The organism is Pseudomonas sp. MIL19 (assembly GCF_028680365.1).
GTDB classification, from domain to species: Bacteria; Pseudomonadota; Gammaproteobacteria; order Pseudomonadales; family Pseudomonadaceae; genus Aquipseudomonas; species Aquipseudomonas spirodelae.
Map to the genome: position 1 here is coordinate 1 of NZ_JAPPVG010000028.1, position 44,407 is coordinate 44,407.

Genomic DNA, 44,407 nt, shown 5'->3' on the forward strand with positions numbered 1-44,407 from the left:
AACTGCTCGCCGGCTTCTGCTCCAGCCACCTGAAACAAGCCATCGTCCTGGCGGACGGGGTTTATGGAGCGCTTACGGATACGCTTGCTGTTAGTGGCTTTAGAACAGGTCTATCGGCGCAACTTCATCAGCGGGTAGCGGGCTGCCTGGGATGTAGGTGCCCGGCTCGAACTCACCTATGGGCGGCGGGGAGTCTTCGCTCTTGAAGAGTTCGAAGTAAGCGTTCGGGGTGTCCGGGGAGGCCGCGCGACCGCTGTGTGGGTCGATGCGCAGGGTCAGTATGCCTTTAGGCTCGGGCAGCACATGGCTGGGTTTGTCCTTCAGTGCCGCGCCCATGTAGCTCATCCAGATCGGCAGGGCCACGGTGCCGCCATATTCATTGCGGCCGAGGCTTTCCGGTTGGTCGAAACCGGCCCAGACCGTGGTGATGTAGTCCGCGTTATAGCCGGAAAACCAGCTGTCTTTCGACTCGTTGGTGGTGCCGGTCTTGCCCGCGAGGTCGTCACGACCGAGTGCCAGGGCTCGGCGGCCGGTGCCGCGCTTGATCACATCCTGGAGCAGGCTGGTCATGATGTAGGCCGTGCGCTCATCGATGACTTGCTCGGCAAGCACGGGCTCAACTGGCTGCGGTGTATCGCCTGCGCTGAGTTGTGCCGCGTTGTCCTGCTCGGTGCGCAGGGCAATACCCGCTGGCGACTGGGCTGGGTTAGCGTTGAACAGTTGCTTGCCATCACGGCCTTCAATCCGCTCAATCAAATACGGCTCGGTTTTGTAGCCGCCACTGGCGAAAACACTCCAACCCTCGGCGATTTCCATGGGCGTGAGGCTTGCCGTGCCCAGGGCCAGGGAAAGGTTGGGCGGTAGGTCTTTTTTCTCAAAACCGAAGCGCTCGATGTAGTTCAGGGTGCTGTCGATGCCGAGGTCTTGCAGTAGGCGAATAGAGACCAAGTTGCGTGAGCGATACAACGCTTCACGCAGGCGGATCGGGCCGAGGAAGGTGTTGTTGTCGTTCTTCGGACGCCAGGTCTGCGAGCGAGGGTCGTCGGCAAGCACGATCGGCGCATCGTTGATCAGGGAGGCTGCGGTGTAGCCGTTATCTAACGCTGCGCTGTAAACAAATGGCTTAAAGCTTGAGCCTGGTTGGCGCTTGGCCTGGGCGGCACGGTTGTAATTGCTCTGCTCGAAAGAAAAGCCGCCGACCAAGGCGCGAATTGCGCCGCTGTTAGGGTCTAACGAGACCAGAGCACTCTGCGCCGCGGGGAGTTGAACGAAGCGCAGGCTATCGTCTTCTTGGCGCTGCACGCGGATCAGGTCGCCGATCTGGCTAATATCCGCTGGCTGCTGTGGGCGCGGCCCGAGGCTGTTGGTATTAAGGAAGGGACGTGCCCATTTCATGCTGTCCCAGGTCACGACGTGCTCTTCGCCGTTACGAAGCAGGACCATGATGCCGCTCTTCTCAACGCTTGTAACAATGGCTGGGTCAAGACCGCCGAGCGATGACTGCTTGTTTAGTTCGCTCAGCCAATGTTCTTTGGTCATGCCCGGCAGGCGGCTTTCTGGGCCGCGATAGCCGTGGCGTTGATCGTAACTAATCAGTCCTTCACGGACTGCGCTATTAGCGGCCTGTTGCAGATCGCTGGGCACCGTGGTGGTGACGTTAAACCCCTCGGTGTATGCCTCGCTACCATAGCGGCCGACCATTTCAGCGCGCGCCATTTCAGCAATATAGGGGGCTGCCAGTTCGGGTGTCGCTACGTGGTAGCTGACATTGATCGGCTCGGCCAGCGCCTCTTCATAGCGCTGCTTGTCGATGCGTCCCAGGCTGTACATGCGTCCGAGAATCCAGTCGCGGCGCTCCATCGAGCGGGCCGGATTGACCAGCGGATTGAAGCGTGAAGGGGCTTTTGGCAGGCCGGCAATCATTGCCATTTGCGCAAGGCTGGTCTCGCGAATGGATTTTCCGTAATAAACCTGTGCGGCCGCTTCGATACCGTAGGCACGGTTGCCCAGGTAAATCTTGTTCACATAAAGTTCAAGGATTTCGTTTTTACTGAGCTCCCGCTCAATTTGTAGCGCAAGAAGTATCTCGTTGATCTTGCGTGAAAAACTTTTTTCGCTAGTGAGGAAAAAGTTCTTCGCCACCTGCATGGTAATGGTGCTTCCACCCGATTGAATCTGCCCGCTTTTCAAGATTTGCGTTGCAGCGCGCATCAGGCTGCTAAGGTCGACGCCATAATGGTTGGCAAAATTGTCGTCTTCGGCTGACAGCAATGCGCCGATGAAGTCTGGTGGGATATCCGCGAAGGCTATAGGTGAACGACGCATTTCACCGAATTCGGCAATCAGTTTGGCGTCGCTGCTGTAAATACGCAGGGGAATCTGCAGTTGAATGCTGCGCAACGATTCGACGGACGGTAGGCTGGGGCTAAGATAGAGGAAGGCCCCGCTGAAACTGAGTACCACCCCACAAAAAACGGCGAGGCAAGACCAGCAAAAAAAACGCAAAAGACGCATCAAGATTTTTGGATTTCCAGATAAAAGAACGAGTTAAGCGAAACATAAGGTTAAAAGAGAAAAACTGATCACATTATAAGCGGTTTTTTTGCCGGGTAGCCATTTGCGCTTCTGTCAAGACTGTTATTTAATGTGAAAAAACATAAATAGTCCGTAAGTCGCGGATGCCAATAGGAAATCGGTCGTGCTAGGGCTCTTCAATAAGAAAGCGAATACGCTACTCGGGATCGATATCAGTTCGACCTCCGTCAAGCTCCTCGAATTGAGCCGCTCCGGAAGCCGCTATAAGGTAGAGGCTTACGCAGTCGAGCCGCTCCCGCCAAACGCGGTCGTCGAAAAGAACATCGCCGATCTGGAGGGCGTTGGGCAGGCTCTTTCACGCGTGCTTGTTAAAGCCAAGAGCGGTGTGAAAACCGTGGCCGTGGCCGTAGCAGGGTCCGCAGTGATTACCAAAACCATCGAAATGGAAGCAGGGCTTTCTGATGATGAATTGGAAAATCAGCTGAAGATCGAAGCCGACCAGTACATCCCTTATCCATTGGAAGAAGTGGCGATCGACTTCGAAGTGCAGGGCGCATCTGCGCGCAATGCGGATCGTGTCGAGGTGTTGTTGGCCGCGTGTCGCAAAGAAAATGTTGAAGTCCGCGAGGCCGCTTTGGCACTTGCCGGCCTTACCGCCAAAGTGGTTGATGTCGAGGCTTATGCGCTTGAGCGTGCCTACAGCTTGCTGATTGATCAGCTTGGTGGCGGTCGTGATGAACTAACCGTTGCGGTTGTCGATATCGGCGCCACGATGACCACGCTCAGCGTTCTGCACAACGGTCGTACTATCTATACGCGTGAGCAGTTGTTCGGCGGCAAGCAGCTCACGGAGGAAATTCAGCGTCGCTACGGCCTATCCGTTGAAGAGGCGGGTCTCGCCAAGAAGCAAGGCGGATTGCCAGACGACTATGACAGCGAAGTGCTCCAGCCCTTCAAGGAGGCGGTGGTTCAGCAGGTAGCTCGCTCCCTGCAGTTCTTCTTCGCGGCAGGCCAATTCAACGATGTCGATTACATCCTGTTAGCCGGCGGCACTGCGTCAATTCCGGATCTCGATCGCTTGATCCAGCAGAAAATAGGCACCCAGACATTGGTTGCCAATCCATTCGCTGAGATGGCCTTGAGTGGCAAGGTTAATGCGGGTGCGCTCGCCAGTGATGCGCCTGCCTTGATGATTGCCTGTGGCCTGGCGATGAGGAGTTTCGACTAATGGCGCGGATTAACTTACTTCCATGGCGCGAGCAATTACGTGAAGAGCGTAAACAGCGCTTTTTAGTAACACTCGCTGGCGTGTTCATTGTTGCGGCCGGCGCTGTGTTTCTGGGTGACCAATACCTAAACAGTGCTATCGAGCAACAAACGGCTCGAAATGAATTCGTGCGCAAAGAAATTGCGGTTCTGGATGCTCGGATCAAAGAAATCAGTGAGCTGAAAACCCGTCGGCAGCAGCTTCTTGAGCGAATGAAGATTATTCAGGATCTGCAGGGCAATCGACCTATTATCGGACGTGTGTTTGATCAGCTGGTTCGAACGTTGCCAGACGGTGTGCATTTTACTGGCGTGAAAATGACAGCGAAAAATATCGCTATCGTGGGCGCTGCCGAATCAAACAATCGTGTATCAAATTTGATGCGTAATTTAGATGCGTCGGAGTGGTTGACTGCGCCAAACCTAACTGAGGTTAAATCTGTCACGGCAGGGGCGATTGATCAGGCTAATGTCTTTCAATTGAGTGTTCAGCAGACCCAGCCTGCGCTCGCAGCAGAGGAGGCTAAGCAATGAGTCTTAATGATTCCTTAGAAAGCCTGCGCCAGATTGATTTGAATGATCTTGACTTCAATAACGTTGGCTCATGGCCTGCTGCGGTAAAATTTATCGCAGGTGCGTTGTTGTTGGTGGTTGTCGTAGCCTTAGGCTACAACTTTCACCTTAAAGACTTGCAAGCCAGCCTAGAGAGTAAGCAGGCTGAAGAGCTTGTCCTGAAAGAGCAGTTTTCAAGTAAAGCGTTCCAGGCTGCAAACCTAGACGCTTATAAAGAGCAGATGCAAGAAATGGAGGTTTCATTTGGCGCGCTTTTGAAGCAGTTACCAAGTGATACGGAAGTTCCTGGTTTACTTGAAGACATAACGCGCACAGGCTTGGGAAGCGGTCTGGAATTTGAAGAGATCAAGCTTTTGCCCGAGGCGGCCCAGCAATTTTATATAGAACTCCCAATACAGATCACTGTTGTGGGTGCCTATCACGATCTAGCTACCTTCGTCAGTGGTGTTGCGAGTCTTCCACGAATTGTTACGCTGCATGACTTTGATCTTGTCCCGGCTAACGACAGTGGCTCATCTAAGTTGCGCATGAGCATATTGGCCAAGACTTATCGTTATAACGATAAGGGGGGAGTGCAGTGAGGTTTCTTAAGCCTGTATTGGCCTTGTCATTTCTGATCGTCTCTGGCTGTGATAGCCACGGCAATTTTTCTGATCTTCAAGCTTACATGGATGAAGTGCGTGCTCGTCCTAAGGGTGAGATTGAGCCATTACCCACATTTCAACCCTATGAAAGTTTTACCTATAGTGCTGCTGCCCTAAGAAGTCCGTTTCAACCCCCAGTTAAGCTGGAGATGGCTGAGAGGCAAAAGGGTTCCAAGGATGTGAAACCTGATGAGGCACGCAAAAAACAGTTTCTAGAAGGCTTTAATATAGAAACTTTTATTATGGTCGGTACCTTAGCGAATGATTCCGGCGCTTTTGCCCTCGTGAGTGGTGCAGGTGGCGTTCATCGGGTTCGAGTCGGTGATTATCTGGGTCGTAACCATGGGCGAATAATTGCCATAGACGAATCAAGAGTTGATGTAATTGAAATCGTTCCGGATGGCGAGGGTGGTTGGTTAGAGCGGCCGCGCAGCTTGTCCCTTAAGGAGCGCTCTTAAACAGAGCGGAGTGACTATGAAAAAAAATAACCGATCTGCTCAGTGGAATATGATCATGAACATATCCCCCTCTTTTTTAGGGCTTTCACTCCTGGCGGCGCTTTTTTCGCCCTCCTTAATGGCTGCTGACCTACAAACGCTTGATGTTTCTGCGTTACCCGGAGATCGTGTCGAATTAAAGCTAACATTTGACGAGCCTGTGCTCGCTCCACGAGGCTATACCATCGAGCAGCCAGCGCGTATTGCGCTTGATTTGCCGGGGGTTTCTAACAAGCTCGGTGCAAAGACCAGAGAGCTCGGCGTAGGTAATGCGCGCAGTGTCACTGTTGTTGAGGCAAAAGACCGAACGCGACTGATCATAAACCTGACCAGCCTGTCTCCATATAGCACCCGTTCCGAGGGGAGCAGCATTTTTGTGGTGGTGGGGGAAGGGAGTGTTAATGCTGCGTCTAATGCTCAGCCGGCTCCGACTGCGCCAGTTGCGACTGCTAAAAAATATGTGCCTCAGTCCAACGCTATTAGCAATATTGACTTTCAGCGCGGAGAACTAGGCGAGGGTAATGTTGTTATTACCTTGTCCGATGCCTCTGTCAGTCCCGATATACAAGACCAAGGCGGCAAAATTCGCTTGGATTTTGCCGGTACGCAATTACCTGAGTCGCTCAGGGTAAAACTAGATGTGAAAGATTTTGCAACTCCCGTTCAGTTTGTTAGTGCGACAGGTACCGCCAATAAGGCAAGTATTCTTATTGAGCCGTCGGGCGTCTATGACTACCTAGCTTACCAGGCGGATAATAAGCTCACTATCAGTGTGAAGCCATTGACCCAAGAGCAAGCTGAGCAGCGTAAGGCGGATAGCTTCTCTTACACGGGTGAAAAGCTTTCTCTTAACTTCCAAGATATCGATGTTCGTTCTGTCTTGCAGTTGATTGCAGACTTTACCGACCTGAATTTGGTTGCCAGTGACACGGTTGCAGGAAATATTACCTTGCGCCTGCAAAACGTACCGTGGGATCAGGCTCTCGACCTTGTGCTCAAAACCAAAGGTCTGGATAAGCGGAAAGTTGGTAATGTTTTGCTGGTTGCTCCGGCTGACGAGATAGCCGCGCGTGAGCGCCAAGAGCTTGAATCAAAGAAGCAGGTTGCAGAGCTTGCACCTTTGCGTCGTGAGCTCATTCAAGTGAATTACGCCAAAGCTTCTGATATGGCTCAGCTCTTTCAGTCTGTTACCAGTGCTGATGGTGCTGTGGCTGATCGTGGTTCAGTGACTGTTGATGATCGGACCAACAGTATTATTGCCTACCAAACCCAGGAGCGACTTGATGAATTACGTAGGATTATTGCACAGCTAGATGTGGCGGTGCGCCAGGTAATGATCGAGGCTCGCATTGTTGAGGCCAACGTTGATTACGACAAAGCCTTGGGTGTGCGCTGGGGTGGTGCGGCCACGCGTGGGAACTGGAGTGCATACGGTAAAGATGGCGCCCAATCGTTTAATGATGATGGTCAGCGGCTTTTGCCGGGTACAGATACCTTTGGTGATTACACTCTTGAGGATGGCGTAGCGCCTGTTCCATTTGTCGATATGGGCGTGTTGGGGAGCACATCGGGTATCGGTATTGGCTTCTTGACCGATAATATTGTTCTAGATCTTCAGCTGTCCGCGATGGAAAAAACCGGTAACGGTGAGATTATTTCGCAGCCGAAAGTTGTGACCTCTGACAAGGAAACGGCCAAGATCCTCAAGGGCTCCGAGATTCCTTATCAAGAGGCAAGCTCCAGCGGTGCAAGCACAACCTCATTTAAAGAGGCGGCCCTGTCCCTAGAAGTTACGCCACAAATTACCCCGGATAATCGAATTATCATGGAAGTTAAGGTTACCAAAGATGCGCCGGACTTTGCCCGTGCGCTGAATGGTGTGCCGCCGATTAACAAGAACGAAGTTAACGCCAAGGTTCTCGTGAGCGATGGCGAAACAATTGTCCTTGGTGGTGTGTTCTCAAATACTCAAACTAAAGGTGTCGAGAAGGTGCCTTTCCTCGGTGATCTGCCTTACTTGGGCCGTCTGTTCCGTCGCGATATTGTTCAGGATAATAAATCGGAACTCTTGGTGTTCCTCACACCGCGCATCATGAACAACCAAGCTATTGCGGTGAGTCGTTGATCTAGTGCGTAATTTGATCCTCGTTGGCCCGATGGGTGCTGGTAAAAGCACCATCGGGCGCTTGCTTGCCAAAGAGTTGCGCTTGCCGTTCAAAGACTCTGATAAAGAGATTGAGCAGCGTACGGGTGCGGATATTCCCTGGATTTTTGATGTGGAAGGTGAGCAGGGTTTCCGTGAGCGTGAGCAGGCGGTAATCGAAGAGCTTTGTGATGTAGAGGGTATGGTCTTGGCGACGGGGGGCGGGGCGGTAATGCGCGCTGAAAATCGTCTTGCCTTGAGGCGCGGTGGTCATGTGGTTTATCTGCATGCTTCTGTTGAACAGCAGGTAGACCGAACCTCGCGTGACCGTAATCGTCCGCTATTGCGCGCTGCAGATCCCGGCAAAATATTAGCTGAGCTGTTCGCGCTGCGTGATCCGCTTTACCGCGAAATTGCCGATGTGGTGGTCGAAACTGACGAGCGTCCGCCGCGGCTGGTGGTGCAAGAGATCCTTGAGCGTCTCGAGGCGCTTTCTCCCCGTTAAAGCGCAGGCTGAACTGCGCTATTCTAGGTCCCTTTATAGCTTGGGGGCTTTATGCAGACTCTTCATGTCGATCTTGGTGAACGCAGCTACCCGATCTATATCGGGGCTGAGATGTTGGCTCGTGGTGATTTGCTGGCAGCGCACATCATTGGTCGGCAAGTTGCGATAGTCACGAATGAGACCGTTGCTCCTTTGTATCTGGCTGCACTTGAGCGTTCGCTCGCCGATCGCGTGATTGCCACGGTGGTTTTGCCCGATGGTGAAAGCTATAAAACTTGGGAAACCCTGCAGCTAATTTTTGATGGCTTGCTGGGCGCGCGGCATGATCGAGGTACTACGGTAATTGCCTTGGGTGGCGGTGTAATTGGCGATATGGCGGGGTTTGCGGCTGCTTGCTACCAGCGCGGCGTTAACTTTATCCAAGTGCCCACCACGCTGTTATCGCAGGTCGACTCATCCGTGGGAGGTAAAACCGGCATTAACCATCCGCTGGGCAAAAATATGGTGGGAGCTTTCTACCAGCCTCAAGCGGTGTTGATCGACACCAATACCCTGACCACCTTGCCTGCTCGCGAGCTGTCTGCGGGATTAGCTGAGGTGATCAAGTACGGCTTGATCTGCGACGAATCATTCTTGTCCTGGCTGGAGGTGCATATGCCTGACCTGCGTGCCCTTGATCAGGCGGCGCTGACTACGGCGATTGCCCATTCGTGCGCTGCAAAAGCGCGCGTTGTGGCGGCTGATGAGCGTGAGTCTGGGGTGCGTGCGACATTGAATCTGGGGCATACCTTTGGTCATGCCATTGAGACGCACCAGGGGTATGGTGTCTGGCTGCATGGTGAGGCGGTTGCGGCGGGTACAGTGATGGCGCTGGATATGTCCGAGCGCCTGGGCTGGATTACACAGGCCGAACGTGAGCGTGCCGTTCGCTTGTTTATCGCTGCGGGCTTGCCGGTTGTTCCGCCTGAGGATATGACTCCTGAGGACTTTATGGCGCATATGGCGGTCGACAAGAAGGTGCTTGATGGCAAGTTGCGGTTGGTCCTATTGCGCGGCTTGGGGCAGGCGACTGTGACGGGTGATTTCCCCCGCGAAATTTTGAATGCCACGCTGAATGCAGACTATGCGGCGCAGCTGGCTCAGCTTAAAAAATAACGAGTACCCCATGACAAGTTTGCATGCTGACGAGGCGTTTCTCGACCATTACCAGTTCACTCACGATCCCTTTGCTTCGCGGGTTCCGGGGTTTAAGTTCTTTCCGGCGCAGCGTAAGCCTGTGCTGGGGCAGTTGCACCATCTAGCACGCTACAGCCAATTGTTGTTGGTGGTTAGCGGTCCGGAGGGCAGCGGTAAAACGCTGCTGCGCCAGGCGCTGGTGGCGAGCACCAACAAGCAGGCGGTGCAGAGTGTGGTGGTGTCTGCTAAGGGCGCGTCTGACCCCGCAAGCATTTTGCGTCAGGTCGCGCAGGGTATTCAGGTGCAGCGCCCGGAGTTGTCGGCGATTCTTGCTCAGGTCGGGCAGTTGGCGCTAACTGGGCAGGAAGTTTACGTACTGGTTGATGATGCTGAGGAGCTTAGTGATGCTGCGCTGAGCGCTCTGTTAGGTCTCGCTGCGGGTAGCGCAGAGGGACGTCCGCATGTGTTTCTGTTTGCCGAGACGCAGTTACTGTCGCGTCTTGAGCCGTTGGCGGAAGGCGAAGAATGTTTTCATGTCATTGAGTTGCAACCTTACAGCGAGGACGAAACACGTGAGTACCTAGCTCAGCGCCTTGAGGGGGCGGCGCAGGGTATTGAGGTGCTCAGTGACGATCAGGTCGCTGAGATTTACGCGCAGTCTGAAGGTTGGCCAGGGTTAATCAATCAGGTTGCGCGGGAGTCGTTGGTTGAGGCAATGCTGGCGCAGCGCAGTGCCGCAAGCCGCGGTGGGTTTTCTTTTAGCTTGCCTCGCAAGCATCTGCTCGCTCTCTGTGTGGTTGCTATCGGGGTTCTGGCTGCTTGGTTTATGCAGGGGCGGGTCGATAAAGATGTTACTGCGCCGACCATTGCGCAGTTGCCTCTTGGTGAGGCGGCACCTCCTGCGGTGGTTGCGCCGGCTGCTACTGAGGCGGTTGCACCTGCGATCCAGTTTGAGGGCGCAAGTCAGCCATTGCCGCTGCCTCTGGTGGGCGAGGCGCAGCCTGTTATTCGTGAGCCTTTAGCGCAAGCTGCAGGCTTGAGTGGTGCGGAAGAGGCCGAGGGCGTTTCGGATACTGCGAGCATTGCAATGGAGCCTGCGCCTGTAGAAGTGGCGAGCGTTGCAGTTGCGCCTGTGGTTGCTGAAGTGGCGAAGGCTGCTCCGCCAGTGGCGCCACCTGCAGCGCCTGCAATCATCAAGCCGGTTGCGCCTAAAACTGCTGTGGTGCCTGCTCCTGCTAAGCCGGTTGCCGCTGGTGGATGGTATGCCACTCAGGCGGGCTCGCGCTTTACCTTGCAGATACTCGGCGCTCGTTCGGAAAGCGCTGCTCAAGCGTTTGTAAAAGCCAATGGTGCGGATTACCACTATTTCAAGAAGCAGCATCAGGGTAAGCCGCTTTATGTGGTGACCTATGGCAGCTTCAGTAGCCGAGACGCGGCGCAGGCGGCCTTGCGCGCTTTGCCGGCCAAGGTTCAGGCGGGTAAGCCGTGGCCGCGCAACTTCGCCGGCATCCAGCAGGAGATTGCTCAGGCGCGTTGATATAGAGCTGACCCGCTGGTCGATAGCACGACCTTGCGGTCTTATCCTTCGCTTTAGCGACATAAGCTTTCATATTTTCGCCAGCTGGGTTTGTGGCGGCCTGAGTGGATATGTACAATGGCTGCCCTTTCGCCTGCGCAAAGCTGGTGCTTTGCCCTGCGCGCACGGTAAGTTATTGAATTAGAAAGTAATTGCCTTGCAAAAGGCCGTCTGGTGAGAGTCCCTATGAAAGCAGGTTTGTACCGTCCTGATGAGTTCAAGGATAACTGCGGCTTCGGCCTAATCGCCCACATGCAGGGTGAGGCTAGCCATCACCTGCTGCAGACCGCGATTGAAGCCCTGACATGCATGACCCACCGTGGCGGCATCAATGCCGACGGTAAAACCGGTGACGGTTGCGGTTTGCTGATCCAGAAGCCTGATGCTTTCCTGCGGGCCATGGCCCAGCAGCATTTTGCCGCCGAACTGCCCAAGCAGTACGCCGTCGGTATGGTGTTCCTCAACCAAGACCCGGTGAAAGCCGAGGCTGCACGCGAGAACATGAATCGCGAGATTCTCGCGGCCGGCCTGAGTCTGGTTGGCTGGCGCAAAGTGCCGATCGATACCAGCGTGCTCGGGCGTCTTGCCCTTGAGCGCCTGCCGCAGATCGAGCAGGTGTTTATCGGTGGTGAAGGCCTGTCCGACCAGGAATTCGCGATCAAACTGTTCAGTGCCCGTCGTCGTTCGTCGGTGGCCAACGCCGCGGACAGCGATCACTACATCTGCAGCTTTTCGCACAAGACCATCATCTACAAAGGCCTGATGATGCCGGCCGATCTGCAGCAGTTTTACCCGGATCTGGGTGACGAGCGTCTGCAGACCGCCATTTGCGTATTCCACCAGCGCTTCTCGACCAATACCCTGCCGAAGTGGCCGCTGGCTCAGCCGTTCCGCTTTCTCGCGCACAACGGTGAAATCAACACTATCACCGGTAACCGCAACTGGGCGCAGGCACGCCGCCTGAAGTTCGCCAACGATCAGATCTTTGATCTGGACGATCTCGGCCCTCTGGTTAACCGCGTGGGTTCAGACTCTTCGAGCATGGACAACATGCTGGAGCTGATGGTCACCGGTGGTATCGACCTGTTCCGTGGCGTACGCATGCTGATTCCGCCAGCCTGGCAGAACGTCGAGACCATGGACGCCGACCTGCGCGCTTTCTACGAATATAACTCCATGCACATGGAACCCTGGGATGGTCCGGCCGGTGTAGTACTCACCGACGGTCGTCATGCGGTGTGCCTGCTCGACCGTAATGGTCTGCGCCCGGCGCGCTGGGTCACCACCAAGAATGGCTACATAACCCTGGCCTCTGAAATTGGTGTGTGGAACTACCAGCCTGAAGATGTGCTTGCCAAGGGCCGCGTTGGTCCGGGGCAGATCCTGGCGGTGGACACTGAAACCGGGCAGATTCTCGGCAGTGACGACATCGACAACCGCTTGAAGTCGCGCCACCCCTACAAGCAGTGGATGCGCAAGAGCGCTCAGCGCATTCGCGCGACCCTGGAAGACCGTGACCACGGCTCGGCGTTCTACGACCAGAACCAGCTCAAGCAGTACATGAAGATGTACCAGGTCACCTTTGAGGAGCGTGACCAAGTGCTGCGCCCGCTGGGTGAGCAAGGCCAGGAAGCAGTCGGTTCGATGGGTGACGATACGCCGATGGCTGTGCTCAGCCAGCGCGTGCGTTCGCCGTACGACTACTTCCGCCAGCAGTTCGCCCAAGTCACCAACCCGCCGATCGACCCGCTGCGTGAAGCCATCGTCATGTCGCTGGAGATCTGCCTCGGTGCCGAGCGCAATATCTTCGAAGAGTCGCCCGAGCACGCTGCACGGGTGATTCTCAGCAGCCCGGTGATCTCGCCGGCCAAGTGGCGCGCCTTGATGAACCTGGATCGTCCGGGTTTTGAGCGCCATTTGATCGACATGAATTATGACGAGTCGATGGGGCTGGAAGCCGCTGTGCGCAACATGGCCGACCAGGCTGAAGAAGCCGTGCGCGCCGGTAAGGTGCTGCTGGTCCTGTCTGACCGCCATATCGCGCCGGGCAAGCTGCCCGCTCACGCCTCCCTGGTTACCGGTGCGATTCACCACCGTTTGACCGAGAAAGGCCTGCGTTGCGATTGCAACATTTTGGTTGAAACCGCCACTGCCCGTGACCCGCACCACTATGCGGTGCTGCTCGGTTTCGGCGCGTCAGCGGTGTATCCGTTCCTCGCCTACGAAGTGCTGGGTGATCTGATTCGCACCGGCGAAGTGCTGGGCGATCTGTATGAAGTCTTCAAGTACTACCGCAAAGGCATCTCCAAAGGCCTGCTGAAGATCCTCTCGAAGATGGGCATCTCCACGGTCGCCTCGTACCGCGGCGCACAACTGTTTGAGGCGGTCGGCCTGGCCGATGATGTCACCGAGCTGTGCTTCCGGGGTGTGGCCAGCCGCATCAAGGGCGCGCGCTTTGTCGATATCGAAGCCGAGCAGAAGTTGCTGGCGGTTGAAGCGTGGAATGCACGCAAGTCGATCCAGCAAGGTGGTTTGCTCAAGTTTGTCTATGGCGGTGAATACCACGCCTATAACCCGGATGTAGTGAACACCTTGCAGGCGGCAGTGCAGCAGGGCAGCTACGAGAAGTTCAAGGAATACACCACGCTGGTGGATACCCGTCCGGTGTCGATGCTGCGCGACTTGCTGCAGTTGAAACTGGCCGACCAGCCGTTGCCGCTGGATCAGGTTGAGCCGCTGGGTGAGATTCTCAAACGCTTCGACTCCGCTGGTATTTCTCTGGGCGCGCTGTCGCCGGAAGCCCACGAAGCCATTGCCGAAGCGATGAACCGCCTGGGTGCGCGTTCCAACTCCGGTGAGGGCGGTGAAGACCCGGCCCGTTACGGCACCGTGCGCAGCTCGAAAATCAAGCAAGTGGCCACTGGTCGTTTCGGCGTCACGCCGGAATACCTGGTCAACGCCGAAGTGCTGCAGATCAAAGTGGCCCAGGGCGCCAAGCCTGGCGAGGGCGGTCAGCTGCCGGGTGGTAAGGTCAACGGCCTGATCGCTAAACTGCGTTATGCGGTGCCGGGTGTGACCCTGATTTCGCCGCCGCCGCACCACGACATCTACTCGATCGAAGACCTGGCGCAGCTGATCTATGACCTCAAGCAGGTCAACCCGGCTGCTCTGGTATCGGTCAAGCTGGTCGCGGAAGCCGGTGTCGGCACCATCGCCGCCGGTGTGGCCAAGGCTTATGCCGACCTGATCACCATCTCCGGTTATGACGGTGGTACCGGTGCATCGCCGCTGACCTCGATCAAATACGCCGGCGCGCCGTGGGAACTCGGCCTGGCCGAAACCCACCAGACCCTGCGCGGCAACGACCTGCGCGGCAAGGTGCGGGTACAGACCGACGGCGGCCTGAAAACAGGCCTCGACGTGATCAAGGCTGCCATTCTCGGTGCCGAAAGCTTCGGCTTCGGTACTGCGCCGATGATCGCCTTGGGTTGTAAGTACCTGCGTATTTGTCACCTGAACAACTGCGCAACCGGCGTGGCGACGCAGAACGACAAGCTACGCAAGGATCACTTCATCGGCACTGTCGAAATGGTGATGAACTTCTTCACTTTTGTGGCCGAAGAAACCCGTGAGTGGCTGGCCAAGCTCGGTGTGCGCAGCCTAGAAGAGCTGATCGGGCGCACCGATCTGCTCGACATGCTGCCGGGTGAAACCGACAAACAGCAGCATCTGGACCTGACGCCGCTGCTGGGCAGCGACCACATTCCAGCGGACAAGCCGCAGTTCTGCCAGGTTGATCGCAATCCACCCTTCGACGAAGGCCTGCTGGCCGAGAAGATGGTCGAGATGGCTAAGCCGGCGATTGATGCCGCGAGCGGTGCCGAGTTCGACCTGGATATCTGCAACTGCGACCGCTCCATTGGTGCCCGCGTATCTGGGGAAATCGCCCGCGTACACGGCAACCAGGGCATGGCTAAAGCGCCGATCACCTTCCGCTTCAAGGGCACTGCGGGCCAGAGCTTCGGTGTGTGGAACGCCGGTGGTCTGAACCTGTACCTAGAAGGCGACGCCAACGACTACGTCGGCAAGGGCATGACTGGCGGCAAGCTGGTGATCACCCCGCCGCAAGGCAGCCCGTTCAAGACCCAGGACAGCGCCATTATCGGCAACACCTGCCTGTACGGCGCCACTGGCGGCAAGCTGTTTGCGGCCGGTACTGCAGGCGAGCGTTTCGCCGTGCGTAACTCCGGTGCGCACACCGTGGTTGAAGGCACCGGTGACCACTGCTGCGAATACATGACCGGCGGCTTTGTCTGCGTGCTGGGCAAGACCGGCTACAACTTCGGTTCGGGTATGACCGGTGGTTTCGCCTATGTGCTTGACCAAGACAACAGCTTCTACGACCGGGTGAACCACGAGCTGGTGGAGATTCAGCGGATCAGTAACGAGGCGATGGAAGCCTACCGCACTCACCTGCAGCAGGTGCTGACGGAGTATGTGCAAGAAACATCGAGCGAGTGGGGCATCAACCTGCTGGAAAACCTGGACGACTACCTGCGCAAGTTCTGGCTGGTCAAGCCGAAGGCGGCAAGCCTGAAGTCGTTGCTCTCCAGCACCCGTGCCAACCCGCAATAAGAATGCGCCTGAAGTGGTTTGATGAGGTATTGCAATGACTGAACGTCTGAATAACGACTTCCAGTTCATCGAAGTCGGGCGCAAAGACCCGAAGAAGAAACTGTTGCGTCAGCGTAAGAAAGAGTTCGTCGAGATCTACGACAACTTTAAGCCGGCGCATGCGGCAGACCAGGCGCATCGCTGCCTGGGCTGCGGCAACCCGTATTGCGAGTGGAAGTGCCCGGTGCACAACTTCATTCCCAACTGGCTGAAGCTGGTGTCCGAGGGCAACATCCTCGCGGCTGCCGAACTGAGCCACCAGACCAACACCCTGCCGGAAGTCTGCGGTCGGGTGTGTCCGCAGGACCGTCTGTGCGAGGGTGCTTGTACCCTCAACGACGGCTTCGGCGCGGTGACTATCGGTTCGGTGGAGAAGTACATCACCGACACGGCTTTCGCCATGGGCTGGCGTCCGGACATGTCCGGCGTTGTGCCAACCGGCAAGCGCGTGGCAGTGATCGGTTCCGGCCCCGCCGGCCTGGGCTGCGCCGACGTGCTGGTGCGCAATGGTGTGACGCCGGTGGTGTTCGACAAGAACCCAGAAATCGGCGGCCTGCTGACCTTCGGTATCCCCGAGTTCAAGCTGGAAAAGACCGTCCTCAGCCATCGCCGCGAAGTCTTTACCGGCATGGGTGTCGAGTTCCGCCTGAACACCGAAATCGGCAAAGACATCAGCATGCAGCAGTTGCTGGATGAGTACGATGCCGTGTTTATGGGCATGGGCACCTACACCTACATGAAGGGCGGCTTCCCTGGTGAAGACCTGCCGGGTGTGCACGACGCGCTGGACTTCCTGATCGCCAACGTCAACCGCAACCTCGGTTTCGAGAAGTCGCCGGAAGACTTTATCGACATGAAGGGCAAGCGCATCGTCGTGCTCGGCGGTGGTGACACGGCGATGGACTGCAACCGCACCTCGATTCGCCAGGGCGCCAAGTCGGTGACCTGCGCCTATCGCCGCGACGAAGAAAACATGCCGGGCTCGCGCAAGGAAGTGAAGAACGCCAAAGAAGAGGGCGTGAAGTTCCTCTTTAACCGTCAGCCTATCGCCATTGTGGGTGAGGACAAGGTCGAAGGCGTGAAGGTGGTCGAGACCCGTCTCGGCGAGCCGGATGCCCGTGGCCGTCGCAGCCCCGAGCCGATTCCCGGTTCCGAGGAAATCATCCCGGCGGAAGCCGTGCTGATCGCCTTCGGTTTTCGTCCAAGCCCGGCCGCCTGGTTCAGCGATTTCACCATCGACACTGACAGTCAGGGCCGTGTGGTGGCGCCGGAGCAGAGCCAGTTCAAGCACCAGACCAGCAACCCGAAGATATTCGCCGGTGGCGACATGGTCCGCGGTTCTGATCTGGTGGTGACGGCGATCTTCGAAGGGCGTAACGCTGCAGAAGGCATCCTCGACTACCTCGGCGTTTAATTACCGAGCAGTGAGGTTGCAATAAACAAAGCCAGCCCTAGGGCTGGCTTTGTCGTTTCTGCTTGCAGTGCCACTGGCGCGCAAGTCGCGGGCTGTTGCGCCGATTTAGTTGCTGGGTGCGGCCCTAAAACCTACGGCGCGCTCGCGGCGGGTGCTCCATACCGCGCCAGCCACCAGTACGACCAGGGTAATGGCCAATGCGGCGGACGACCCCACCGTGCCGAAGCCCAGGCCGCCGTGATCCAGCGGTTTGCTGAGGAAGTCACCGAGGGTCGCGCCGAATGGCCGGGTCAGCACAAACGCCAGCCAGAACAACACGACGTGCGAGATGCGGGTGACGTACTTAGCGGCCACCACTGCAGTGATCAGGCTGCCAATCAACAGTGCGCCGCCGGCAAAACCCAGGCCCGAGTCGTCGGCCAGGTAATCACCCAGCGCAGTGCCCAGGGTGTTGGAAAACAGAATCGCCATCCAGTAGAACAGCTCACCTCGACGGCTCTCGATATGGTCGACAGAAAGGGATTTTTCGCTCAGGTACCAAATGGCGAAAATCGAAATCAATAACGTCACCAGCAACGCCGAACCGGTGGCGTAGCCCAGGCCCAGGGTGCGGTCCATAAAGTCGGAGATGGTGGTGCCGGCGGTGCTGGTGGCCAGAATCACCGTCCAATACAGCGCCGGGTTGTAGCTGCGCGCCCTTAGCTGGCCGATCAGGGTGAGGAGAAACAGGCTGATAAGAATCAGTGAGCTTATGGCATAGCCGACATCCAGCGTCATGGGCAGTAAATCCCCGGCGGTTTCGCCCAGGGTGGTGGCACAAATCTTCATCACCCAGAAGCTCAGGGTGATGGCAGGCAGTTTGTTCATCGGCGCAATCCGTCAGGCAAGGGAGGAGGGGGAAGACGGTTGCCAAAGTAGAGACGCGGGTGTGAAAAAGACGTTAAGAACTCATCAGCGACTCGTTATTTATCGCATCACTTGGGCTATTTCGCCGGCCCCCGGCGAGGCAAATCGTCGCAATAGATAAAAGGCACGGTAGCCCGCCGTGCCTTTTGTTATGTGCTTTGCGACAATGGCGCATCTTTTTGCCTTTGGGCGGTGAACGGCCTCGTATAGCGGCGCGTTGATCGTGCAAGGTGCTCACACTTTTTTCGGATGCCACCATGACCGTCTTGAAGAACGACCGTTTCCTTCGTGCCCTGCTCAAGCAACCTGTCGACGTCACCCCGGTGTGGATGATGCGTCAGGCCGGTCGTTACCTGCCCGAGTACCGCGCCACCCGCGCCAAGGCGGGTAATTTCGTCAAACTGATGAAGAACCCCGAGTTGGCCTGCGAGGTCACGCTGCAGCCGCTGGATCGTTACCCGCAGCTGGACGCGGCGATTCTCTTCTCCGACATCCTGACCATTCCCGACGCCATGGGCCAAGGCCTGTATTTTGAAACCGGCGAAGGCCCGCGTTTCAACAAAGTCATCAGCTCCATGGCTGATATCGAAGCGCTGCCGATCCCTGATCCCGAGCAAGACCTGGGCTATGTGATGGACGCCGTGCGCACTATTCGCCGTGAGCTGAATGGCCGCGTGCCGTTGATCGGCTTCTCCGGCAGCCCCTGGACCCTGGCCACCTACATGGTCGAAGGTGGCTCCTCGAAGGACTTCCGCAAGTCCAAGGCCATGCTCTACGACAACCCGCAGGCCATGCATGCGTTGCTCGACAAGCTGGCACAGTCGGTTACCGCCTACCTTAACGGCCAGATCAAGGCCGGTGCGCAAGCGGTGCAAATCTTCGATTCCTGGGGTGGTTCGCTGTCGGCAGCAGCCTATCAGGAGTTTTCCCTGGCCTATATGCAGAAGATCGTCGACGGTTTGATTCGCGAACACGACGGTCGTCGCGTGCCGGTAATCCTGTTCACCAAAGGCGGCGGCCTGTGGTTGGAATCTATGGCCGAGACAGGTGCTGAAGCGCTGGGCCTGGACTGGACCTGTGACATCGGCAGCGCCCGCGCCCGCGTCGGCGACAAGGTGGCCTTGCAGGGCAACATGGACCCGAGCGTGTTGTACGCCAACCCGGCGGCGATTCGCGCCGAAGTCGGGCGCATCTTGGCGTCGTACGGCCATGGTAGCGGTCAGGTGTTCAACCTCGGCCACGGCATCACCCCAGAAGTCGACCCGGCGCATGCCGGTGCGTTCTTCGAAGCGGTGCATGAGTTGTCGGCGCAATACCACGCGTAGATGTATAAAAAGGGCCGCACTTGCGGCCCTTTTGCATTGTGTGGGTTGGCGATGGTCTGGCCGTTCTCCTCCTCGGCGGGCCTGAGGGTTTGCATTTACTCTGCGCAGCAACGCATGGGATGAATGCCTAGCTCTAGTTGGCGCCTGTGCATAGAATCGATCAGTCTGCTATCAGGGAGGTATTTTATGCGGCGCGTAATTTTCAATCAGAAGGGCGGTGTGGGTAAGTCCAGCATTGCCTGCAACCTGGCCGCCGTCAGCGCTTCCCAGGGCTATCGCACGCTGTTGATCGACCTGGATGCCCAGGCCAACTCGACGCATTACCTCACCGGTTTGACCGGCGATGAGATTCCTATGGGGATCGCCGAGTTCTTCAAGAACACTCTGTCGTCCGCGCCCTTCGGCAAGAAAGGCCGGGTTGATATCTACGAAACGCCGTTCGACAACCTGCATGTGGTCACCGCCACCGCTGAGCTGGCTGACCTGCAGCCCAAGCTTGAGCAGAAACACAAGATCAACAAGCTGCGCAAATTGCTCGATGAGCTGGGTGAGGATTACGAGCGCATCTACCTGGATACCCCGCCCGCACTGAATTTTTACACCGTTTCGGCGTTGATCGCGGCCGACCGGGTGCTGATTCCCTTTGACTGCGACAGCTTCTCGCGTCAGGCGCTGTATGGCTTATTGCGGGAAATTGAAGAGCTTAAGGAAGACCACAATGAAGGGCTTGAGGTTGAAGGTATCGTGGTCAACCAATTCCAGCCGCGCGCGACCTTGCCGCAGCAACTGCTCGATGAGTTGGTCGCCGAGGGCTTACCGGTGTTGCCGGTCAATCTGATGAGTTCGGTGAAGATGCGCGAGTCGCACCAGGCCTGCATGCCGCTGGTTTATCTGGATCGCAACCACAAGCTGACCCAGCAGTTTGTCGAGTTGCATGACCTGCTCAATGCCCGCTGATCGTAACCCACCAATAAAAAAGCTGCCTAGGCAGCTTTTTTATTGGTGGGTTACGCTTCTGCGCAGCAAACTCACCCTACCGCACCACGTAGATATCGCAGGGTGCCTTGTGCAGGAAGTGCTGCGCCAGGCTGCCGAGCAGGGCTTGCGACAGTGCGCTGCGGCCGTGGCTGCCGAGCACCAGTAGTTCGCTATCGGTACTTTTCAGGTGAGCTTGCAGGCAGCGCAGAATGCCGCCTTGTTCTACTGAATGAGTCAGCGTCGGGCCCTTGTCTGGCAGGTTTTGCGCTTCATCTTCCAGCAACTGGTTGATCAGGGCTTTCTGCGTGTCCAGTTGCGCCTCAACCTGCTTGGCTGTGCCCTTGTCAGGCTCAAACACGTGCAAGGCATGCAGCTCAGCGGTTTCGGGCAGCAGCCGATAGGCCTGGCCGAGCGCGCTGCAGGCGCAGAGCGAGAAGTCGATGGCCGCCAGAGCGCGTTTATACGGGCTGGAATCATTGCGTGCGACCAACAGCAACGGCACGGGACAGTTGCGGGCGATGCGGTCGAGGCTAGTGCCGGAGAAGAAATCGTGGCGCTGGTGGTGGGCGCCGAGGACCAGCAGGTCGCAACCCAGTTCATTAAGCTGCTGCAGCACAGTGTCCGAGGGCTTGCTGCCACTGCGGATCAGCAGTTGCGTGCCGGCCGGTGCATAGGTGGTGAGGCTGCGGTCCAGAGCCTGTTTGGCCTGGTCATGCTCCTGGCTGCTTTTGCTCGGGTCAAGCACATGCAGCAGGGTCAGTTTGGCGTTGAACTGTTTGGCCAGTTGCGCGGCGCGGCACAGCGCCATATCGGCGGTGTCGCGCAGGTCGTGAGCAATGAGGATATGACTGGGCATGGTCGGCACTCTCCTGCCGATGCATGTCGGCACATTTATTGTGACCTCGAGTCATAGCTGGACTTTTGACCTAGGGCAAGGTCATGCGTCAGCGTCTACGCAATTGGTACAGGCCACGACTCTCGACCACTACTTCACCACTGTCGTCGGTTAGCTGCAACTCTAAAAGGTATTCAGCCTTGCCTTGGTCTGTTGCCTGGTTTTGCAGGCGCTGGATTTCCTCGGCGCTAAGGCGTGCCTCGACCCGAATCGCGCCGGTAGCGGGGCGGCGAAAGCGCAGGTTCATCTCCTTGATGATGGGATAAAAATGCTGGGTATCGAAGCTGGTGAGAAATAACGCGCCGCCGGGAATCTCCGCCAGGGTGAACAGCGCGCCGGCATACATGCTGCCGATATGGTTCTGGTTGCCCTCTAGAGGCATCCGCAGGCGCACCCAGCCAGGCTCAAGGACTTCGGCCTTGAGGCCGCTGCGCTGAACAAAGGCGATCTGTTCTTCGGTGAGCTGGCGCACCAGTTCAAGGGGCATCGGCATGGCTTGGCTCCACAGGTTGTGAGTGTGCAGCCAGCCTAATGCGTGCTTAAGAGCAGGGTAATGACCGCGCTGGCATCGCGGCATTGACTGAATCGCTCAGCGCCGCAGCTCAGATGCCGTGCTGACGTAGCCAGCCGAGCAGTTGTGGCAATGGCAGTGCGCCACTCTGGCGGGCGATTTCCACGCCGCCCTTAAGCAGGATCAGGCTCGGGATCGAGCGAATGCCCATCTCGGTGGACAGTTGCGGGTTGGCTTCGCTGTCCAGTTTTGCCAGGCGACAGCGGCCCTGCAATTGGCTGGCGGCCTGGGTAAAAATTGGCGCGAAACTGCGGCATGGGCCGCACCAGCTGGCCCAGACGTCAATCAGCAAGGGTAAATCGCCTTTGTTCTGCGCGGCGAAGCTGGCCTGACTCAGCTCGAAGGGCGTGCTCGGCAGCACTTCAGCCTTGCAGCGGCCACAGCGCGGCGCATCGCCCAGGCGTTCAGAGGGAATACGGTTGAGGCCATTGCAGTGCGGGCAGGGGATCAGCAGGGGATTGGACATGGGCGACTCCAGACGCGGGATAGTCCTAATCTGGAGTCGCTGACGCCGATATCAAGTGCGCGGGTGTGCCTTAAACGATTTGTGCGGCCTGCAACGCCTGGCTGAGGTCGGCGAGAATGTCATCGCTGTGTTCGATGCCAATCGATAGGCGCACCATGTCGCGCGGTACACCGGCGCGTTCCAGCTCTTCGTCATTCAGTTGGCGATGGGTGGTCGAGGCCGGGTGGCAGGCGAGCGATTTAGCATCGCCGATATTCACCAGGCGCACCACCAGCTGGAGCGCGTCGATAAAGCGCGCCCCGGCTTCCTGACCGCCGACAATGCCGAACGACAGGATCGACGCAGGCTTGCCTGCGCAATATTTCTGCGCCAAGGCATGCTCGGGATGATCCGGCAGGCCGGCATATTTGACCCAAGCCACCTGCGGGTGGTTTTGCAGGTAATGGGCGACCTTCAGCGCGTTCTCGCAGTGGCGCTCCATGCGCAGCGCGAGCGTCTCCAAACCTTGCAGGATCAAAAAGGCGTTGAACGGCGACAGCGCCGCACCGGTATTGCGCAGTGGCACCACGCGGCAGCGGCCGATAAAGGCGGCAGGCCCGAAGGCTTCGGTGTAGGTCACGCCGTGGTAGGACGGGTCCGGCGTATTGAGCAGGGCAAAGCGCTGTTTATTGTCAGCCCAGGGGAATTTGCCGGAGTCGACGACAATGCCGCCGATGCTGGTGCCGTGGCCGCCGATGTATTTGGTCAGTGAGTGCACGACGATGTCGGCGCCGTGTTCAAACGGCCGGCAGAGCATCGGCGTGGCCACCGTGTTGTCGACGATCAGCGGCACGCCATGGCGGTGTGCGGCGTCAGCCAGTGCTTGCAGGTCAACGATATTGCCCGCCGGGTTGCCGATGGATTCGCAGAATACCGCCTTGGTCTTGTCGTCGATCAGCGCTTCCAGGGCGGCGATGTCGTCGTGCGCGGCGAAGCGCGTCTGGATGCCAAAGCGCGGCAGGGTGTGGGCCAGCAGGTTGTAGGTGCCGCCGTACAGCTTGGCCACCGAGACGATGTTGTCACCGGCTTCGGCCACAGTCTGGATGGCGTAGGTGATCGCGGCCATACCCGAGGCCACAGCCAGTGCACCGACGCCACCTTCCAGCGCGGCGACGCGCTCTTCGAGCACGGCGTTGGTCGGGTTCATGATTCGTGAATAGATATTGCCGGCGACCTTCAGGTCGAACAGATCGGCCCCGTGCTGGGTGTCGTCGAAGGCAAAGGAGCTGGTCTGGTAGATCGGCACGGCCACCGCCTTGGTGGTCGGGTCAGGGCTGTAGCCGGCGTGGATGGCCAGGGTTTCCAATTTCATACGCACGTTCCTTCGGGGCAGATGGCAAGGTACGCAGCATGGCCAAAGCAGCACCGCCTGGTCAATGCACCGGCGCATTCAGCGCAAAGTGTGCGGGCCGAGGCCGGTGCCGAGCGCGTGCTTAGACCGGTACCAGTGGCCAGAACCAGGGGATCACCACACTGGCAACCGCCCACAGCAACAGGTTGAGCGGTATGCCGACCTTCATAAAGTCGGTGAAGCGATAGCCGCCGGCGTTGTATACGAAGGTATTGGTTTGATAGCCGATGGGGGTGGCAAAGCTGGCGCTGGCGGCAAACATCACGGCGACCACAAAGGCGCGCGGATCCACCCCCAGGTGCTGAGCCAGGCCGATGGCAATCGGCGTGACCAGTACCGCGACGGCGTTGTTCGAGAGCATCTCGGTGAGGATCGAGGTCAGCAAGTAAATCAGCGACAGCATCAGCAGCGGCCCGGCCCAGGGCAGCCAGCCCATCACGCTTTCCACCAGCAGTTTGACCAGGCCGACTTTGTCCATGGCGATGCTGATGGCCAGCATGCCGAAGATCAGGCTGAGGATCTTCCAGTCCACCGCTTTGTAGGCGTCTTCCACATCCAGGCAGCGGGTCGCCAGCACGGTCACCGCGCCGATGATCGCCAGGCCTTCGATGGGCATCACGCCAAAGGCCGCCAGCAGCATTACCGCCAGGGTGGCGATGATCGCAATCGGCGCTTTGTCGCGGCGGAATGCGCGCTCCTGCACGGCGTTAAGGCTGATCAGCTCGCCGTTGTCGGCAAAGCGTTTGATTTGCGTCGGCGTGCCTTCGACCAGCATCACGTCGCCGAACTGCAACTCGAAGTCATCCAGGTTGCCCTGGATGTTCTCGTCCTGGCGGTGCACGGCGAGCACGGCGATGCCATAGCGCGCGGTGAGGTCTAGGTCGCGCATGGGCCGGTGGCTGTAGCGCGAGTTACGTCCGACGATGGCCTCGGCGAGGATCACATCGTGGCTGCTGATGGTTTCAAAGGCATCGCTGCGGTTGAAGATCAGGTGGCCGCTTTCGCGCAGCTCGACCACATCCTTGACCTGGCCGTGCAGCACCAACTGATCGCCGGCCAGCAGCAGGGTGTCGTGGGCGGGCTCGGTGAGCTCCTGCTCGTCGCGGAAAATTTTCAGCACCTGCAGGCCGCTGCCACCGTTGAGATGGGCTTCGTGCAGGGTTTTGCCGATCACCGGGGAGTCGTGCGGCACCAGCAGTTCGGTCATAAAGGTGCGCGCAAGATCCGGGCGCAGCTGCTTGGACAGGGTTTCGCGGTCGGGCAACAAGTGCCGGCCAATGGTCAGCAGATAAGCCATACCGGCGGCGGCGAGGATCAGCCCGGCGCCGGTAATTTCGAACATGCCGAAGGGCTCCAGGCCCGCCTTGCGCGCCACCCCATCGACCAGAATATTGGTCGAGGTGCCGATCATGGTCAGCGTGCCGCCAAGGATGGTCGCGTAGGACAGCGGAATCAGCAGTTTCGACGGCAGGGTGCCGGCACGCCGGGCCAGGGAGATCGCCACCGGGGTGAGAATGGCCACCACCGGGGTGTTATTCAGAAAGGCCGAAATGACCAGGGCGGTAATCGTCAGACCGGTGAGCACGCGGATCGGGCTGGTGCCGACCAGATCGCCCAGCCAGTTGCCGAGGGCGTCGATACAGCCGGTGCGCTCTAAAGCGGCGGACAGCACAAACATACAGGCGATGGTCACCGGGGCCGAGTTGCTCAGTACGCTGAGCACTTCGGTTGGGGTCAGCAGCTGGGTAATCAGCAGCGCGGCCACGGCAATGGCGGCGACTATATCCGGGCTCCACTTCTCGCGTACAAACGCGTACAGCACCCAAACCAACAGGGCGCCAACAAACAGCAGGGGCAGCGGTAGTGAATCCCAGAACATGAACGTCCTTTTGAGCTATCGGCGTGCCGACCTATGGGGGCTATGGCGGCGCAAGGCGCAGAAGATAAGGGTTGCTGCTTAGAGAGTCTAAGAATGTTTGGGAAGGTTTATATGCCTTTTCGATTTAACAGATAAGGCTGTACGGACCGCTCTGCTGGCCACTGTGCCTGTGCGGCGGCGCCTGGGCGAATTAGGCTCAAGGCTTTGTCGGAAGGGGATCGCTATGCGTCAGTTAGGCATCTTGGGCGGCATGAGCTGGGAATCTACGGCCAGTTATTACCGTTTGCTCAATCAGGGCGTGCGCGAGCAGTTGGGCGGCCTGCACTCGGCGCCGCTGTTGCTGCATTCCGTGGACTTCGCTGAAGTGGCCGAGCTGCAGCAACGTGGCGACTGGCAGGCCGCCGGCGAGCTTTTGGCCAGGGCCGCACAGGGCTTGCAGCAGGCTGGGGCGACCGCTTTGCTGCTCGCCACCAATACCATGCACAAGGTCGCGCCGGCGCTGGAGGCCGCGATCGATATCCCGTTGCTGCATATCGGCGATGCGGTTGGTCAGGCCTTGCAGCGTCAAGGGATCAAGCGCGCTGCCTTGCTTGGGACGCGTTTTACTATGCAGGAGGCCTTCTACCGTCAGCGGTTGGCCGAGCGTTTTGCGATTGAGGTGATCACCCCTGAGCCTGTGCACATGGAGGAAGTCGACCGGGTGATCTTTGCCGAGCTGTGTCAGGGCCAGTTCCTCGCGCCGGCGCGCGACTTCTACTTGGATTGCTTGCGCACGCTGAAAGAGCAGGGCGCCGAGGTGGCGATTCTTGGTTGCACCGAAATTGGTTTGTTACTGGAGGGCGTGGACGCACCGCTGCCGTTGCTCGACAGCGCCGAGTTGCATGTGGCGATGGGGCTGGAGTGGATGTTGGGGGTGTAGGAAATCCTGTGGGAGGCGCTTTAGCGGCGATTGTCGCGGCTAAAGCCCCTCCCACGGCTGGCTACGAGGAACAGCTGATTTCCAGGTGCTTACCCCACTCCGGTGGACGCTGGGCGTAGCGCTCGAAGCCCGGCTGCTCGTCGAAGGGCTGTGACAGCACCTGATGCAGTTCGCGCACCGGGGCATAATCGCCCTGCTCGGCGGCTTCGATCGCCTGCTGCGCTAAGTAGTTGCGCAGGATGTATTTGGGGTTGACCGCCTGCATGCGCGCCTGGCGCTGCACCTGGTCAGCGCCGTCCTGAGCGCTGCGTATTAGGTAGTCGGCGGCCCAGGTGTCGAAGCCGGCGAGGTCGGTAAAGTCATCACGCAGGCGCGCCACAGCCTCGGCCGCTGGGCTGTCGCCGAGCTCGCGGAAGAAGTTGGTGTAGTCCACCGCGCTGCTTTGCATCAGTTGCAGCAAGCGCTGCACCCGGGCTTCATCGCCCTCATCGGCGCTCAGTAGGCCTAGGCGTTTACGCATCAGATCGAGGTAGTGCGCCTGATACAGCGGCAGGAACAGGCCGAGGCTTTCGCGCAGGGCATCGACCTCGACCAGTGGCACCAGCGCTTGACCGAGGGCAGCGAGGTTCCATTGGGCGATGGGCACCTGATTGCTGAAGCTGTAGCGCCCGGTGTCATCCGAATGGTTGCAGATGTGCTGGGCGTCGAAATCGTCGAGGAAGGCATAGGGACCGTAGTCGAAGGTGATGCCGAGGATCGACATGTTGTCGGTGTTCATCACCCCGTGACAGAAACCGTACGCCTGCCAGTAGGCGATCATCGTGGCGTTACGCTCGATGATCTCGCGGAACATCGCCAGATAGGGCTGCGCGTCTTGTAGGCACTCGGCGTAGTGGCTGTGCAACACATGCTCGGCCAGTTGCTTCAGCTGGTCGTGCTGCTGGGTGTAATAGAAGTATTCGAAGTGGCCGAAGCGCACATGGCTGGGCGCCAGGCGCAGCACCATCGCCGCGCTTTCTTGCTTCTCGCGCCACACCGGGGTGCTGGAGCCGGTCACGCACAGCGCCCGCGAGGACGGAATACCAAGGGCGTGCAGGTGCTCGCTGGCGAGAAATTCACGGATCGAGGAGCGCAGTACCGCGCGGCCATCGCCCATGCGTGAGTAGGGGGTTTGCCCGGCGCCTTTGAGGTGCAGGTCCCAGTACTCGCCGGCTTCGTTGAGCACCTCGCCCAGCAGCAGGCCGCGGCCATCGCCCAGGCGCGGGTTGTAACCGCCGAACTGATGCCCGGAATAAACCATGGCCCGTGGCTCGGCCGTACTCCAGAGCTTGTGCCCGCTGAAAATCTGCGCAAATACGGCACTCTCGGCCTCGCTCGGGTCGAGGTCGAGCAACGCCATCGCCGCTGTGCTGGCCACCACTAAGCGCGGCTCGGCAATCGGCTCGGGCAATACGTGGCTAGAAAAGGCGTCGCCAAGGCGGGCGAAACGGTTGTCGAATTGCAACTCGATGAGCGACTTCACGTTCAGGCTCCAGCCAGGCACAGCGGCCCGGCGGTGGTGAGGGGCTGGCCCGCATGTGCGGGCGAGTAACTGATTTACTGCGGATCTAGAGGCGGCTCGGGCGGCGACTGTTGTTGCTTAGCCGTAGCCGCGACCCCGGCTTGTATCAGTTCTCCGCTGCTCAGATTGAGCTCATGGCCCTGCAGGTTTTTGATCAACACATCGACCTGATTGAATGCCATCTCGACGTTATGTTCGCGGAAGCTCAGGGCGATGCGCGTGAGGATTTCGTCGGTGGCGGCGTTGCGGTCGCCCAGCTCACGGACATGGAAGCGCAGCTCGTAGTCGAAGGTGCTGGCGCTGATCGTCAGGAAGAACAGCAAGGGCTCCGGGTCGCGCAGTACCCGTGGGTTCTCTATCGCGGCTTGCATCATCAGCTTGCGCGCCAGGGCCAGGTCCGACTCGTAGGCCAGGCCGATTTTCACAATGACGCGGGTGACGGTGTCGTTCAGCGACCAGTTGATCAGTTGGTCGGTGACGAAGGTTTTGTTCGGCACGATGATTTCTTTGCGGTCGAAATCGGTGATGGTGGTGGCGCGAATACGGATTTTACTGACCGTGCCGGACAGGTTGCCGATCGTCACCACGTCGCCAATGCGAACCGGCCGCTCGAACAGGATGATCAGGCCGGAGATAAAGTTGGCGAAGATTTCCTGCAGGCCGAAGCCCAGGCCCACCGACAGGGCGGCGACCAACCATTGCAACTTGTCCCAACTGACCCCGAGGGTCGACAGGGTGATGACAAAGCCGATGCCGAAAATGGCGTAGGACAGCAGCGTGGTGGTGGCGTAGGCGCTGCCTTGGGCCAGTTTGAGCCGCGACAGCACCAGCACCTCAAGCAGGCCGGGTAAGTTGCGCCCCAGGGCCAATGTGATGCCAATAATGATCAGCGCGCCGAGTACATCGCTGAGGCTGATGGGCACCAGCACGGCGGCATCGCCGGTACCGCTGCTGTACTCATACAGTGCGATGTTATCCAGGTAGGCAAATACTGAGATCAGATCCGCCCACACCCAATACAGGCTGAAGATAAAGGCGCCGAGTAGGGACAGGCGAATCAGCCGCAGCGATTGTTGATTGACCTGCTCAATATCCAGTGTCGGCTCTTCAATGACGATATCCGTGCCTTCACCGCCCTCTTTGCTGCTTTGTGCCTGGCGCTTGCTCAGGGCGCGTTGGTAAGCCAGGCGTCGTGCCGCCACAGACAAACCGCGGATAAAGGTGGCTTCGATGATCAGCCAGATCATCAGCAGGTACAGGGTGGTGATCAGGCGGTCACTGAGTTTCAGCGCGGTGTAGTAGTAACCAAACCCGACCGCAATGATCAGCGCCAGGGGCAGCAGACTGAGGGCGATACCGATAAGCAGGCGAAACGCCGAGCCATGCTCGCGGGCCGGGCCGGTGAGCAGGGTTTTGTACAGCAACCAGACCATCAGGGCGTAGCAACTCAGCACCACGGTCAGGCCGATGACGTCATCGCCAAGGCCGGCGGGCTGGTGTTTAGCCACTGTGACGACGGCGACCAAGGCCATCACCACCAAGCCCAAACGGCGCACTTGCTTGTGCAGGAAGGCCACCTGCGCGTGCCCCCAGCGGAAGTGCAACTCGGCCACGCCGCCATCGGCAAGGATGCGGTAGACGGTATAGAACACCAGCCAGGCCTGAGCCATCTGGAACAGCGCCTCGCCCAGGTTGGCGTTCTGCCCGCGGGCATCCATTTGCAGGGCGAAGCCGCAGAGCGCCAGGAGCAAGGTGCCGGGTAATGCCAGTAGCACGTTAAGCATGATCGCCATGGGCGTATGCAGCTGGCTGTCACGCTTGAAGTGGCCAATGTCCTGGTGCAGTTCGCCGAGCTTGCGGTACAGGTAGCTGCGGCGCCACAGCAACACGGTAATCAGCAGCAGTAGCGGCAGGAACAACAGCGGTCGCTCGGTTAGGCCGGCCGCCAGTTGACGCAAATTAGCGCCCCAGGGCAGTTCGGCAATCTGCCGCTCCAGCAAATGCGGCACCGACTTGAACCATTCCAGGTCCAGCGGCTTGTTGCTGGGGATCCAGAACATCTGCTCGTCGAGGGTGGCCCGCAGGGTTTCGGCGGTGGTTTGTAGCTGTTTCTGGTTGAGCTGCAGGGTGATCGACTCGTTGAGCAGCGTATTTAATTCGCGGTTCAGGCGGTCGATCAGCTCGCGGCGGGTGTTGATGATATCCAGCAGGTCGGTGCGCAAGGCCGGGGTATTCGCATCTTCCGTGTGGTTGCTGAGCAGTTTGTCGACGTAGACGCTGGGGTTGTTGATGGCCTCGCGCTGCTGGTTCAGCTCAAACTGATACAGGCGCAGGTCAGCGATTTGGTCTGGCAGGCTGCTGTCGATCTGCAACGTTGGCAGGGCCTGCTGCTGTTTATAGAGAATGCGTGAGAGCAGCAGGCTGCCTTGCAGTACGCTGATTTGTTCCGCCAGGGCTTGGTCGCTCTGGCTCAGGCTGTCGAGCTGCTGCTTGGTCTGCAGGTTGAGGCGGGTCAGTTCATTGAGGCGGTCGGTGGCGTTCAGCAGGTAGTCGGACAGCTTCAGATTCATTGCGCTTTCACGCGCCAGCAGGGTGTCGCTGCCGGCTTTCTCGGCTTCGCGCGATTGTTCGGCCACCGCCTGTTCAGACAGGTTGCGGCGTTTTTCGTTGATCAGGTTCTGCAGGTCGAGGAGTTCTTGCTCGAGGCGTTTGATCCGTTCATCGAGCAAGGTTCGGCGGCTATTGCCGAGGTCCTGCAGCAGGCTATTGCCGGCCAGCTCCTGACGCCGCAGCTGGGTTTGTGCGTCGAGCTTGGCCAGTTCGGCATTCAACTGGTCACGGCGCTCATTGCTCAGCGGTTTACTGCCGTCGCGGCCGTTTTTCAGGAGGTTGTTGATCTCCAGGCTACGGGTCTGGTTGCTGCTGATTTCCGCCTGGGCGCGCTCTGGGCGGGTCTGCGCGGTGATCACCAGGCTATTGGCCTCGATGATCTGCTTTTGCCATTCGTTGAGTTGCGCGTTGCGCTCGGCCAGTAGCTGCTCAAGCTGTGGCAGGGCGCTTTTGCCGTAGCGCAGGTTGACCTGAGTGGGGGGGCTGTTTTTCAGCCGCTCGTAATCGCGCTGGGCTTCGCTAATCTGCCGTGGGGCATCCTCTAGCTGCTTTTCCAGGGCGGCCAGGCGCTGTTCGCTGTCGGCTGTCTCGACCAGCAGCGCCAGGGTTTTCTCCAGTGTCTGCTTGACGGCCTGCTGCTCGGCTTCCGGCAGCTTGCGCTCTGCCAGGCTGTCGAGGCTGCTTTGTACGGCAGCGCTGCTCGGTGGCTCAGCGGCGTGCAACTGGGGGACGCTCAGGCAAAGCCCGAGCAGGGCAACGGCTAGATAGGTGCGCAGAGAGGGCATAGTGGCAGTCGTTGGCTCGATAAAGAAGCTGAGTTTAACAGGCGTCTGGTTAACTGCCTGGGCCGCACGCAATGGCCTTTAGTGGGTTAAGGCTGGCGTGCAGCCGGGCGTAAACAGACTGTTAGAGGAAGAGCCCAGGGCCTGGGCGGCTGCCTTCGGGGAATCTGACGCCGACTTTGCGGATCTTGTTCCCTTCCATTGCGGCCACTGTCCAGGTCAGGCCTTGCCATTCCACCTGGTCGCCGATCACCGGCTCGCCGCCAATCTTATGGGCAATAAAGCGGCCCAGGTGCAGTTGGCCTTCGGCACCCTCCAGTTTCAAACCGTACAACGCGGCAACGGCAGCCAGTTCAGCATCGCCTTCAAGCACGAAGTCACCGAAAAAGCGCAGGTCCTGGCCGCGTTTCGGGGCCTGGCTGAACAGTTTGCCGAGTGCGGGCAGGTTATTTTCGTGGCCCACCACACAGAGCAAATCGCCGGCTTCCAGGGTCGTGCTGCCGGAAGGGTGCAGCAGTTCCATACCACGGAACAGCGCGGCGATACGTGTGCCTTCAGGCATTTTCAGCTCACGCAGCGCCGCGCCAATGCACCATTTTTCCGCGCCGAGGCGATAGATAAACAGCTCCCACTGGCTGGTCGGGTGCACGTCCAGGCCGGCACGTGATACTGGCGCAGGCTCCGGCGGCACGGTCACCCGCAGTAGCTTGGCGGCCCATGGCAGGCTGGTGCCTTGCAGCAACAATGAGACCAGTACGATAAAGAACGCCACATTGAAGAACAGCTGGGCATTCGGCAGCCCGGCCATCAGCGGGAACACCGCGAGAATAATCGGCACCGCGCCGCGTAGGCCTACCCAGGCGATAAAGACCCGCTCGCGGTCATGGAAGGCGCGGAACGGTAGTAGGCCGAGGAACACCGACAACGGCCGCGCGAAGAGGATCATCCACAGCGCTAAGCCCAGTGCCGGCAAGGCAATCGGCAGCAATTCGTGCGGGGTGACCAGCAGGCCGAGGACCAGGAACATACCGATCTGCGCCAGCCAGGTCAGGCCGTCGAGCATATGCAGAATGCCGTGGCGCGAGCGGATCGGCCGGTTGCCCAGCAGCAGGCCGCACAGGTAGATCGACAGAATGCCGCTGCCGCCCACCGCCGTGGTGATGGCAAAGATGATCAGGCCGCCGCTGACCACCAGCAGTGGGTACAGGCCCTTGGCCAGCTCCATGCGGTTAATCAGGTTGAGCAGCAGCCAGCCACCCCCTAAGCCGAGCAGTGCGCCAATGCCGAACTGTTGCACCAGCTGGATCAGCAGATTCCAGCTAATGCCGTCCTGGCCGCTGCCGAGCATGGCGATCAGGGTAACGGTAAGAAACACCGCCATCGGGTCGTTACTGCCGGACTCGATTTCCAGGGTGGCGCTGACCCGTTCGTTGAGGCCACGCCCGCCGAGCAGGCTGAATACGGCGGCGGCATCGGTGGAGCCGACGATGGCACCAATCAGCAAGCCTTCCATCCACGTCAGGTCGAACAGCCAGGCCGCGGCAATGCCCGTCAGCCCGGCGGTTATCAGTACCCCCAGCGTGGCCAGGGAAAGCGAGGGCCATAAGGCCACGCGAAAACTCGACACGCGGGTGCGCATGCCGCCGTCGAGCAGGATGATCGCCAGCGCGAGGTTACCGACCAGGTAGGCTTGCGGGTAATTGTTGAAGATGATGCCGCCCGGGCCGTCGGTGCCGGCGAGCATGCCGACGCCGAGAAAAATCACCAGGATGGGGATGCCGAAACGCGAGCCAAACGCGCTGACGAGAATGCTCATTGCGACCAGCACACCACCGACCAAAAAAAGATTATTGATGGTGCTGGCATCCAAGGCGCGTACTCCGTGCGGGTGGTGAGCGTGCCACTATGCATGGCGCGTGCCAGCGATTCTAACCGTTGCTCGAATTTGCCGCTGAAAAAAACGCCCGGCATCGGCCGGGCGTGTTGTAACAGCATGCTATGCGCTTAAAAACCTGTTACGCCCTGTCGAGCTAGGGCGATGCAATGAACGCATGCGAGGACCTGCAGCTAAGCGTCTGCAGGTTTTTAGAACCAGGCATCCTGCATGCTCAGGCAGGTGTCGTCGCGGGCTTCGAGGATGGCCAGGTCGTGGTGGCAGCTCGGCACTTCCCAGGTGAGGAAGTAACGCGCGGCCTGCAGCTTGCCTTGGTAGAAGTCGACATCGGCGGCGTTGGCCTCTTTATTAGTCAGGCGTGCCAGGCCCTCTTCGGCGCGGATCGCCTGCTCCAGCCAGCGCCAGCCGATCACAGTATGGCCAAAGACCTTGAGGTATAGCGCCGAGTTGGCCAGGCCTTCATTCACTTTGCCGCCCATCAGGTCGCCGAGCAGTGCCAAGGTCACCGCTTGCAGCCTTGCCAGCAGTTGCTCCAGCGGCTGGCGCAGGGTGGTCAGCGAGGCATGGGCTTCGGCACGTTGGCAGGTGCCGTGGATCAGCTTGAGCAGTTGCTTGAGCGCGGCGCCGCCGTTCATCGACACCTTGCGGCCGAGCAGGTCGAGGGACTGGATGCCGTGAGTGCCTTCGTGTATCGGATTCAGGCGGTTGTCGCGGTAATACTGCTCCACCGGGTAATCGCGGGTGTAACCGTGGCCGCCGAGAATCTGGATCGCCAGTTCGTTAGCCTTGAGGCAGAACTCAGACGGCCAGGATTTGACGATCGGGGTGAGCAGGTCGAGCAACTCCAAGGCGCTGCGGCGCTCTTCTTCGCTCTCGAGGGTCAGGGTGTCGTCGAACAGGCGAGCAGCGTATAGGCCGAGATCGAACGAGCCCTCCACATAGGCTTTCTGCGTCAGCAGCATGCGCCGCACGTCGGCGTGTTCGATGATCGCCACTTGGCTGGAGGTGGGGTCTTTGCCATCCGGCAGGCGACCTTGCGGGCGCTGACGGGCGTAGTCCAGTGAATACAGGTAGCCGGCGTAGCCGAGCATTACCGCGCCCATGCCGACGCCGATGCGCGCTTCGTTCATCATCTGGAACATGTAGCTCAGGCCATGGTGCGGCTTGCCCACCAGATAGCCGACGCAGTCGCCGTTATCGCCGAAGTTCAACGCCGTAGAGGTGGTGCCGCGCCAGCCCATCTTGTGGAACAGGCCCGCTAGAACCACGTCATTGCGCTTGCCCAGGCTGCCGTCGTCATTGACCAGGAACTTCGGCACGATAAACAGGCTGATGCCCTTCACCCCGGCAGGTGCGTCCGGCAGCTTGGCCAGCACCATGTGCACGATGTTCTCGCTGAGCGGGTGATCGCCGCCGGAGATAAAGATCTTGTTGCCCTTGAGCCGGTAAGTGCCGTCTTCGGCAGGTTCCGCGCGGGTGCGGATGTCCGACAGTGACGAGCCGGCGTGCGGCTCGGTCAGCGCCATGGTGCCGAAGAAACGCCCATCGATCATCGGCTGCAGAAAGCGTTGCTTCTGTTCGGCCGTGCCGAAGTTCTCGATCAGGTTGGCCGCGCCCATGGTCAGGAATGGGTACGAGGTGGTCGCCGCGTTAGCCGACTGGAAGTGCGCAAAGCAGGCCTGCGAAAGCAGGTTGGGTAGCTGCATGCCGCCGACCTCGAACTCGCGGGTAGCATTGAGAAAGCCCGCCTCGAGGAAGGCATCTACCGCCGGCTTGACCTCAGGGATCAGCACCGCAGCGCCGTCGACATACTCTGGCTCGTGTTCGTCGTTCTTGCGATTGTGCGGAGCGAACAGGTTCTCGGCGATGCTGCGCGCAGTGTCGATGGCAGCATCAAAGGTTTCGCGGCTGTGCTCGGCGAAACGCTCGCGCTGGGTCAGGCCTTCGGCGTCCAGCACTTCATACAGCTCGAAGGCCAGGTTACGGGAACTGAGCAGGGACTCGGACATGCTTATACCTCCGGTTGCAATGGGCCGAGTCTAAGCAGCCTGCGGCGCAGCTCCCAGCACTATAAACCGGCGTGATAAAGGCTCAGTGCGTGAAACCTTGGGCCAATTGCGCCGTCAGCTCGGCGGCGCCGATGGCCTGGCAGCCGCGGGTGTTTTGGCCGGCCCAGAGCGGGGAGAAATCGCCGCTGCCCTGGCTCTCTGCCTGGCTGCGCAGCGGTGCAATCGCGCTGGTTGCCAACGGGAAGGCCGGCGCCAGTGGGCTGATTGGGCCCAGCTCACGCATCACCCGGTTAACGATGCCGCGCGCTGGGCGCCCGCTGAACAGGTTGGTCAGGGCGGTATGTTGCGCCGCCGGGCTGAGCAGGGCCGCACGGTGGATCGCGCTGGTGCTGGCCTCGTCGCAACACAGGTAAGCGGTGCCGACCTGCACGCCACTCGCGCCGAGGGCCATGGCCGCGCGCACGCCCTGAGCATCGGCAATGCCGCCGGCGGCGATCACGGGTACCTGCACGGCCTGGACGATCTGCGGCAGCAAGGCAAAGGTGCCGAGCTGGCGGTTGAGGTCTTCGCTGAGGAACATGCCGCGATGGCCGCCGGCTTCCAGGCCTTGGGCGATGATCGCATCAGCGCCATGGGCTTCTAGCCAGCGTGCTTCCTCGACCGTGGTCGCCGAACTGAGCACCTTTGCGCCGCACGCCTTGACCCGCGCCAGCAACTCGGCGGCGGGCAGGCCGAAGTGAAAACTCACCACGGCTGGGCGGAACTCATCGAGCACGTCGGCCATCTCGGCGCTAAACGGTAGGCGACCGGGGCCGCTGCTGATGCTGGCCGGATCGATGTCGAGTTCGGCGTAGTAAGGTCTTAGCGCTGTGCGCCAGGCCGCGTCGCGGGCGGCATCGACACGCGGCGGGGTGTGGCAGAAGAAGTTCAGGTTGAACGGCTGCGTGGTTTTGCGTGTGAGGGCTTCTAGTTCGAGGCGTAACGCACTGGCATCGAACAGCGCGCAGGCGAGCGAACCAAGGCCGCCGGCATTGCACACGGCGGCAGTCAGTGTGTGGTTGTGCGAGCCGGCCATGGGGGCCTGGATCAGTGGCAGGGTGCAGCCGAGTAGTGATTGCAGGGTCATGGATGCGGCGCTCCTGAGGCAGGGTTGGCGGCGGGGGTGAACCAGGTCCATACGAGTGCCCAGAGCATGGCGGCAACGCCTAGGGCGAAACTTTGCGTGAGGCTGCCGCCGAAGGTCAGCCACATCCCTGCGAGCCAGGGGCCTGCCAATTGCGCGCCGCCGTATAAGGCGATCAGGGCCGCCGACAGCCGAGGGCCTTGATGCGGTTGTAGGGTGCGCGCCAGGCGTTGAGTCAGCAGCACGCTGCCCATAAAGCTGCCTCCCACGAGTACGGCGCACAGCAGGACACCGCCGGCGCTGGGGAACAGCCAGGGCGCGGCGCAGCCCACCGCTTGCAGCAGGTAGGTGGCCAGCAAGGCATGACGGTCGCCGAAGCGCGCGCCCAGCGCATTCCATAGCGGGATCGAAATCAGGCAGGCCAGGGCCGTCCAGCGCCAGGCGCCGCTGATCAGGCTGTGCCCAGGCGGTAATTGCTCCTGCGCCAGGGTCGGCAGGAAGGTCATCGGCAGGATGTAACCCAGGCCCGCGCCGGCATAGGCGAGAAACAGCGGAGTGCTGGCACGGTCAAACAAGCGGCTGCGGTTGGCGACCGGCGCGCTATGCCGCTGGTGCAGCTGCAGGCGGCTAAGTAGCCAGGCGCTGAGCAAGGCCAGCGGCAGGGCAATAGCTGCCATCGGCCACCAGCGTTCGGGGCCGTGCAGCCAGGACGCCGGTGCGTCGGCCAGCCAACCGGCCAACGACAGCCCAGCGGCGAAACCCAGGTAGACCAGGCCACTGAGGCTGGCCCGTTGGCGTGCAGCGAGCCATTCCAGTACCAGCGCCGGGGCCAGTACAAAGACCACGCCGTTACTGATGCCATTGGCCAGGCGCAGCGCCTGCAATAGCAGGAAGTTCTCACTGAAACCCTGCGCCAGCGTCAGCAGGGCATTGAGCAGCAGCGCCAAGGGCAACGCCAGGCGCAAGCGCGCCGGCGTGTACAGAGGCAATGCCAGCAGCGCACCGAGCAGGTAGCCGAGGTAGTTCCAGCTGGCCAGCTGTGCGCCCTGCTCAAGGCTGAACAGCTGGTCGGCGAGAAAGTGCGGCAGCAATGGGGTGAAGGCGAAGCGGCCCAGCGCGTGTACCACCACCAGCGCAGCACCGCCGGCGAACAGGGCAAGGAAAATCTGGCGTGGGGAAGCAGGTTGCATGGGGGCTCTCGTTGGCAGGCTGGCGCTACAGTAACGGTTGGCGCTTAACGACGGCCAGTGAAGAATATCCAGTGTGATGTTCACGTTAAGTGCGCATTCCGTTCAGCGTGTCGTGGCGCACCTGGCGGCGGCGCCGACACTGCGCAGCAGCGCTTGTTGGCACTGCTGTGTGAACCATTGCCGAGCGCTAACCATTTGCAGGCCTTACGAAGCGGTTAAACTGTGCGGCCACAGGAGTCCGCCCAATGAACTACCGCCACGCCTTCCACGCCGGCAACCATGCCGATGTACTGAAACACTATGTCCTTAGCCGCCTGATTGCCTTGCTGTCACGCAAGGAGGCGCCCTTTGCCTACCTCGACAGTCATGCCGGTATTGGCCTGTATGACCTGCGCGGCGACCAGGCCAGCCGCACCGGCGAATGGCTCGAAGGCATCGCCCGGCTGTGGCAAGCCTCGGACGTGCCAGACCCGCTGCTGGACTATCTGGAAGTGATCCGTGCGATGAATCCGGATGGCGAGCTGCGCCATTATCCCGGCTCGCCGGAACTGGCGCGCTTGCTGACCCGCGAGCAGGACCGTTTACACCTTAATGAGAAGCACCCGGAAGATGGCCGCCTGCTCAAGGAAAATATGCGGGGCGACCGCCGCGCGGCCGTGCACCTGGGCGAAGGCTGGCATGTGCCACGCGCCTTGCTGCCGACCCGCGAGAAGCGCGCGCTGCTGCTGATTGATCCGCCGTTTGAGCAGGCCGACGAAATGGAGCGCTGCGCTCAGTCGTTGAGCGAAGCGATCAGCCGCATGCGCCAAGCCGTGGTCGCAATCTGGTACCCGATCAAGGACCTACGTCAGCTGCGCCGTTTTTACAGTGGCGTAGAAAAGAGCAAAGCGCCGACGCTGCTGCGTGTGGAGCTTTATGTGCATTCCACCGATGAGCCGACGCGGCTTAATGGCTCTGGCCTGGTGATCAGCAATCCGCCGTGGGGCCTGGAAGATGAGCTTAAGCAGATTCTGCCCTGGCTGGCCAAGTTGCTCGGGCAAACGCAGGGCGGCTGGCGCATGGATTGGCTGATTGAGGAAAAAACCGCCTAAGACTTGCTGGCGAAGGCCCGGTTGTCTGACGTTTTGCAACACCGCATACCGCAAGGAGCTTGTATGAGTTTGTCGCTGCTGAACCGCTACGCCTTTTTTGCCTTCTGCGTGCTCTTCACCCTCGGTGGTTTGCCGTTTGTGGCAGGGCATGCCTGGCTATGGGCGGTGTTATTGATCACCGCGCTGCTCAGCGCGGTGGGCCTCAACGACCTGCTGCAGAGTCGCCATGCGGTGCGGCGCAACTACCCGATCCTCGGTAACATCCGTTATCTGGTTGAAGCGATTCGCCCGGAGATTCGCCAATACTTGCTGGAGTCCGACAGCGAGCAGCTGCCGTTCTCGCGGGCGCAGCGCTCGCTGGTGTATGCGCGGGCGAAAAATGAGAGTGCGGACAAGGCCTTTGGCACTCTAACGGATGTGTACCAGAGCGGTTTTGAGTTTATCGGCCACTCGATGCTACCGGCCGCGCATGTCGACCCCAGCGGATTTCGCGTCAGTGTTGGCGGCCCGCAGTGCCCCCAGCCTTACTCGGCATCGGTGTTCAATATCTCGGCCATGAGCTTTGGCTCGCTCAGCGCCAATGCGATTCGCGCGTTGAACCAAGGCGCCAAGCTCGGCGGTTTTTATCACGACACTGGCGAGGGCAGCATCAGCCCTTATCACCGCGAGCATGGCGGCGATCTGGTCTGGGAGTTGGGCAGCGGTTATTTCGGTTGTCGCCAGGAAAACGGTCAGTTTGATCCGCAGCGGTTTGCCGCGCAGGCGGCCAACCCGCAGGTGAAGATGATTGAGATCAAACTCAGTCAGGGCGCCAAGCCGGGCCACGGCGGGATTCTGCCGAAACACAAGATCACCGCCGAAATCTCCCAGACTCGCGGCGTGCCCATGGGCCAGGATTGCGTCTCGCCGGCCAGCCACAGCGCGTTTTCCACGCCCATCGAGTTACTCCAGTTTGTCGCCCAGTTGCGCGAGCTGTCGGCGGGCAAACCGGTGGGCTTCAAGTTCTGCCTGGGTCATCCGTGGGAGTTTATGGGGATTGCCAAGGCCATGCTGGAGACCGGAATTCTGCCGGACTTTATCGTGGTCGATGGCAAGGAAGGCGGCACCGGCGCGGCGCCGGTGGAATTCACCGATCACATTGGTGTGCCACTGCGTGAGGGCGTGCTCTTTGTGCACAACACCCTGGTTGGCATTGGCTTACGCGACAAGATCCGCATTGGCGCCAGCGGCAAGATTGTCAGCGCCTTTGATATCGCCAGTGTGCTGGCGCTGGGTGCCGATTGGGCCAATTCGGCGCGGGGCTTTATGTTTGCCATCGGCTGCATTCAGAGCCAGTCGTGCCACACCAACAAATGCCCAACCGGCGTGGCCACCCAAGACCCGCTGCGTCAACGCGCGTTAGTGGTGCCGGACAAGGCTGAGCGGGTGCACAGCTTCCATCGCAACACCCTCAAGGCGTTGGCGGAGATGCTCGCTGCGGCCGGGCTAGAACATCCTTCACAGGTGGAAGCGAAGCACCTGGTGCGGCGCATGTCGGCGAGTGAGATCAAGCTGTACTCGCAGTTGCATATATTCCTCAAGCCGGGCGAGCTGCTCAGTGGCGAGGTGTCCGGGGAGTTCTATTCGCGGATGTGGCACATGGCGCAGGCCAGCAGCTTCGCCCCGGCCTGACCCCCTGCGGCAACTTAGGCCGGTAGGCACACACCCGTGCCGCCAAGGCCGCAATAGCCGCCTGGATTTTTCGCCAGGTATTGCTGGTGGTAGCTTTCGGCGTAGTAGAAAGGCGGCGCTTCACGCACTTCAGTGGTGATCGGGCCGAAGCCGGCCTTGTCCAGCTCGGCCTGGAACGCGGCTTGGCTGGCCTGAGCGGCGGCTAGCTGTTCGGCGCCGTAGCAGTAGATCGCTGAGCGGTACTGGCTGCCGGTGTCGTTACCCTGGCGCATGCCCTGAGTGGGGTTGTGCGCTTCCCAGAACACTTTCAGCAGTGCGTCATAACTGGTCAGTTGCGGGTCGAAGACCACCAGCACCACTTCGGTATGCCCGGTCAGCCCCGAGCAGGTTTCGTCATAGGTCGGGTTGGGCGTATGGCCGCCGGCATAGCCGACCGCTGTGCTCCATACGCCGGGTTGCTGCCAGAAACGCCGTTCAGCCCCCCAGAAACATCCCAGCGCAAACACTGCTTGTTGCAGGCCGGCCGGGAAGGGTGCCTGCAGTGCATTGCCGTTGACGAAATGCGCGGCGGGCACCGCCATGGCTGTGGCGCGGCCGGGTAGCGCTTGCTCGGCAGTCGGCAGTTCGAGTTTGTGGGCGAGAATTTGCGAGCGCAGAACCATGAGCCATTTCCTCAGCAGATGCATGTGTGTCATAGACCGTTAACCGGCGGACTTGTTACAGGCCGATTAGCCGCGATGTGGGTAGCGCTTCAGGCTTTCCAGCAGATCGCGCCCGGCGATGGGTTTGTCGAACAGGTAGCCCTGACCGATATCGCAGTGTTGGCGGCGGAGGAAATTCAGCTGCGCGGCCGTCTCGATACCCTCGGCCACCACCTTGAGTTTCAGGTTATGGGCCATGGCAATCACCGCAGAGGTGATTTCCATATCGTCCTGGTTCTCGGGAATGTCCTTGATAAAACTGCGATCAATTTTGATCACGTCGATGGGGAATTTCTTCAGGTAGCTGAGCGAGGAATAACCGGTGCCGAAGTCATCCATGGCCAGGGTCAGGCCCAAGCTTTTCAAGCTATTGAGTTGTTGGCGTGTGTCGTCGGTGGCTTCCAGCAGCAGGCTCTCTGTGAGCTCAAGCTCCAGCAGGGCTGGGTCGAGTTGTTCTTCCTGCAGGATGGTGGCGATCTCCCCGACCAAGTCAGGGTCAGAGAACTGTTTGGGTGACAGGTTGATGGCGATTTGCAGGGGCCTATAACCGACGGCCGTCAGCTGTTTACTCATGCGGCAGGCTTGGCGTGCCACCCATTTGCCGATGGGGATGATCAAGCCGGTTTCTTCCGCCACGCTGATGAATTTGTCCGGGCTGATCATGCCTTTTTCCGGGTGGTGCCAGCGCAACAGCGCCTCCAGGCCCAACAGCTTGCCGCTCTTCAGGCACAGCTTGGGCTGGTAGAACACTTCCAGTTCGTTCTGCATCAGCGCCCGGCGCAGGTTGCTCTCGACGAACAGCTTGTAATGCGCTTCGGCATTCAGCGTGTCGGTAAACACCTGCAGCTGGTTCTTACCGTTGGCCTTGGCTTTGTGCAGCGCCAAGCCGCTGTGTTTCATCAGGGTCTGTGGGTCGTCACCGTGCTCAGGCGCGCAGGCTAGGCCGATAGAGCCGGTGACGCTGATCAGCTGGTTGTCGACGAACAGTGGCTTGTCCAAGGTGTGCAGCAGCTTCTGCGCCATCAACTGGCTATCGGCTTGGTTGGTCTCCAGTAGCACGGCAAATTCGTTGCTGGCAAAGCGTGCCAGCACGTTGCTCGGCGACAGGGTATTGCGCAAGCGACGGGCCAGGCTGATCAGCAGTTTGTCGCCGGTCTGGTGGCCGAGGCTGTCGTTGATCCGCTTGAAGTTATCGATGTCCACCAGCAGCAAGCTGATCGGCTTGCCGGGGTGTTCGCGAAAATGACTTTCGAGCGAGCGAATAAAGGCATAGCGATTACCCAGTCCGGTGAGGTTGTCGCGAAAGGCCAGGCGCTCGATATGCTGCTGCGCCTGCTTGCTGGCGGTAATGTCTTCGTAGATGCCGATGTAGTGGGTCAGGCTGCCGTCGTCGGCATACACCTTGGACAGCGATAACTGCCCCCAATAAGGCTCGAGGTTTTTCCGTCGGCTTTTGAATTCGCCCTGCCAGCTGGTGTGTTCGGCCAGGCTGGATGTGGCGTCGAACAGCAAGTCGCTGAGGTTTTCCAGCGCGGGTATTTCGGAGAGGCGGCGGCCCTGTACTTCGCTGGCGCTGTACAGGGTGATGGCGGTAAAGCTTGGGTTGACGTACTCCACCAATCCGTCGCGGTCGAGCAGGATAAAGGCGCTGGAGCTTTGTTCGACGGCGCGCTGGAACAGGTGCAGGGCATTGGTGGCCGAGCGCCGTTGCTGGTTCGCCAGGACGTGCGCGTATTGGTCGGCCAGCTCACCGGCAAAAGCAATTTCGTCGGCCTGCCAGGTGCGTGCTGAGCCGATATGTTCCAGGCACAGCACGCCCACCACTTCACCGGCGATGCGGATGCTGGCGTCGAGCATGGCGGTGATGCCCATGGGGTGGAGGTAGCTGTCGCCAAGCTCACGTGTGCGTGGGTCTTGCTGCGCATTGTGGGCGTCCAGCGCACGACCGCTGTGCAGGGCTTGTAGGTAAGCGGGGTAAGGGCTGGCGTCAATGTCCGCCTGCGAGATATGGCCCTCGTCCTGCTGATACAGGGCCATTGGCTGCAGCATGTGCCCTTTGAGGTTCCAGATGCCGACGCGGTTGACCCCATACAACTCGCAGGCACGCTGGCTGATCAGTTCGGCCGCTTCACGCAAGGGATCACTGTCGCCGTAATGATGCCGTGCGAGGCTGACAATCAGTTGTTGTTGGGCGTGGGTGCGGCGCTGCTGGGCCTGCAGGTCGGCCTGGCTGCGTTGGTAAAGCTCGAGTGTTTGTGGTGAGGCGGTGTTCTGCTCGGTCATCACCAGCAGGTAGCCGCGCAGCAAATGCCGGTCGCGCTGTTTAAAGGCTTCGCCGGTTTCCATCAGGGTCAGGCTGCCACGCGGGGTGTACAGGTGGTATTGCACGTTGTAATGCCGATGCTTGGCCAGCTGCTGCTGGATGCTGTCGTGCAGCTGGTAGCGAGCCGCGGGCTCCATCAGGCTGGCGTAGGGCGCATCGAGCAGGGAGCAGAGCGCCTGCGCGGGCAGGCCGAATTGTTGCTCGCAACCGGCGTCGAGGTACAGCAAGGGCCAGTTGGCCTCATTCAACCGCTCGAAACGCAGCAAGCCAAGGCGCGAAGGCACTGGCAACTGCGTCACAACCTCGGCCGCTAAACGACTCGCGGCATCGGGATGGTTTTTCATTCGAGGGCTGGCTTCCAGTATGCTGATCGAGGCGGCAATCGACTCACTTTATTTACAGCGTCGGGTAAGGGTGCATCATGCAATTGCGACTGACAAGAAAACTAATATCCGCCGCGCTGTTGACCAGCGCGATAGCCGCCTCGCCGGTATCCGCTGCTGAATCGGGCGCGGGTTTGAGCAGTGCTGAGCAGGGCAATTATCTGCTTGAACTGAAGCGCCTGTACCTGACCGAAAATGAGCGCCAAGCGCTGCTGGCCCACTGCAATGATTTACTCAAAACCTATGCCCTGCGCGCCGCCTATCAGGTCGGCCAGGCGCAGCGTCAAGACAGGCTCTATCAAGTGCGCGAAGGCGCGCCAGGCGAACTGCTGCTGCGTGAGGAAATCCGTGGTCAGCAGGGTACAGATATCGCCGTGCGCAACCAGCGGGTGGCGCTGTTCGGGGTTGACCCCTTTGTGCGTTACGAATGCCCGAGCAGCGGCATCAGCTGTGTGCTGCACAACCCCAATGATGGCAGCCCGCTGCTGACTATCGTGCGTGATCACCAGGGCGCCGCCGAGCTGGCCAAAGCCCTGAGCTTTCTGATTCGTAATCTGCAGAAAGGCTAAGCCGCTGTTGTTCATTGCGTGGTGTAAAGATTGAGGCAAAAAAAAGGCTATGTCCCAATACCGTGTTGCAAGGACTAAGATTTAGGGCAGGCATCAGCTCGTGAGGTCTGCCCACCATGGATACTCAGGTCTTTCAGCGCTGGCTGGCTCAGGTGAGCCAGCTCAGCA

General features: G+C 59.6%; 31 protein-coding genes. 16 read left to right on the plus strand and 15 right to left on the minus strand.

Translation table 11 applies throughout. The features are described from left to right. Positions 1–99: 99 nt before the first annotated feature. Complete coding sequence (locus tag N1078_RS15520; protein ID WP_411912063.1) at positions 100–2,514, minus strand: penicillin-binding protein 1A; 2,415 nt, start codon at positions 2,512–2,514, stop codon at positions 100–102. A gap of 184 nt (positions 2,515–2,698) precedes the next feature. Here N1078_RS15520 and N1078_RS15525 point away from each other — a divergent pair, with 184 nt between their 5' ends. The 10 genes from N1078_RS15525 (at position 2,699) to N1078_RS15570 (ending at position 17,003) form a co-directional block, all read left to right on the plus strand. After that, entirely contained in the window at positions 2,699–3,763 is a 1,065-nt protein-coding gene (locus tag N1078_RS15525; protein WP_274089062.1) for a pilus assembly protein PilM, read from the plus strand. Continuing rightward, positions 3,763–4,335 carry a PilN domain-containing protein gene (locus tag N1078_RS15530; RefSeq protein WP_274089063.1) on the plus strand — a complete coding sequence of 191 codons (573 nt, stop codon included), beginning with the start codon at positions 3,763–3,765 and terminating at the stop codon, positions 4,333–4,335. The genes N1078_RS15525 and N1078_RS15530 overlap by 1 nt, the downstream gene beginning before the upstream one ends. After that, a complete protein-coding gene (gene pilO, locus N1078_RS15535) occupies positions 4,332–4,955 on the plus strand; it encodes a type 4a pilus biogenesis protein PilO (RefSeq protein ID WP_274089064.1) in 624 nt (207 codons plus the stop codon). The genes N1078_RS15530 and pilO overlap by 4 nt, the downstream gene beginning before the upstream one ends. Next, positions 4,952–5,476: a type 4a pilus biogenesis lipoprotein PilP gene (gene pilP, locus N1078_RS15540; protein ID WP_274089065.1), complete on the plus strand. Its 525-nt coding sequence runs from the start codon at positions 4,952–4,954 to the stop codon at positions 5,474–5,476. The genes pilO and pilP overlap by 4 nt, the downstream gene beginning before the upstream one ends. A 55-nt stretch (positions 5,477–5,531) precedes the next feature. Beyond that, positions 5,532–7,640, plus strand: coding sequence for a type IV pilus secretin PilQ (pilQ, locus tag N1078_RS15545; RefSeq protein ID WP_274089066.1), 2,109 nt, complete (start codon positions 5,532–5,534; stop codon positions 7,638–7,640). Between the two features lie 4 nt (positions 7,641–7,644). Next, entirely contained in the window at positions 7,645–8,163 is a 519-nt protein-coding gene (gene aroK / locus N1078_RS15550; protein WP_274089067.1) for a shikimate kinase AroK, read from the plus strand. A 51-nt stretch (positions 8,164–8,214) separates the two neighbouring features. Next, positions 8,215–9,318 (plus strand): 3-dehydroquinate synthase, encoded by a 1,104-nt coding sequence (gene aroB, locus N1078_RS15555; RefSeq protein ID WP_274089068.1) that lies wholly within the window; start codon positions 8,215–8,217, stop codon positions 9,316–9,318. Positions 9,319–9,328: 10 nt separating this feature from the next. After that, on the plus strand, positions 9,329–10,876 hold the full coding sequence (locus tag N1078_RS15560) for an SPOR domain-containing protein (RefSeq protein WP_274089069.1): 1,548 nt from the start codon (positions 9,329–9,331) through the stop codon (positions 10,874–10,876). Between the two features lie 225 nt (positions 10,877–11,101). Next, positions 11,102–15,550 (plus strand): glutamate synthase large subunit, encoded by a 4,449-nt coding sequence (gltB, locus tag N1078_RS15565; protein ID WP_274089070.1) that lies wholly within the window; start codon positions 11,102–11,104, stop codon positions 15,548–15,550. Between the two features lie 34 nt (positions 15,551–15,584). Continuing rightward, entirely contained in the window at positions 15,585–17,003 is a 1,419-nt protein-coding gene (locus N1078_RS15570; RefSeq protein ID WP_274089071.1) for an FAD-dependent oxidoreductase, read from the plus strand. Positions 17,004–17,108: 105 nt separating this feature from the next. Here the strand turns inward: N1078_RS15570 and N1078_RS15575 are convergent, their stop codons facing one another. Next, entirely contained in the window at positions 17,109–17,870 is a 762-nt protein-coding gene (locus N1078_RS15575; protein WP_274089072.1) for a COG4705 family protein, read from the minus strand. A 296-nt stretch (positions 17,871–18,166) separates the two neighbouring features. Between N1078_RS15575 and hemE the strand changes: the two genes are divergently transcribed. Both hemE and N1078_RS15585 read left to right on the plus strand, forming a co-directional pair. Beyond that, the gene (gene hemE, locus N1078_RS15580) at positions 18,167–19,234 is read left to right on the plus strand and encodes a uroporphyrinogen decarboxylase (RefSeq protein ID WP_274089073.1); all 1,068 of its coding nucleotides are present in this window, start codon (positions 18,167–18,169) and stop codon (positions 19,232–19,234) included. 186 nt (positions 19,235–19,420) lie between these two features. Continuing rightward, positions 19,421–20,191 carry a ParA family protein gene (locus tag N1078_RS15585; protein ID WP_274089074.1) on the plus strand — a complete coding sequence of 257 codons (771 nt, stop codon included), beginning with the start codon at positions 19,421–19,423 and terminating at the stop codon, positions 20,189–20,191. 76 nt (positions 20,192–20,267) lie between these two features. Here N1078_RS15585 and N1078_RS15590 read toward each other — a convergent pair whose 3' ends face one another. From N1078_RS15590 to N1078_RS15610, 5 genes are all read right to left on the minus strand, one after another. Next, positions 20,268–21,068: a universal stress protein gene (locus N1078_RS15590; RefSeq protein ID WP_274089075.1), complete on the minus strand. Its 801-nt coding sequence runs from the start codon at positions 21,066–21,068 to the stop codon at positions 20,268–20,270. Between the two features lie 88 nt (positions 21,069–21,156). Continuing rightward, on the minus strand, positions 21,157–21,600 hold the full coding sequence (locus N1078_RS15595; RefSeq protein ID WP_274089076.1) for a YiiD C-terminal domain-containing protein: 444 nt from the start codon (positions 21,598–21,600) through the stop codon (positions 21,157–21,159). A 109-nt stretch (positions 21,601–21,709) separates the two neighbouring features. Beyond that, the gene (gene trxC, locus N1078_RS15600) at positions 21,710–22,144 is read right to left on the minus strand and encodes a thioredoxin TrxC (protein WP_274089077.1); all 435 of its coding nucleotides are present in this window, start codon (positions 22,142–22,144) and stop codon (positions 21,710–21,712) included. Between the two features lie 70 nt (positions 22,145–22,214). Beyond that, the gene (locus tag N1078_RS15605; protein ID WP_274089078.1) at positions 22,215–23,495 is read right to left on the minus strand and encodes a bifunctional O-acetylhomoserine aminocarboxypropyltransferase/cysteine synthase; all 1,281 of its coding nucleotides are present in this window, start codon (positions 23,493–23,495) and stop codon (positions 22,215–22,217) included. Positions 23,496–23,616: 121 nt separating this feature from the next. Further along, complete coding sequence (locus tag N1078_RS15610) at positions 23,617–25,413, minus strand: SLC13 family permease (protein ID WP_274089079.1); 1,797 nt, start codon at positions 25,411–25,413, stop codon at positions 23,617–23,619. A gap of 223 nt (positions 25,414–25,636) precedes the next feature. Here N1078_RS15610 and N1078_RS15615 point away from each other — a divergent pair, with 223 nt between their 5' ends. Next, positions 25,637–26,332 carry an aspartate/glutamate racemase family protein gene (locus N1078_RS15615; protein WP_274089080.1) on the plus strand — a complete coding sequence of 232 codons (696 nt, stop codon included), beginning with the start codon at positions 25,637–25,639 and terminating at the stop codon, positions 26,330–26,332. Between the two features lie 61 nt (positions 26,333–26,393). On the opposite strand, the gene selO is transcribed toward N1078_RS15615, so the two are convergent. The 6 genes from selO to N1078_RS15645 all read right to left on the minus strand — a co-directional run bounded on the left by selO (position 26,394) and on the right by N1078_RS15645 (position 37,501). Next, positions 26,394–27,854, minus strand: coding sequence for a protein adenylyltransferase SelO (gene selO, locus N1078_RS15620; RefSeq protein WP_274089081.1), 1,461 nt, complete (start codon positions 27,852–27,854; stop codon positions 26,394–26,396). A gap of 74 nt (positions 27,855–27,928) precedes the next feature. Next, a complete protein-coding gene (gene mscK / locus N1078_RS15625) occupies positions 27,929–31,288 on the minus strand; it encodes a mechanosensitive channel MscK (protein ID WP_274089082.1) in 3,360 nt (1,119 codons plus the stop codon). Between the two features lie 121 nt (positions 31,289–31,409). Then, positions 31,410–33,155, minus strand: coding sequence for a potassium/proton antiporter (locus tag N1078_RS15630; RefSeq protein WP_274089083.1), 1,746 nt, complete (start codon positions 33,153–33,155; stop codon positions 31,410–31,412). A 215-nt stretch (positions 33,156–33,370) separates the two neighbouring features. Then, positions 33,371–35,188: an acyl-CoA dehydrogenase gene (locus N1078_RS15635; RefSeq protein WP_274089084.1), complete on the minus strand. Its 1,818-nt coding sequence runs from the start codon at positions 35,186–35,188 to the stop codon at positions 33,371–33,373. A gap of 82 nt (positions 35,189–35,270) precedes the next feature. Then, positions 35,271–36,314, minus strand: a complete 1,044-nt coding sequence (locus N1078_RS15640) for an NAD(P)H-dependent flavin oxidoreductase (RefSeq protein WP_274089085.1) — start codon at positions 36,312–36,314, stop codon at positions 35,271–35,273. Further along, positions 36,311–37,501 carry a YbfB/YjiJ family MFS transporter gene (locus N1078_RS15645; RefSeq protein ID WP_274089086.1) on the minus strand — a complete coding sequence of 397 codons (1,191 nt, stop codon included), beginning with the start codon at positions 37,499–37,501 and terminating at the stop codon, positions 36,311–36,313. Before N1078_RS15645 ends, N1078_RS15640 begins: the two co-directional genes overlap by 4 nt. A gap of 245 nt (positions 37,502–37,746) precedes the next feature. On the opposite strand from N1078_RS15645, the gene N1078_RS15650 reads away from it, so the two are divergent. Both N1078_RS15650 and N1078_RS15655 read left to right on the plus strand, forming a co-directional pair. Continuing rightward, positions 37,747–38,592, plus strand: coding sequence for a 23S rRNA (adenine(2030)-N(6))-methyltransferase RlmJ (locus N1078_RS15650; protein WP_274089087.1), 846 nt, complete (start codon positions 37,747–37,749; stop codon positions 38,590–38,592). Positions 38,593–38,655: 63 nt separating this feature from the next. Next, positions 38,656–40,263 carry an FMN-binding glutamate synthase family protein gene (locus tag N1078_RS15655; RefSeq protein ID WP_274089088.1) on the plus strand — a complete coding sequence of 536 codons (1,608 nt, stop codon included), beginning with the start codon at positions 38,656–38,658 and terminating at the stop codon, positions 40,261–40,263. A gap of 14 nt (positions 40,264–40,277) precedes the next feature. Here the strand turns inward: N1078_RS15655 and msrA are convergent, their stop codons facing one another. Both msrA and N1078_RS15665 read right to left on the minus strand, forming a co-directional pair. After that, complete coding sequence (gene msrA, locus N1078_RS15660) at positions 40,278–40,925, minus strand: peptide-methionine (S)-S-oxide reductase MsrA (protein ID WP_274089089.1); 648 nt, start codon at positions 40,923–40,925, stop codon at positions 40,278–40,280. Positions 40,926–40,991: 66 nt separating this feature from the next. Then, entirely contained in the window at positions 40,992–43,631 is a 2,640-nt protein-coding gene (locus tag N1078_RS15665) for a putative bifunctional diguanylate cyclase/phosphodiesterase (protein WP_274089090.1), read from the minus strand. Positions 43,632–43,708: 77 nt separating this feature from the next. Between N1078_RS15665 and N1078_RS15670 the strand changes: the two genes are divergently transcribed. Next, the gene (locus N1078_RS15670; RefSeq protein WP_274089091.1) at positions 43,709–44,239 is read left to right on the plus strand and encodes a hypothetical protein; all 531 of its coding nucleotides are present in this window, start codon (positions 43,709–43,711) and stop codon (positions 44,237–44,239) included. Positions 44,240–44,407: the final 168 nt, after the last annotated feature.

Excerpts from the sequence above, each read along its gene's own strand:
- N1078_RS15520 (WP_411912063.1), bottom strand. The coding sequence starts at position 2,514 with ATGCGTCTTTTGCGTTTTTTTTGCTGGTCTTGCCTCGCCGTTTTTTGT.
- N1078_RS15530 (WP_274089063.1), top strand. The coding sequence starts at position 3,763 with ATGGCGCGGATTAACTTACTTCCATGGCGCGAGCAATTACGTGAAGAG.
- pilO (WP_274089064.1), top strand. The coding sequence starts at position 4,332 with ATGAGTCTTAATGATTCCTTAGAAAGCCTGCGCCAGATTGATTTGAAT.
- pilQ (WP_274089066.1), top strand. The coding sequence starts at position 5,532 with ATGAACATATCCCCCTCTTTTTTAGGGCTTTCACTCCTGGCGGCGCTT.
- aroB (WP_274089068.1), top strand. The coding sequence starts at position 8,215 with ATGCAGACTCTTCATGTCGATCTTGGTGAACGCAGCTACCCGATCTAT.
- N1078_RS15560 (WP_274089069.1), top strand. The coding sequence starts at position 9,329 with ATGACAAGTTTGCATGCTGACGAGGCGTTTCTCGACCATTACCAGTTC.
- gltB (WP_274089070.1), top strand. The coding sequence starts at position 11,102 with ATGAAAGCAGGTTTGTACCGTCCTGATGAGTTCAAGGATAACTGCGGC.
- N1078_RS15570 (WP_274089071.1), top strand. The coding sequence starts at position 15,585 with ATGACTGAACGTCTGAATAACGACTTCCAGTTCATCGAAGTCGGGCGC.
- N1078_RS15575 (WP_274089072.1), bottom strand. The coding sequence starts at position 17,870 with ATGAACAAACTGCCTGCCATCACCCTGAGCTTCTGGGTGATGAAGATT.
- hemE (WP_274089073.1), top strand. The coding sequence starts at position 18,167 with ATGACCGTCTTGAAGAACGACCGTTTCCTTCGTGCCCTGCTCAAGCAA.
- N1078_RS15585 (WP_274089074.1), top strand. The coding sequence starts at position 19,421 with ATGCGGCGCGTAATTTTCAATCAGAAGGGCGGTGTGGGTAAGTCCAGC.
- N1078_RS15590 (WP_274089075.1), bottom strand. The coding sequence starts at position 21,068 with ATGCCCAGTCATATCCTCATTGCTCACGACCTGCGCGACACCGCCGAT.
- N1078_RS15595 (WP_274089076.1), bottom strand. The coding sequence starts at position 21,600 with ATGCCGATGCCCCTTGAACTGGTGCGCCAGCTCACCGAAGAACAGATC.
- trxC (WP_274089077.1), bottom strand. The coding sequence starts at position 22,144 with ATGTCCAATCCCCTGCTGATCCCCTGCCCGCACTGCAATGGCCTCAAC.
- N1078_RS15605 (WP_274089078.1), bottom strand. The coding sequence starts at position 23,495 with ATGAAATTGGAAACCCTGGCCATCCACGCCGGCTACAGCCCTGACCCG.
- N1078_RS15610 (WP_274089079.1), bottom strand. The coding sequence starts at position 25,413 with ATGTTCTGGGATTCACTACCGCTGCCCCTGCTGTTTGTTGGCGCCCTG.
- N1078_RS15615 (WP_274089080.1), top strand. The coding sequence starts at position 25,637 with ATGCGTCAGTTAGGCATCTTGGGCGGCATGAGCTGGGAATCTACGGCC.
- mscK (WP_274089082.1), bottom strand. The coding sequence starts at position 31,288 with ATGCCCTCTCTGCGCACCTATCTAGCCGTTGCCCTGCTCGGGCTTTGC.
- N1078_RS15635 (WP_274089084.1), bottom strand. The coding sequence starts at position 35,188 with ATGTCCGAGTCCCTGCTCAGTTCCCGTAACCTGGCCTTCGAGCTGTAT.
- N1078_RS15640 (WP_274089085.1), bottom strand. The coding sequence starts at position 36,314 with ATGACCCTGCAATCACTACTCGGCTGCACCCTGCCACTGATCCAGGCC.
- N1078_RS15645 (WP_274089086.1), bottom strand. The coding sequence starts at position 37,501 with ATGCAACCTGCTTCCCCACGCCAGATTTTCCTTGCCCTGTTCGCCGGC.
- N1078_RS15650 (WP_274089087.1), top strand. The coding sequence starts at position 37,747 with ATGAACTACCGCCACGCCTTCCACGCCGGCAACCATGCCGATGTACTG.
- N1078_RS15655 (WP_274089088.1), top strand. The coding sequence starts at position 38,656 with ATGAGTTTGTCGCTGCTGAACCGCTACGCCTTTTTTGCCTTCTGCGTG.
- msrA (WP_274089089.1), bottom strand. The coding sequence starts at position 40,925 with ATGGTTCTGCGCTCGCAAATTCTCGCCCACAAACTCGAACTGCCGACT.
- N1078_RS15665 (WP_274089090.1), bottom strand. The coding sequence starts at position 43,631 with ATGAAAAACCATCCCGATGCCGCGAGTCGTTTAGCGGCCGAGGTTGTG.
- N1078_RS15670 (WP_274089091.1), top strand. The coding sequence starts at position 43,709 with ATGCAATTGCGACTGACAAGAAAACTAATATCCGCCGCGCTGTTGACC.